This window comes from Verrucomicrobiota bacterium, assembly GCA_016200005.1.
GTDB lineage: Bacteria > Verrucomicrobiota > Verrucomicrobiia > Limisphaerales > PALSA-1396 > PALSA-1396.
Genome location: JACQFP010000039.1, coordinates 1 through 57,671, shown reverse-complemented (window position 1 = coordinate 57,671; position 57,671 = coordinate 1). Strand labels below are relative to the sequence as shown.

General features: G+C 57.7%; 39 protein-coding genes and 1 pseudogene (1 of these 40 running past the window's edge). 15 read left to right on the top strand and 25 right to left on the bottom strand.

Annotated features, from left to right (window positions below):
* From HY298_14625 to HY298_14605, 5 genes are all read left to right on the top strand, one after another.
* On the top strand, positions 1-2,046 hold the 3' portion of the coding sequence (locus HY298_14625) for a ribonucleoside-diphosphate reductase subunit alpha (GenBank protein MBI3851490.1). It extends 843 nt beyond the left edge of the window; only the last 2,046 of its 2,889 coding nucleotides appear in the window; its start codon lies beyond the left edge, outside the window; the stop codon is at positions 2,044-2,046.
* Positions 2,047-2,048: 2 nt separating this feature from the next.
* The gene (gene metE / locus HY298_14620; protein MBI3851489.1) at positions 2,049-4,385 is read left to right on the top strand and encodes a 5-methyltetrahydropteroyltriglutamate--homocysteine S-methyltransferase; all 2,337 of its coding nucleotides are present in this window, start codon (positions 2,049-2,051) and stop codon (positions 4,383-4,385) included.
* 5 nt (positions 4,386-4,390) lie between these two features.
* Positions 4,391-5,452, top strand: coding sequence for a ribonucleotide-diphosphate reductase subunit beta (locus HY298_14615; GenBank protein MBI3851488.1), 1,062 nt, complete (start codon positions 4,391-4,393; stop codon positions 5,450-5,452).
* A 143-nt stretch (positions 5,453-5,595) separates the two neighbouring features.
* A complete protein-coding gene (locus HY298_14610) occupies positions 5,596-5,856 on the top strand; it encodes a hypothetical protein (protein ID MBI3851487.1) in 261 nt (86 codons plus the stop codon).
* Positions 5,853-6,422 (top strand): dCTP deaminase, encoded by a 570-nt coding sequence (locus HY298_14605; protein MBI3851486.1) that lies wholly within the window; start codon positions 5,853-5,855, stop codon positions 6,420-6,422. The genes HY298_14610 and HY298_14605 overlap by 4 nt, the downstream gene beginning before the upstream one ends.
* A gap of 389 nt (positions 6,423-6,811) precedes the next feature.
* Here HY298_14605 and HY298_14600 read toward each other — a convergent pair whose 3' ends face one another.
* Complete coding sequence (locus HY298_14600; GenBank protein ID MBI3851485.1) at positions 6,812-7,414, bottom strand: hypothetical protein; 603 nt, start codon at positions 7,412-7,414, stop codon at positions 6,812-6,814.
* Between the two features lie 444 nt (positions 7,415-7,858).
* On the opposite strand from HY298_14600, the gene HY298_14595 reads away from it, so the two are divergent.
* The gene (locus HY298_14595) at positions 7,859-8,149 is read left to right on the top strand and encodes a helix-turn-helix domain-containing protein (protein MBI3851484.1); all 291 of its coding nucleotides are present in this window, start codon (positions 7,859-7,861) and stop codon (positions 8,147-8,149) included.
* 590 nt (positions 8,150-8,739) lie between these two features.
* On the opposite strand, the gene HY298_14590 is transcribed toward HY298_14595, so the two are convergent.
* The 3 genes from HY298_14590 to HY298_14580 form a co-directional block, all read right to left on the bottom strand.
* A complete protein-coding gene (locus HY298_14590) occupies positions 8,740-11,751 on the bottom strand; it encodes a hypothetical protein (protein ID MBI3851483.1) in 3,012 nt (1,003 codons plus the stop codon).
* Positions 11,752-12,092: 341 nt separating this feature from the next.
* On the bottom strand, positions 12,093-15,413 hold the full coding sequence (locus HY298_14585; GenBank protein MBI3851482.1) for a UTP--glucose-1-phosphate uridylyltransferase: 3,321 nt from the start codon (positions 15,411-15,413) through the stop codon (positions 12,093-12,095).
* Between the two features lie 13 nt (positions 15,414-15,426).
* On the bottom strand, positions 15,427-16,272 hold the full coding sequence (locus tag HY298_14580; protein MBI3851481.1) for a UTP--glucose-1-phosphate uridylyltransferase: 846 nt from the start codon (positions 16,270-16,272) through the stop codon (positions 15,427-15,429).
* Positions 16,273-16,450: 178 nt separating this feature from the next.
* On the opposite strand from HY298_14580, the gene HY298_14575 reads away from it, so the two are divergent.
* Genes HY298_14575 through HY298_14560 form a run of 4 tightly spaced genes read left to right on the top strand, consistent with a single transcriptional unit; the run spans position 16,451 to position 19,411 of the window.
* Entirely contained in the window at positions 16,451-17,614 is a 1,164-nt protein-coding gene (locus tag HY298_14575; protein MBI3851480.1) for a cobalamin-independent methionine synthase II family protein, read from the top strand.
* Positions 17,611-17,955 (top strand): hypothetical protein, encoded by a 345-nt coding sequence (locus HY298_14570; GenBank protein MBI3851479.1) that lies wholly within the window; start codon positions 17,611-17,613, stop codon positions 17,953-17,955. Before HY298_14575 ends, HY298_14570 begins: the two co-directional genes overlap by 4 nt.
* A 22-nt stretch (positions 17,956-17,977) precedes the next feature.
* Positions 17,978-18,955, top strand: coding sequence for a hypothetical protein (locus tag HY298_14565; GenBank protein MBI3851478.1), 978 nt, complete (start codon positions 17,978-17,980; stop codon positions 18,953-18,955).
* 21 nt (positions 18,956-18,976) lie between these two features.
* The gene (locus HY298_14560; GenBank protein MBI3851477.1) at positions 18,977-19,411 is read left to right on the top strand and encodes a hypothetical protein; all 435 of its coding nucleotides are present in this window, start codon (positions 18,977-18,979) and stop codon (positions 19,409-19,411) included.
* Positions 19,412-19,690: 279 nt separating this feature from the next.
* Here HY298_14560 and HY298_14555 read toward each other — a convergent pair whose 3' ends face one another.
* Positions 19,691-22,546 carry a DUF559 domain-containing protein gene (locus HY298_14555; protein ID MBI3851476.1) on the bottom strand — a complete coding sequence of 952 codons (2,856 nt, stop codon included), beginning with the start codon at positions 22,544-22,546 and terminating at the stop codon, positions 19,691-19,693.
* Between the two features lie 116 nt (positions 22,547-22,662).
* Here HY298_14555 and HY298_14550 point away from each other — a divergent pair, with 116 nt between their 5' ends.
* The gene (locus HY298_14550) at positions 22,663-23,448 is read left to right on the top strand and encodes a hypothetical protein (GenBank protein ID MBI3851475.1); all 786 of its coding nucleotides are present in this window, start codon (positions 22,663-22,665) and stop codon (positions 23,446-23,448) included.
* An 87-nt stretch (positions 23,449-23,535) separates the two neighbouring features.
* On the opposite strand, the gene HY298_14545 is transcribed toward HY298_14550, so the two are convergent.
* Both HY298_14545 and HY298_14540 read right to left on the bottom strand, forming a co-directional pair.
* Complete coding sequence (locus HY298_14545; GenBank protein MBI3851474.1) at positions 23,536-23,997, bottom strand: hypothetical protein; 462 nt, start codon at positions 23,995-23,997, stop codon at positions 23,536-23,538.
* A gap of 166 nt (positions 23,998-24,163) precedes the next feature.
* Positions 24,164-24,529 carry a nuclear transport factor 2 family protein gene (locus HY298_14540; protein MBI3851473.1) on the bottom strand — a complete coding sequence of 122 codons (366 nt, stop codon included), beginning with the start codon at positions 24,527-24,529 and terminating at the stop codon, positions 24,164-24,166.
* Positions 24,530-24,652: 123 nt separating this feature from the next.
* On the opposite strand from HY298_14540, the gene HY298_14535 reads away from it, so the two are divergent.
* Positions 24,653-25,072 (top strand): helix-turn-helix transcriptional regulator, encoded by a 420-nt coding sequence (locus tag HY298_14535; GenBank protein ID MBI3851472.1) that lies wholly within the window; start codon positions 24,653-24,655, stop codon positions 25,070-25,072.
* A gap of 3 nt (positions 25,073-25,075) precedes the next feature.
* Positions 25,076-25,483, top strand: coding sequence for a TfoX/Sxy family protein (locus HY298_14530; GenBank protein MBI3851471.1), 408 nt, complete (start codon positions 25,076-25,078; stop codon positions 25,481-25,483).
* 47 nt (positions 25,484-25,530) lie between these two features.
* Here HY298_14530 and HY298_14525 read toward each other — a convergent pair whose 3' ends face one another.
* A complete protein-coding gene (locus HY298_14525) occupies positions 25,531-27,597 on the bottom strand; it encodes a threonine--tRNA ligase (protein MBI3851470.1) in 2,067 nt (688 codons plus the stop codon).
* 157 nt (positions 27,598-27,754) lie between these two features.
* Positions 27,755-28,177 (bottom strand): GxxExxY protein, encoded by a 423-nt coding sequence (locus HY298_14520; GenBank protein ID MBI3851469.1) that lies wholly within the window; start codon positions 28,175-28,177, stop codon positions 27,755-27,757.
* Positions 28,178-28,425: 248 nt separating this feature from the next.
* On the opposite strand from HY298_14520, the gene HY298_14515 reads away from it, so the two are divergent.
* On the top strand, positions 28,426-30,573 hold the full coding sequence (locus tag HY298_14515; GenBank protein MBI3851468.1) for a Zn-dependent oligopeptidase: 2,148 nt from the start codon (positions 28,426-28,428) through the stop codon (positions 30,571-30,573).
* 98 nt (positions 30,574-30,671) lie between these two features.
* Here the strand turns inward: HY298_14515 and HY298_14510 are convergent.
* The 11 genes and pseudogenes from HY298_14510 to HY298_14460 all read right to left on the bottom strand — a co-directional run bounded on the left by HY298_14510 (position 30,672) and on the right by HY298_14460 (position 46,684).
* A pseudogene (locus HY298_14510) lies at positions 30,672-31,795 on the bottom strand (DUF1624 domain-containing protein).
* A 387-nt stretch (positions 31,796-32,182) separates the two neighbouring features.
* On the bottom strand, positions 32,183-34,726 hold the full coding sequence (locus HY298_14505) for an SBBP repeat-containing protein (protein MBI3851467.1): 2,544 nt from the start codon (positions 34,724-34,726) through the stop codon (positions 32,183-32,185).
* Between the two features lie 68 nt (positions 34,727-34,794).
* Positions 34,795-37,365, bottom strand: coding sequence for a CSLREA domain-containing protein (locus tag HY298_14500; protein MBI3851466.1), 2,571 nt, complete (start codon positions 37,363-37,365; stop codon positions 34,795-34,797).
* A gap of 112 nt (positions 37,366-37,477) precedes the next feature.
* Positions 37,478-38,482, bottom strand: coding sequence for a hypothetical protein (locus HY298_14495; protein ID MBI3851465.1), 1,005 nt, complete (start codon positions 38,480-38,482; stop codon positions 37,478-37,480).
* Positions 38,483-38,496: 14 nt separating this feature from the next.
* A complete protein-coding gene (locus tag HY298_14490; protein ID MBI3851464.1) occupies positions 38,497-39,174 on the bottom strand; it encodes a hypothetical protein in 678 nt (225 codons plus the stop codon).
* A gap of 303 nt (positions 39,175-39,477) precedes the next feature.
* Positions 39,478-40,113 carry a response regulator transcription factor gene (locus HY298_14485; protein ID MBI3851463.1) on the bottom strand — a complete coding sequence of 212 codons (636 nt, stop codon included), beginning with the start codon at positions 40,111-40,113 and terminating at the stop codon, positions 39,478-39,480.
* Positions 40,114-40,169: 56 nt separating this feature from the next.
* Positions 40,170-43,301 carry a hypothetical protein gene (locus HY298_14480; protein ID MBI3851462.1) on the bottom strand — a complete coding sequence of 1,044 codons (3,132 nt, stop codon included), beginning with the start codon at positions 43,299-43,301 and terminating at the stop codon, positions 40,170-40,172.
* A gap of 163 nt (positions 43,302-43,464) precedes the next feature.
* On the bottom strand, positions 43,465-44,967 hold the full coding sequence (locus HY298_14475) for a PQQ-like beta-propeller repeat protein (protein ID MBI3851461.1): 1,503 nt from the start codon (positions 44,965-44,967) through the stop codon (positions 43,465-43,467).
* Positions 44,968-44,988: 21 nt separating this feature from the next.
* Positions 44,989-45,261: a zinc ribbon domain-containing protein gene (locus HY298_14470; protein ID MBI3851460.1), complete on the bottom strand. Its 273-nt coding sequence runs from the start codon at positions 45,259-45,261 to the stop codon at positions 44,989-44,991.
* Positions 45,262-45,264: 3 nt separating this feature from the next.
* On the bottom strand, positions 45,265-45,846 hold the full coding sequence (locus tag HY298_14465; GenBank protein ID MBI3851459.1) for a GNAT family N-acetyltransferase: 582 nt from the start codon (positions 45,844-45,846) through the stop codon (positions 45,265-45,267).
* Between the two features lie 58 nt (positions 45,847-45,904).
* Positions 45,905-46,684, bottom strand: a complete 780-nt coding sequence (locus tag HY298_14460; GenBank protein MBI3851458.1) for a hypothetical protein — start codon at positions 46,682-46,684, stop codon at positions 45,905-45,907.
* Positions 46,685-46,817: 133 nt separating this feature from the next.
* On the opposite strand from HY298_14460, the gene HY298_14455 reads away from it, so the two are divergent.
* Positions 46,818-51,296, top strand: coding sequence for a HEAT repeat domain-containing protein (locus tag HY298_14455; protein ID MBI3851457.1), 4,479 nt, complete (start codon positions 46,818-46,820; stop codon positions 51,294-51,296).
* Positions 51,297-51,410: 114 nt separating this feature from the next.
* Here HY298_14455 and HY298_14450 read toward each other — a convergent pair whose 3' ends face one another.
* The 5 genes from HY298_14450 to HY298_14430 all read right to left on the bottom strand — a co-directional run bounded on the left by HY298_14450 (position 51,411) and on the right by HY298_14430 (position 57,550).
* Positions 51,411-53,063 carry an L-lactate permease gene (locus tag HY298_14450; GenBank protein ID MBI3851456.1) on the bottom strand — a complete coding sequence of 551 codons (1,653 nt, stop codon included), beginning with the start codon at positions 53,061-53,063 and terminating at the stop codon, positions 51,411-51,413.
* 380 nt (positions 53,064-53,443) lie between these two features.
* Positions 53,444-53,692, bottom strand: coding sequence for a hypothetical protein (locus HY298_14445; GenBank protein MBI3851455.1), 249 nt, complete (start codon positions 53,690-53,692; stop codon positions 53,444-53,446).
* Positions 53,693-53,748: 56 nt separating this feature from the next.
* Entirely contained in the window at positions 53,749-54,987 is a 1,239-nt protein-coding gene (locus tag HY298_14440; GenBank protein ID MBI3851454.1) for a DUF4339 domain-containing protein, read from the bottom strand.
* Between the two features lie 128 nt (positions 54,988-55,115).
* Entirely contained in the window at positions 55,116-56,213 is a 1,098-nt protein-coding gene (gene mnmA, locus HY298_14435) for a tRNA 2-thiouridine(34) synthase MnmA (GenBank protein ID MBI3851453.1), read from the bottom strand.
* 167 nt (positions 56,214-56,380) lie between these two features.
* The gene (locus HY298_14430) at positions 56,381-57,550 is read right to left on the bottom strand and encodes an IS4 family transposase (protein MBI3851452.1); all 1,170 of its coding nucleotides are present in this window, start codon (positions 57,548-57,550) and stop codon (positions 56,381-56,383) included.
* Positions 57,551-57,671 lie beyond the last annotated feature (121 nt).

The following is a 57,671-nucleotide window of genomic DNA, read 5'->3' as shown; positions in this document are numbered from 1 at the left end:
CAGCAGTTCACCTACATGGGCACGCAGACGCTCTACGACCGTTACCTGATTCACCACGAGGGGCAGCGGCTGGAAACGGCGCAGTATTTCTGGATGCGCGTGGCGATGGGCCTCGCCATCAACGAAGGCGTGAAGAAGAACGAGCGCGCCGCTGAATTTTACGAAGTGCTCTCGACGTTCCGCTTCGTCAGCAGCACGCCGACACTGTTCAATGCGGGCACGCCGCATCCGCAACTCAGTTCGTGCTACCTGAGCACCGTGATGGACGACCTCGACCACATCTTCAAAGTCATCAGCGACGACGCGAAGCTGTCCAAGTGGGCGGGCGGCTTGGGCAACGATTGGACGAACATTCGCGCCACCGGTGGCCACATCAAAGGCACGAACGGCACGAGCCAGGGCGTGATTCCATTCCTCAAAGTCGCCAACGACACCGCCGTCGCCGTGAATCAGGGCGGCAAGCGCAAAGGCGCGATGTGCGCCTATCTCGAAACGTGGCATCTCGACATCGAAGACTTCCTCGAACTGCGCAAGAACACCGGCGACGAACGCCGCCGCACGCACGACATGAACACCGCGAACTGGATTCCCGACCTGTTCATGAAGCGCGCGAAGACGAACGGGAATTGGACGTTGTTCAGTCCGAGCGACGTGCCGGATTTGCACGACCTCTATGGCCGTGCTTTCGAGGAACGCTACGAACATTACGAACGTGAAGCTGACGCGGGCCACATCAAGCTCTTCAGGCGCGTCGAAGCCGTCGCGCTTTGGCGCAAGATGCTCACGATGCTTTTTGAAACCGGGCATCCGTGGATCACCTTCAAAGACCCGTCGAACATCCGCTCGCCACAAAGCCACGTTGGTGTCGTCCACAGTTCCAACCTCTGCACCGAGATTCTGCTCAATTCGTCCGTGGACGAAACCGCCGTCTGCAATCTCGGCTCAGTTAATCTCGCGGCGCATGTCACCGAGAATGGCCTCGATGGTGACTTGCTCGCCCGCACCATCCGCACCGCAATGTGGATGCTGGACAATGTCATTGACATCAACTTCTACCCGACGCCCGAGGCGCGAGCCGCGAATCTCAAGCATCGCCCGGTTGGTCTTGGTCTGATGGGCTTTCAGGATGCGCTCTACAAGCTCCGCCTGCCTTACGCGAGTGCCGCCGCTGTCGAGTTCGCCGACACGAGCATGGAGTTGATTGCGTATCACGCGCTGCTCGCCTCGTCCGAACTCGCAAAGGAACGCGGCGCTTACTCGACGTTCCAAGGCTCGAAGTGGAGTCAGGGTTTGCTGCCGCTTGACACTATTGAACTGTTGGCGCAGGAGCGCGGCGGCGGCGTGGACATGGACCGCACCGCACGGCTCGACTGGTCGCGCGCGCGTGAAGTCATCCACCAGCACGGCCTTCGCAATTCCAACACGATGGCCATCGCGCCAACGGCAACCATCTCGAACATTGTCGGGGTCGGCCAGTCCATCGAGCCGACCTACAAGCATCTTTTCGCCAAGGCCAACTTGAGCGGCGATTTCACCACGGCGAACACGTTCCTGGTTGCTGACCTGAAGCAACGTGGTTTGTGGGATGACGAAATGTTGGACGACCTCAAGTATTACGACGGTTCGATTCAGGAGATTGAGCGTATCCCGGCGGAACTGAAGGGGCTTTATCGCACCGCGTTCGAGATTGAGCCGCGCTGGCTGATCGAATGCGCGAGCCGCCGACAGAAGTGGCTGGATATGGGCCAGTCTCTGAATCTTTATCTCGCGCAGCCGAACGGCAAACAATTGAGCGAAATGTATCTCCTCGCGTGGGAAAAGGGACTCAAGACGACTTACTATCTCCGCTCGCTCGCCGCGACGCAGATTGAAAAGTCCACCACGGACACGAACCGGCGCGGCCTGCAACCCCGCTGGATGAAAAACAAAAGCGCGTCAGCAGACATTCAAGTTCAACGCGAGGGCGAGCCGGTTTCCGCCGAAGCCGAAGCTGCGCCCGTGAAAGCGTGCTTACTGAACGACCCAACGTGCGAGGCTTGCCAATGAACATGAACAAAAACATACGAACACATAACCTGGGCTTCCCCCGCATCGGGGCGAAGCGTGAACTCAAACGCGCCCTCGAATCCTTCTGGTCGAAGAAAATCGCCGAGGCGCAACTTGTCGAAGTCGCCAAAGCCATCCGCGCTGAGAACTGGCAACGCCAGCGCGCTGCCGGCATTGACCTCATCCCGTCAAACGATTTCAGCCTTTACGACCAGATGCTCGACACCTGCGCGTTGCTCGGTGCAGTGCCGGAGCGATTCCACTGGCAGGGCGAGCACGTTGACCTTGCCACCTACTTCACAATGGCACGCGGTGTCAGTGGGAAAGGTGACGACTGTGGAAGTTGCGGCGGTCCAGCCGTTGCGCTGGAAATGACCAAGTGGTTCGACACGAATTACCACTACCTTGTGCCGGAATTGCAGGGGGGGCAAACTTTCCGGCTCTCCTCCACGAAACCTTTCGACGAGTTTGCCGAGGCGCTGGCGCTTGGCATCCGCACTGTGCCAGTGCTCGTCGGGCCGATAACCTTTCTCCTGCTCGCCAAAACGCGCGGGGAAAACTTTGACCGGCTTTCGCTTTTGCCGAAGTTGCTTCCGGTCTATGCCGAAATTCTGCGCCGTCTCCATGCCCAAGGCGCGGAGTGGGTGCAACTGGATGAACCTGCGCTATGCCTCGACTTGACGCCGGAACAACGTGCTGCGTTTGGCACTACCTACGCACAATTTCACGAAGCCGCGCCAGGATTGAAACTTCTGCTCGCGACTTATTTTGGCGACCTGCGCGAAAATCTCGCGACTGCCTGCCAATTGCCGGTGGAGGCGCTTCATTTCGACGCCGCGCGCGCACCGCACGAACTCGACCGCCTGCTCACCGAGTTGCCGCCGACAATGCAGCTTTCATTCGGCGTCGTGGATGGACGCAACATCTGGCGGAACGATTTTGAGCGTTCGCTAAACTTGCTGCAAAAAGCGGCAAAAGCCATCGGAAATGACCGGCTCATCGTTTCACCGTCCTGCTCATTGCTTCATTCACCTTTGAGTCTGAAGCATGAAACTAAACTCGACCCGGAACTTAAAAGCTGGCTCGCGTTCGCGAAGGAAAAACTTTCGGAAGTTGGCTTACTCGCGCAACTCGTGAACCAGAATGGCGACAGCGCGGCCTTGCTGGAAAACCGCAAAGCCATTGCGAATCGCCGAAGCAGCCCGCGCATCCACGATGCGGTTGTTAGACTCCGAACTGAGGCTGTGTCGCCGGGAGATTTGCAGCGGCAAAATGCCTTCACCACGCGCCAGCCAAAACAGCAGGCGCGGTTGAATCTGCCAGCGTTTCCCACCACGACCATCGGTTCTTTTCCGCAGACGGAGGGAGTGCGCGCTGGCCGCGCACGTTTCAAGAAAGGTGAGCTTTCATCCGCCGACTACGAAAAATTTCTTGAACAGCAAACCGCCGAGTGCATCCGCTGGCAGGGGGAAGTCGGCCTCGACGTGCCGGTACATGGCGAGTTCGAGCGGAATGACATGGTGGAGTATTTCGGCGAGCAGCTTGCCGGATTTGTTTTTACCGAGAACGGCTGGGTGCAGAGCTACGGCTCGCGCTGCGTCAAACCGCCGATCATTTTCGGCGACGTTTCCCGTCCGCAACCGATGACGGTGCGCTGGTCGAAGCTCGCACAGTCACTCACACGCAAGCCGATGAAAGGAATGCTCACCGGCCCGATCACAATACTGCAATGGAGTTTCATGCGGGACGACCAGCCGCGCAGCGAAACGGCCAAACAAATCGCGCTCGCGTTGCGCGATGAAGTGCGCGACCTCGAAGCCGCCGGCCTGCCCATCATCCAGATTGACGAGCCGGCGTTGCGTGAAGGATTGCCGCTGCGCCGCGCCGACTGGCAGGAGTATTTGAATTGGGCGGTGGATGCCTTCCGTCTCGCTGCCAGCGGTGTGCGTGACGATACGCAAATTCACACGCACATGTGCTACTGCGAGTTCGACGATATTCTCGCCAGCATTGCCGCTCTCGACGCCGACGTGATTTCCATCGAGACCTCGCGCTCGAACATGGAATTGCTCGGCGCGTTCGCGCAGTTCCATTACCCGAACGACATCGGGCCAGGCGTGTGGGACATCCACTCGCCGCGCGTTCCCTCAGCGGACGAAATGCTTGGCCTCATCCACGCTGCCGCGAAGGTTATCCCGAAGGAACGCCTATGGTTGAACCCTGACTGCGGCTTGAAAACCCGCCGCTGGGAAGAAGTGAAACCGGCGCTGAAGAATCTCGTTGCCGCCGCCAAAGCGGCCCGTGAATTCATCAACTCTGAATCATCAACCATCAACTAACAATTATGTCTTGTTGCAACACAACGAACGAACGTCCGCAAAATCACGACCTCACCAAGCGCATCAACGCTGAAGACAAACGGCTGTTAAACTGCCGCGCGGTGGACGTGAACCAACTCATGCCGCTCAAATACAAGTGGGCGTGGGAACATTATCTCAACGGCTGCGCGAATCATTGGATGCCCACCGAAGTGCCGATGCAAAAGGACATCGAGTTGTGGAAGTCCAACAAATTCACCGCCGACGAACGTCAGGTCATCATGCGCAACCTCGGCTTCTTCAGCACCGCCGAAAGTCTCGTCGGCAACAACATCGTCCTCGCCATCTTCAAGCACATCACGAATCCCGAAGCGCGGCAGTATTTGCTGCGGCAGTCGTTCGAGGAGGCGATCCATACGCACACGTTCCATTACATCTGCGAATCGCTCGCGCTCGACGAACGCGAGGTCTTCAACATGTATCACGAGGTCAATTCCATCCGCGACAAGGACACGTTCGAGATGAAGCTGACCAGCGACATCCTTCAGCCGGATTTCAGCACGGAAACCGTCGCGGGAATGCAACGCTTCGTCAAAAACCTCGTCGGCTTCTACGTCATCATGGAAGGCATTTTCTTTTACAGCGGCTTCGTGATGATGCTGTCGTTTCATCGCCAGAACCGCATGACCGGTGTGGGCGAGCAGTTCCAATACATCTTGCGCGATGAGACCATTCACCTGAATTTCGGCATTGATCTCATCAACGGCATCAAGGCCGAGAACCCGGAGATTTGGACGGCGGAGTTTCAGACGGAGTTGCAGCGGCTTATCGAACAGGCCGTCGAACTTGAAATCGCATACGCCGAAGATTGTCTCCCACGCGGCATTCTCGGCCTCAACGCCGGATTGTTCCGCGAATACGTCCAACACATTGCTGACCGACGCTTGGAGCGCATCGGTCTTCAGCCGAAACACGGCTCGAAGAATCCCTTCCCATGGATGAGCGAGACGATTGACTTGGGGAAGGAGAAGAATTTTTTCGAGACCCGCGTGACTGAGTATCAAACTGGCGGCTCGCTTGCGTGGTGAATGTTTTACTGGCCAACGACCGGTGTTGTCCAATCTGTTGTGAAGCGAATGAGTGTCGCATCGCCAACGGCTGTCTTTACAAAGGCCCTTGTTGGTGCGAGGCCGTCAGCATTCCACCTACAATGGCACGTCATGTCGCCGAGATGCACCTTGAGCCAGCCTGCCTCTGCCAGCGCTGCTTGTCTGCCGTGGCACGCCACGCGGCGATATCCGACGACGCTGAAACCGTCCTGTGCCGCGTGCGCGCTGAGGTTTGCGGAGTTCAGCCGGCCAAATCTGGAGATTTCTATCTTGATGAACACGGAACAATCGTGTTCACGGCAGTCTATCACTTAAAGCGCCGCTACTGCTGCGGCAACGGCTGCCGTCATTGTCCTTTCACCCATACCGTTCCAACCGCATGAGTATTCTCTCTGACAAACAAATCCGTCGCCTGGCCGTCGAGCAACGGATGATTGAACCATTCATCCAACGCCAAGTCCGACAACTTGATAACGGCCAACGTGTCGTCAGCTACGGCCTGTCGAGCTACGGCTACGACTTGCGCGTGGCGGACGAGTTCAAGGTTTTCACCAATGTCTTCAACACTGTCGTTGACCCAAAGAACTTCGACGCGAAGTCCTTCGTGGATTTGCAGGCGGCGGTTTGCATTGTGCCGCCCAACTCGTTCGCGCTTGCCCGGAGCGTTGAGTATTTCCGCATCCCGCGAGACATCCTCACTATTTGTATCGGCAAGAGCACTTACGCCCGCTGCGGCATCATCGTCAACGTGACGCCTTTTGAACCGGAATGGGAAGGACACGTCACGCTGGAAATTTCCAACACCACACCGCTGCCCGCGAAGATTTACGCGAATGAAGGATTGGCGCAGGTGTTGTTCCTTCGCGCCGCTGCGGTCTGCGAAACTTCCTATGCCGACCGAGGCGGAAAATATCAGAAGCAGCGAGGAATCACAACGCCACTTCACTGAGTTCTCGCCACCGGTGGAGTAACTTGCTTCAGACGATCACCACAATCTGTAGTAATCCCACATTCCTAATTTGACCGTGAGGAACAGCAAGTATCGCAAACAGTGTCTCCCCACTTTCTCGTGCTGTTATGAAAATGACGGGCACTAAAACGGGCACTAAAAGTGTTGGAAAAGGCTGATGATTGTAGGCGATTGTTGAGAATTGTAGGCTTGATTACAGGGTCCAGCGGTGTTAATGTTCTTACAAGTGCAGCACTTAGAGAAGTTTCCGCTGTCGAACGGTTTAGGCGGGGTTTTGGATAGATGAGAGACCTGCTCGATTCCGACTCCCGCCTCCAGCCTTTTTGCTGGGTTTTTGGAGGCAAAAGCGTCGAGTTTCAGTGAAAGTTTCAGTGGCTGGCGGACTCCGCCACCATTCGGATAAAACTGAATTGACTCGCCGACAACTCGCCAACGCAGGCGGATCGTGGCGGTTCGGCACCCTTGTCCAAGACCAGATACTTGTAGCGCACCTTGTATCGTTCGGGCGACTCTTGCCACTCGATCGCCCGCCGCCCGATGGTATCGGTGGAGACACTGAGTTTCTTTGCGGCCTCCTTTGCGGAAAGCCAAATGGTGATGGTGATACGGTTCGTGGAAAAATCCCTTCGCCTCAAGGCTCTGGTGTTCGCCGCGATCTCTTGGGAGTGAGGTTCGGTTGGCGGTGTCAATTTCTTCACGCCACTGGTGTTTGACGGCGAACTGTCTTCGAACGTGCCGCAATTCAACAACCCAAATGAATTCGGCAAAAAAAGGTGCGTCAACGGCTTGATCCGGTGAAACAGCACAAGGCGACGCTTATGTCGCAAGTGACTCCAAGGTTGCATCGAGGTTGGGATATTGTCTGGATGCCGGGCCTCGTGATGCGATGCAGCAGGCCCGGCCACGAGCGCTTGCGGTTCGCGCTCTACGTGCGCAACGACAATCGCAAACCCGCGCCTCGCAAAACTCATCGCGACTTGCGGCCCGGCCGACATTGACGACCCGCAACCCGCGGTCACATTGATGATGCTCGACGAAAATTGACCCCTCCCATATTTTGCGCCGCTGGATCCGCGAGAGGGTTCAGCGGCCGGCCTTTGTTGGGGACTCGCGCGTCCTCAAACCCCGGCGCTGGGCCTCACTCCGGCCCGAGCCCATGCCGAAGGGCAAAGCCCTCTGAACTCCTTTTCCGGTGGCTTCTACGCTCTGCGCCCCTTCCGATTGCCGGACAGGAAAGTGTTTCAATTTTCGACTTGATGATGGGAAAGGAAGAAATGTCGGGGCAGCGGAGGGTGGAGCGTTGAGAATCAGGTGCAGCTTCGATAGATACATTACAAGCTAGGGACCCGCACTTCGGGACAATTACCGCCGAGCCGTTGAGACCTACACCCCGCCCGCCCCTAAAATGGAAGCAAATGCCCACGCATTTTGCAGAGCGAGTCCACGAAACAGCGGAGTCCAATCAGGTCGCGCCCGCTGAGCAGGGCGGCGCATTGCTTTCCTCACCTACGAAAACCCCAAGCGAACCGCCGACGCCGATCGAACGGCTGGCCTATTCCATCCAGGAAGCCGCCGACCTGTTAGGCGTGAATTACTTCAGTGTGTACCGGCTCATTCAGCGGGGCAAATTGAAGCCCTGCCGCGCGTTGCGCGGCAAACTCCTTGTGCCGCGCTCCGAACTGCTCAGACTCTTGAAGGCCGACTGAGCCCCCTCAGTCAACCCAACGCCCGGCTCACAACCGGACGCGAAGAATAATTCCTGAACCTGTCGGCGATCCTGCCGGGAACCTCTCGCCGAAAAGTGCCGCAAGACGTTGACCCCGCGGGTTGAAGATTCCTCGGGTCCACTGTCACGCATCTCCCTTCGCGCACTCGGTGAAAACAACGCTGCAAAAAGCGCTCGCTTATTTTGAATTCCGGCACTTTCAGCGGGGGAAAGTTCTATACTGCTTTTCTATACTATTCGCGCTTTTTGGAGCCAAAAGGAGCTAATCAAAATAAACGCTGAACACGAATAAAACCCTTGTAAACATTGAGCGAATCAGCGATTTCACATCATAGCTAAAGATGGCCAAAAGTGCGTTTTACAATTTCGAGTCAGGTGCCTTTAACCACTCAGCCACCCTTCCCGCCGTGTCGGAGTAATCAGTAATGCATCCCACCTGCGCTGCCAATGTTATTCGCGAACACCGTTGAACCCGCCGGTGCGCCAGGCCAGTCCAGGTTTAGGCGGTTGAATGAAGAAGCCTTCTCCCCGCATTGAGGCAGGGAGAAGGCTTACGATCTTTGGTCGCGTTTACTCCGGCAGCAGGGCGACGCGATAGTAGGTTTGGTCGCCGCCAATCGGCACCGTCATGCTGGTGTCCGGATCGGTCGCGGCCACATCGCCCAAGTCCGTCCAGACGGCTCCGTTGACGGAACTGTTGGACTGCAGCCGGTAGGTTCTTCCGGGCACGGACGTCCAAGTGACGGTTGCGTCAGTACCGCTCAGTTGAATGTCCTCGATGATCGGTTGCACCTCGGCGTCGAGCGCCATCAAGAGAAAGTCTTCGGTCGCGGAAGCGACGCCTGCCGGACCGATGCCGCTTGGTCTGGCGCCCGGCGCAAGGTCAACAAACACGTCGAAGAACGAGTATCTTGCACCCATCGGCGCAGGCGGGATGGGAACCATCATCGCTCCGCCTGGCATCAGGTATGGCATGTCGAATTGCAGCGGCGCTGAACCCATGGGATTCCGATTGACGCCGGGCATCATCATATCCAGACCCGGTGGGTCCATGAACCACTCGACGTGTCCTTGGTTCAGCATCAACGTACCAGGGAAGAGGTCGTTGGCGAATGTCAACATCCCGCTGTTGGCCAGCACATGCGGGTTGACCTGGATGGGCTTGCCGATGACGACGTTGCCCTGCAGCCAGCTCATCGAGACGATTTGCGGGTCGGGCGGTGTACCGGCCATTTCAAAGCCGACATGGCTGACTTGCCCGTTGGTCACCAGCTTGCCAGACCATTGAAGGAGCGTGTTGCCTCCGGCATCACCGGACTGGAAATTCGGCCACGGCGTGCCTGAAGCATTGTCATCGTAGTGCCAGGTGACTTCGTGAATGCCCGCGACGACAATCTGCAGGCCGTCGGCGGTTTGTTGAGTCACGTTCCGCAAGTCCTTGTTCAGACCTACGACCGGGAAAGTCCGGATCGCGAAAGACAAATCCAAACTGTTGCCTGGCGGGTTGGGATCGTGGAGATCTTTCCAATCACCCAGCGCATTGTTGTTGGGGCCAAGATGCCCATAAACGCCGTCGTCTTGGAAGTGGTTGGTGGAAGTCTTCCAGCCGAACATAAACTGGTTGGTGTCTGTAAAGGCACAAACCGACAGCCAGAAGATCTTGCGGCCATTGAATGGCGAACCATCTTGGAACCAGCATTTCTGGCGCGGATAAAAGTCATAGCGCCAGATTTGAGTGTCGTTCCCAATGATGCCGCCGGGAGGGGGAATGTCGGGATCGTAGAACTGCTCCCGCACATTATCTACATCCAGGCGATACTTGTAGCGGAGGAACGAGGCGGCGGCGGAAGTGGATTGAGGCGGATAGAAGAGACTGCTGCAGCGCAGTTGTCCCGGATGGCTGGGAGTAACGCCGGTCGCGTTGGTCACAGCCGGCACGTCATCCCATAGACTCAGTTGAAATATGGTGTTGGGGTCCACCTTGTCGTTCAACCACGAACCCCAGACCGTGATGCCGCGGATCGGGCCGCGAACACGGCACGGAAAATCATCCGCCAAAACTTTCGGATAGGTGGCGCGCACATCGATGCCGTTGGTGGACGGATCGGGCCACTGGACCCATTTCGGTTTGTGTTGCGGGTCGCAATCAATGGGTGGGCCATTCTGGAGGCGGAACGAGAGATCAAGACTGATGCCGGACCTCGGGTCATGAAGGTCTTTCCAATCATTGACCGGCCCACCCGCTGCGGTGACATGACCATAAACGGCGTCGTCGTTCCAGTGATTGGTCGAGGTCTTCCAGCCAAACTGGTGGCCGCTGGTCGTCCGGGCGATGACGGAAAGCCAGTAAACCACTGGCTGGTTGGTGGAGCCTCTCTGGCAGAAGGGCAGTTTCGGAGTAAAGTTGTAGAGCCAGATCTGGTTGTCAGGCCCCAAGAACGGTGGCGTCGGATTCGGATCGTAGAATTGCTCTGGTCCCGTGGAATAGACCCCAAACGTGTAATCCCCCGCGCTAAAAGTAGCCGTCCACAACAACTGCCCGGGATGGCTGTAGGTGATGTTTGCGCCCGCGGTACTGGCTCCCGCTGGAACATCACTCCAGATGCCGAGCGTGAATCGCGTATTGGGATCCACGTTGTCGTCCAGCCAGGAGCCCCAGACCTGGATGTTGGTGATCTGTCCGGCAGATTTGCAGAGGAAGTCGTCGGCCAGAATATTCGGAAACGTGTCTTGAACGTCGAGTCCCTCGGGTGACTGGTCAGGATACTGTACCCACTTGACCGGCGGTTGTGGCGGCGGGTTGGTGATGACCTGTGGTGTCGTCAACACAAAAGAAAGGTCGAGACTGATGGGATTGGCGGGACTATTTGGGTCACGCAACTCCTTCCAATCCGACACATTCCCGCCAGTATCCGGATGTCCAAACACCGCGTCATCGTTCCAATGATTGGTGGACGTCTTCCAGCCAAATGCCGGTATGCCGGTCGGCCCCGCGGACACTGAGAGCCAGTAAACCACCGGTGCCGTCGGCGTTCCCTGCTGCCTAAAAGCCCCGGCTGGATCCGGATAGAAATTGTACTGCCACATGATGGTGTCATTTCCCATGATGCCTTGGTCTGGATTCCAGAACAGTTCGTGTGCTGACTGCCACGCTTTCACTTGGTATTGGCCCGGACCGAACGTCTGTGTCCAAAGTCGTGTTCCGGGATGGCTGGGCACGAGACCGCCAGTAGGGCTGTTGGTGGCCGGCACGTCCGACCAGAAGCTCAAGGTGATAACTGCATTAGTGGCTGGCTTGTCTCCCAGCCAGGACGCCCAAATGTGGATGTCGGTAATCGGCCCGGTTTGCTTGCACAAAAAGTCATCCGCCAGGGCGATCGATTGCGCTCCGGGAACCGGACTGGCCAGCACATCAATGCCTCTGTCGGTTGGATCCGGATACTGGACCCATTTGGTCGCGTTGGTATTTGGCCAGTGCGCCCATGCCGCGGGAGTCGTCAAGGCCAGCAACAGAGCGGCCGCTGACACGAAACCCGGCAAAGATTTCACGAAGGACGTTCTTGGAATTTTCGAGATGTTCATAGTGCTGAAGGGTTAATGATGATTGTTTTCTTCCTCTCGGATTGGCGTCGTTCGTGCAGCACGACCTCAACCCGTTTCCCTGTGCCCCCGGCGGTTGAACTAACCCGTCGGCGTATGTCTGCGTCAGAAACCATACGATCGACTGGCGTTGTTGGAATACCCGTAACCTCACCAAATGTTCGCGTGGCTGTCAAGCAACATTTTCGCGAAATTTTACGAAGTCACGAACTTGTCATCGCCGCGTTACTGGATGGCGGGAACTTCTGAACTCAAATCACTCCAATCGGTCTCTCGAACAACGAATACACCGCATTTGAAATCATGCTCCTTCCATTCCGCGCCTACGTCCACTCACACAGCGACTCGACGTATGCGGCCGAGCCGTCGCGCAGCCAGCCATCAAGCTGGGCTTGATCCTTGAGTTGCTGTCCGCGCAAGCGCGGCACCACCACAAAACGGGTCTTGAGCTGCGGGAGCGCTGTCATGTCCACCCACAGTTTTTCAAACTGGCTCACGGGAAAAACATCCTCCTGCCCATGGCCCCAGCGTTTCTTCACCTCCTTGATCGTGACGTAGGTCGGCATCCGCGCCGCCAACGCGCGGACGGCGGCGGCGACTTTTTCCGCGTTCACCAGATCGCTGCGGGTCAGGCCGAAGGCCGTCAACAACTGGTCGATGTCAATCCAGCAGGTATTCGAGTTGTAATAACTGAGCGTGAATTCAACTTCCTCCCGCGGCATAGCCAGACCCTCGACGAGCCGCACCTGGCCGTTGACGCAGGCCAACCCGCCGCCGCGGTCCTCCAGTCGCCGCGCGATGACTTCAAACGTGAGGCCACCGCCTTCCGCCATGTGCTGACCGAAGACTGCCGGATCGGCGTCGGTGCCGAGCGTGTCAATGTTGTGCATCATCAGATGCTTCAATTGGGGCCGTTCGGTCAACAGACGCGCGAGCACGCCGTTGCGGAGCAGGTTGGGAAATTCAAACCAGTGGCCGACCGGATGCAGGCATTGGGCGGGAAGGTTGTCGGTGTAGTCGTTGCCCTCGCCGGCCGAGCGTGCCCAGCCAAGCAGCGCGGCGTGGAGGCTGTCGTGGACCTTTTGCTGCTGTTCATCGAGCATTTGCTGCGGCATTTCCTCCCAGAGAAAACGCAGGTCGCGAACCATCGGCACCATCCGCAAACCGATGGAGCGGCCAGGCGACAGCAACAGCGGGCCGGGATAACCATAGTTGCCTTGCTTCGCAAGATAATCGGCGGTGGCCTGATGCGTCAGGTAACTGGTGGTGACGATGTGCGGCAACGGGTGGTCCACCATTCTGCCCATGCGCCGGCTCTTGGCCAGATGCGTTTCGATGAATGTCCGGTGCTCGCCGCCCAGTCGGCAGAAGGGATGCAGCGCTTTCACCACGCCGGCACCTTGCGTCCATCGGCTGCCCACACCGGCGGCCAGCGTGACGATGCCCAACTCACCGCGTGCCAGCGCCGCGAGACCAGCCTCGCGATACTGCTCGGCGCGTCCATCAATCACGCTCAACACATCGCCATCGCCCACGTCACGGATGTCGGTGCTGGGGGGGAGACGGTTTTGCGCCAGTCCGATGCGGCCCGCTTTGAGGTCGTCGCTAATTTGATCATGTTGAGCGCGGTCGAAGCCATTTTGTTCGAGCAATTCGGCAAGGCTTTGTTGCCGGCCAGCCTCCGTCTTAGGTTGGGGCAGCAGGCGGTCAAACAGCGTGGACATCATGCCACCCAATTCGGGTCGAGTGTGGCAGGCGGTGCTGAACCTGCCCATTTCCACACGGCGTTCAGCCGGCAACGTCTGCGGCTCGGCCCGCAACCAATGAGGAACGTGGATCGAGTAATACGCGGCGGGCAGCAATGCCTCCGGCCCGGAGAGCAGATCGGCCCAGGTGCCGCGTTCATTGATGGCAAAATCATAAACGACCGGCTCCATTGCGAACGGCAGGGCGTGTTGCAGTTCGCGCTTGGTCTCCGACATGATGATCAGCAGGCGCTCCTGTGCGCGCGCCTTGTGTGCCGGTTCAAAAATAAAACCCATGCCGCCGCCAGCCATGCCTCCAAGCATCCAGAAGCCCCAGAAATCTTTTCCGAACTCCTCGCGCACGCGCCGGATAAGCGTCTCCGTGAAAAAGTTGCTTGCCCAAGGAATGATGGTTTGGATTGGTTCATGGAAATTGCGCGTCACCAGCGCTCCGACCCGTGGCACATCACCGGCTCGCAACGCCTCCAGGAGGTCATCCAAAATGCCCATGGCCTGCAGGCGGCCCTGCCACTCGGCATCGGAGCGGAGGAGATATTTTTCCGTGACCATCTCGAGGATTGGCCCGACGTTTTGGGCCATGCCGCCGTGAACCAGAACGAGACTCTCCTGCAGCCGGCGCCGGGTTTCCGGTGAGGCATCGTGCTGATCGAAAATGCGATGTGTTGGCATCAAGCGGCCCCGGCTGATGCCAAATTCCGGATCATCCTCGCCTGCCAGCACGCCACAAATGAGTTTTATGCCCGGCCACACGCCGCCGGAATCCTGCCAGCCACCACCGGAACCGCCGAGCCATTCACCGAGCAACGCGCGCGCCATCACCAGCCGGCGTTCGTCCTCTTGCAACGTGCCGTCCAACGATTTCGCCTGACCCGTTGCGCGCATGCAGACTGAAATCAGCGAGGCCAACAGATTCGTGGAAACGGCCAGCCGCGAACCTTTGGGGATGCTGTTGACGTTGGAAACAATTTCCAACCCGCGGCCCGTCCCGACGACGCGCGCCAGCAGATCCGCGAGTTTCTGTCCCGAACCTTCGATGCCGGGCGGCACAATGCCCGCGGCGATGACGGCCGCCTTGAGCAGGCCGAGGTAATCACGCGCAAAATCGAAGACCTCCGTGAGGTTGTTGATGTCCGCGCTGGCGCCAAGATCGACGCTGGTCAGCCGCAAGACCGGTTCGCCGATGACACGCAAAAACACTTCGATGGGCGGCCGCGGTGAAGCGTCCCGGCCATGCACGCCAAGATCGATGGACACGTTAAGCACACGCGCGCCCTCCGGGAAATCCATGCCCAGAAAGAAAATGTCGCTCCAACCACTGTGGCTGAGGTCCATCCGCACCGGTGTGCGCTCCCGCAAAATCGGGTAGCTACCGTCGGCGTCGCGCAGTAGCAACTCAGGACGGATGCGCAGAGGATGATCCGTCGGATGGCCCATGCGGAACATCCACTGGTTGCCACGAACGGAGCGGACACTGCGACGCACCTGATCGGCGAGCGTCTGGAAGGCGAGCCGTTGATACGCCGCTGCCAGGGCGCTGGAGATGGCCTGGCTTGGGCCTTGGGTGCTTTGCGCGGTGAGAAAGTGGTCAATCGCTTCGGCGAACCGGCGATGCAACAAGTGCTCGAAACCCGAAAAAGGAATCAAGCCGCGCTGGCCAATGCCGGACCGGGCCGGCAAATGAAATCGGTGAGTCGCATACAAAAAAAACAAAGCCCGAACGCGCTCGTACAGGTTGTCACTGTGTCGGCGGAAGTTGTCGAGTTCGGCGCAAGCCGCCAGGAGTTGTTCAGCCGACGCGTCGCGACATACGGAATCGAGTGAGCGGTTCCGAATCGCTGGGTCGGTCGAGGTGATGATCTCAATCAGCGTGTTGGCCATGAGCAATGAATCATCACTTGGCACTGAGCGCTAGCAACTCCACCAGACCGGCAAGAACTTCATCGCGGTCTTCGCCGCTGAGCGCGAGCGCCAGTTGCGCGGTGAGCAGACCGTATTTGACGCCAATGTCAAAGCGCCGACCGTCCAACTCACAGGCCAGGTAGCGTTCATTCTCTGCGAGTCGCGCGAGCGCGGCGCTCAGTTGCACCCTGCCTTTTTCGCCCGCCTTGGCAACATCCCCCTCAAGCAGCGACATGACCCGCGGTGTGAGGACGTGCATGCCGAAGAAGCAGAGGTAGTGGCCGGCGCGCAAACCGGGCACGATCAGCCTCTGTTCGGCTTCTGTGGGTGTGGGCTTCTCCACCACGTCCGACACTAGATAAATTCCCTGGCGGGCATCGGCCAGCCGGCCGCCCACCGTGCCGTAATGCGGGAGCTTGCTTTCGTGCGTGGCCTGCACCGCCGAGACCGTGCAGGCTTCTCCAGCGGCGGTTTCGACCAGTTGCTGCGCGCAACGCTTCGTGCTCCGGCTGATGTAAAGGTGATCTCCGACCAGCAGCAGGAAGGGCGCTGCGCCAGTGAACTCGCGCGCGCACCAAACGGCGTGGCCATAGCCCAATGGGCGGGTCTGCTCCACGAATGCCAATCGTTTGCCGTGCGCCCCGGCGGCGGCGCGGTAGGAATTCTGGTCGCCAGGGTTGATGACCACACAAATGTCGTCGATGCCCGCCTGGACGGATTCTTCCACGATGATGGCCAGCGCGGATTTCGTCTGCCCGTCACGATCCACCAGAGTTTGGAGCGGCAGCGAGCGTTGATTTTGTCCGGCGGCGGTGATGACCGCTTTCTTTATTTCCATCTTGGTTTCCTTTGCGGTGGGTTGTGAGGCAGGCACGGAATATCAATCCGCAGCACTGCGCCGCTCCACGCTTCGGTTCAAGGGCTGCATATTTAGGTGCTTCATTCCTCAATCGCCAGCAAAATATCCATGACAACACTCCTTTTCGGATTCGCTCTTAGGCGCGTTTGCCGTGGAAATGAACCGCGATCTGCGGATCGATCCCTTTTGTGCGGAAGTCGGCTGGCCCTTGAACTGTTTGCGCGCGGAGTTCGTTGCCGACTATCAATCGTTCGTCCGTGCCAAGCGAACTTGCTCCCTGACGACTTGCTGCTATTCTCGATCTGTGAACACGAGCACTACGACCCGCATCCTCACCAGCACGGTCGGTTCGTATCCTGTGCCCGAATGGCTCGCGGCTCTGCCCAGCGAACAAGCGGTGCTCGACGCCACGCGCGTGGTCTTCGACTTGCAACGTCAGGCCGGCATTGACCTGCCCACCGACGGCGAATTGTATCGCTTCGATGTCAACCACCCCGACACGAACGGGATGATTGATTATTTTGTCAGTCGGTTGGGCGGCATCCGTTGCGACGTTGGCCGGCGTGAGACCAATGCTTTTCGCGCGAAACCGGAGATGCGCTTTCGCGGCAAACCGGCTGGTGTTGTCACTGGTCCGATCACTGAAGGCGCCTTGAACTTGCCGGAAGACTGCGCGCGCGCCGCGAGCGTGGCAGGCGGGCCGTTCAAGTTCACGCTCACCAGCCCCTACATGCTCGCGCGCACGTTGCTGGACGAGCACTATCAGGATTTGGAGAAGCTCACGCTCGCCATCGCCGACGCCCTGGCCGCGCAAACCGGCGAGTTGAGTTGCGCTTGCGTGCAAGTGGACGAGGCCAACATTCCCGGCAATCCCGCCGACGCGCCGCTCGCCGCGACCGCGATCAATCGCGTGCTGGACGCCGTGCGCGGGGAAAAGGCGGTGCACTTTTGCTTTGGCAACTACGGCGGGCAGACGATTCAAAAAGGCACGTGGGCCGCGCTGACCGCGTTCCTCAACAGCCTTCGTACCGACCACCTCGTGCTCGAACTCGCCCACCGTCCGCCCGAGGACCTCGACGCGCTCAAGGCCGTGGACGCGCGCATCGGGCTGGGACTCGGTGTCGTGGATGTCAAGGTTAACCGCATTGAAACGCCGGAGGAAGTCGCCCGTGCCATCGAGCGCGCGGAGAAAATTCTCGGGCCGAATCGCGTGCGCTACGTGCATCCGGACTGCGGCTTCTGGATGCTCAAACGCTCCGTAGCCGACCGCAAAATCGCCGCGCTGGTCAAAGGTCGCGATTTGTATTTGGGACGGAAATGAAAAGCTTCCTGCTGTTTGCGCTTTTGGTGGCCCTAACCGGGTGCACAACAGTGGAGCAGCGTATTCCTTCAGGCACTTACCTTGAAAAAGGAACTTCCAACTTCATTCACATTTCTGGTGATCATTTACAGCTTCATATCAAAGGGATCGACGCCAGAGATAGCCGTGGTGCTGGCCTGGTATTCCCATATGCCCTTTGGTCGGACGGGCGTGTCGTTATTATCGTATCGCGTTCCGCTGAACTAATGTATGGGTATCCTGCACTTGATTATCATTGGAATGGAGAGCGGATTTCTGCAAAAGATCCCAAGTCAGGTTCACAATGGGAATTTGTGAAATGAAGTTTTATGGCCATCTTCTCCGATGAACTATCGATTTACGATTTCTCCCTTTGAATTCTTCGTCCGGCACACGCGGACGCGATTCCCGTTTCGCTATGGTATCGCAAGCATGACCGAGGTGCCGCACCTTTTCGTCCGCACGCGAGTCACGGTTAGCAGCAAATCCTTGTTCGGCCTCACCAGCGAGGGCCTCCCGCCAAAGTGGTTCACGAAAAATCCGGCCACGACCTTCGAGCAAGATTTGCCCGAAATGCTCGAAGTCATCAGCCACGCGGCGCAACTCGCGGAGCAAATCGCGCAATCGCCGATGACGTTTTTCGACTTCTGGCGCGAGTTGCATCGGCAGCAAAGTGAATGGGCCAGTTCCCGTTCGCTCGCGCCACTGCTGGCGAATCTCGGCGTGAGCCTGGTTGAACGTGCGGTGCTGGATGGGTTGTGCCGGCTGGCAGATCAACCGTTGCATCGCCTCATCGCGACCAACCGGCTCGGGTTGCGTCTGGGAGAAATCTACGCCGAACTGGACGACGCCCAACCGCGCGATTTGCTTCACGCGACGCCGCTGGATGCTTGCTTCGTGCGGCACACCGTCGGCTTGGGCGACGCGCTCACGCCGGCGGACATTCCGGCAAACGAGCGCGTGGAGGACGGCCTGCCACAGGACGTGGAGAGTTCAATTCGCGCCTACGGCTTGCGTTACTTCAAAGTCAAAATCTTCGGCGATGCCCAACGGAATTTTCCCAGACTGCGCGACTTGAGCCGTGTGTTGGAACGCGAAACCGGCGGAAATTGTTTTGTCACGCTCGACGGCAATGAAAATGTCAAGAGCTTCGCAGCGTTCCGCGAGTTCTGGCAATCGGCCTCCACGGACATGAGTCTCCGGGAGCTGTGGCGGCACATCCTCGTCGTGGAACAACCCGTGCATCGCGACCACGCGTTGAGCGACGAGGCGGGCGCGACGTTGCGTGCTTGGGGCGACCGTCCGCCGCTCATCATTGACTAATCCGAAGGTGCGCTCGGCGACGTGCCGCGGGCGCTCGGGTTGGGTTACGTCGGGACGAGCTACAAGAGTTGCAAGGGCATCGTGAAGGGTGTCGCCAACGCCTGCTTGCTGGAGCATCGGCGGCGACGCGGCGAACGCGTGGTGCTCACGGGTGAAGATTTGTGCACGCTCGGACCAGTCACTTTGTTGCAGGACCTGGCCATGATGTCACTGCTCGGCATCGAACACGTCGAGCGCAACGGGCATCATTACTATCGCGGTCTGAGCCTGTGGCCGGAGGAATGGCAGCGTGAAACGTTGGCCGCGCACGGCGACCTTTACGCGCCACATCCGCAAGGCTTCGCCTGTCTGCAAATCCGCGCCGGTCGCCTGGCGCTCGGCTCGGTGAACGCTGCGCCTTTCGGCGTCCGGCCAGCGTTGGACCCGTCGCGATTCCCTGTGCAACCCATGCCTTGAGCATCTTCAAAAGCTGGTACGGCTGAAGCATCAGTAACGTCCACCTGGCTTCGCAGCGCCAACCACAACTCCGGTTCATTGACGAATGTCATGCCCAACCTCTCTTGGCCGTGGGTGCTGAAGCACATCACGTATTTCTCGAAGCCAAATACGTACAAACACTTCAGACACGTCTCTTCATCGTGATGCAAACTTTTACTTCACCTGAAGCAAAAGTTTGCACAATGATTTTCGCGCAGAACGGGTGGTTTGTCGTCGGCCCTTGGTGTGCCGGGAACCTCAGCATCTCTCATCCTTCTGCCGATGGACCAGCGCGGCGAGGATTGTGTCCAATACGTGATCGAGTTGTTTGCTCGCGTCCTCCGCCAGGAAGCGCAAGACGAAGTATCCGTTCTGTTGCAGCAGCGCATCCTTTCGCCGGTCGCGCCGATAAGCTTCGGCGTCGGACAGATGTTGCACGCCGTCCAGTTCGATCACCAGGCGGACCTCCGCACATAAGAGGTCCACCTCCATCCCGCCACTCCCATCAAAGGAAATCGGCAGGTTCTCATTCAGGCGGAAACGGCCGGCTGTTTCGGGCAGCGTCTGCAGCCGCCGATACAAGAATGCTTCGCTGGCGCTTCGGGCGCGGCCGGCCCCTTCGGCCTCCAGGGACAGGGAACGCGCGGCATGGACGAACAGATTCGCCAGCGGTGCCTCCACGCCATCGCGAATGAGCCGGCGAACACTGGCGGAGTAATCCCGTTTCCATTCCGGATCAATCGGCAGCGGTACGGTAACCGGCCATCCCGGCACGGCGCTGGCGGGCAACAGAATCGTGTAACCGAGCGCCTCGTAACCGCGGCAGCGCCGGTCGAACATCCGCGCCAGCATGGGAACGTCCAAGTCCGCGTAATCATAGACCCGCACTTCGCGTTTGCCTTCGTGGAGGCGATGGAGCCGACCTACATACTGGGCGATTGTTCCCCGCCACGAAACCGGCAGCGCGAGGAACAATGTGTCGAGACGCGGGTCGTTGAACCCTTCGCCAATGAATCCTCCCGTGGCCAGAATCACCCGACCGACGGTTCCACCCATTGCCTGTGCTGACGAATCCTTGTCCCACCTGGGACAAGGATTCGTTGCCACTCGGTCAAGAGCAGCTTGTAGTTCTTTCCTCCCCATCCCGCCTTGCAACATAATCACGTTTGGAATGTCGGACGACAGTCGTTCCGCCAGGTGCTGCAAATGTTCCGTCCGTTCCGTGAGCAACAAGGGCGAGCGACCTTCACGCACCGCTCTCAACACATCGGCACAGATCAATGCGTTCCGCCGCTCGTCATTCCACAATGCCTCATACAGCCGATGAAATTCCACGCGCTGATCTGGCGCGGGCGTTTCCATCGAACGGAATCCAGTCGGGCGAACGAACACTTGATGAGTGAAGGGCCGCGCTGCCGCCTGCCTTTTCGCATCCACCCGATAGCGCACCGGCCCGCACTGCATGAAGATGATCGGGTGATGCCCGTCTTTGCGGGTGACGGTGGCCGACAGGCCGGTGATGAACTTCGCCTTGGCCCGCCGCGCAACCAGTTCAAAGCTGCGGGCGGACAGATGAGGACATTCATCCACCACCAGATGGCCGTAAGTCGCGACCCGGTTGTCCACGGCGCCTTTGCGGACGAGGCTTTGCAGCAGCGCCACGTCCAGGCTGCCCGTGAGTTTTTTCCGCCCGCCGCCGAGCCGTCCAATCGTTTTTGTCGGCACGCCCAGGAACGTGGACAAGCGCTCGATCCACTGCTCCAGGAGTTGCTGGCGGTGAACCAAAATCAGAGTGTTCACGCCACGTTGAGCAATGAGCCAGGCCGCGAGCACGGTTTTGCCGAAAGCCGTCGTGGCGGCCAGGACGCCGGTATCGTGCGCCAGCATCGCCTTGGCAGCCGCCTCCTGTTCGGGGCGCAACGCACCGTGGAAGGACCCGTCCAGAGGGGTGCGGTCGCAGCGTTCATCGCGGACAACAGATTTGATTTTCAGTGTGTGAACCAGTTGCTGCACACCCTCGAGGCAACCGCGCGGCAGGCCGTAATGCTTGGGGTAATCTTCGGCGCAATGGATGATTCTCGGCTTGTCGTAGGTCGGCAAACGCATGGATTGGGCGCGATAGAACTCTGGATTTTGAAAGGCCGCGAGCCGGAGCAGCCGATTGCGAAGTCCCGGAGGAAGGTTCTCCTTGCCAACATAGATTTGATCCGCGAGGACCAGTTCGACGCTCTCCGGCAACGGCCCGATGATGGGCGGCGCTTTTTGGCGACGCGACGGTGGCGTGGTCCACGGAGCATTGTCGTCCCCGTCAGCCGCTGCCACGCGCACCCCGATGATCCGCCCGCGCGATTCCGCATCGCGCACCACCGCCTCGACCCTTGCGCGGCTGATTTTCCGCACGGACGCCAGGAAGGACCACTGATCGGGATGCGGCTGGAATTGGGCGTCCAGGAAGACGGCGTTGGCCCGTTGCCGCGCGAGCTTTTGCAAAGGCAGTGCGATCAAATTCCCAAACCCGCCTTTGGGCAATGTGTCCTGATTGGGGAAGATCCGATCATAGGAGCCGAGGCCGATCTCGGGACGATTCTCCATTGTCTCGGTGAGGATGTGCGAACCCAATTTACGCGCGAGGCTGGCGGAGAGGGCTTCCTCAAAGAAAAGCCAGACATGCCCGCCGTTCCCCGAGCGCGAGCGTTCCAAGGCCGCCGGCAGTTCGAGCCGGTGACAGGTTTCGCGGAACGCGCCGGCATCCTCCTGCCAGCTTTCCCGGTCGAAATCCGCCGCCAGGAGAAAACAAGTTTCATCCTGGAGCATCGGATACACACCCATGACAAAAATGCGGCCCTGATCATCGTGGCCAGAAAGATGCCAGCGAATCACATCATCGGTGACCGGCAGGAAGCGCCGGTTCGGGCAATCGGCGCACTTGATTCGTGGTTTCTCACACACGCCCCTCACCCATTCATTGGCACAAGCCGGCGCGTAGCCGGCCTTCCCGGTCTTGCGGCTCTCGAACCGGCGTGGATAAACATCCGATCTTCCGCGAAACAGCGACCTGAACAATTCAATCTTCGCGGCGGATGGAGAAGTGTTCGTGACCACGCACCGCACCATAGCCAAAACCCGAAAGGCCGTCGAGTGCCGCCGCCCATGCTAGCGATGGATTCTTGTCCCACCTGGGACAGAAATCCGTATGGCTTTCGTTGCCGGTTTCCTGCAAACTGACGCCCATGAAATCCAAGACGGAAGAACTCCTGAATTTTTTGCTCTGGTCCGCAGACAAGCTGATGCGGCCGACCTTTCGCAACTTCACCGATTCTTACGAAAGCTGGGCCTATCGAAATGGACTGCAACAGCAGCTTTCAGTTTTGAAGAAAGGGGAATTGATCGAAGCCCAGGCAGGCAGTTCGGATGAGCGCATTTATCGCCTCACCGCCCAAGGACGCCTCCATGCGTTGGGCGGGCGCGACCCGCAGGTTCGGTGGTCGCGTGAATGGGACGGGCGATGGCGCTTGGTGTTGTTTGATGTTCCAGTCGCTCGCGACAGCCATCGCAAGCGGTTGCGACGTTACTTGCACGACCGAGGTTTCGGATGCCTTCAAGGTAGCGTCTGGGTCACACCTGATCCGTTGGAGGAGGAACGCCAAATTCTCGTCGGCGCAAAGATTGACGTAGAATCGTTACTCCTGCTCGACGCGCGACCCTGCGCCTGCGAATCCGACGCGGAAATCGTCACCGGCGCTTGGGACTTCGAGCGCATCAACCGGCGTTATCTTCGATTGATAAAAATCTTGGACGAACAGCCAGACGGGGCGTTGCGGAGTGAAGCAGCAGCGAAGGCATTGCTGCGCTGGGCGACGGTTGAACGCGATGCCTGGCTGGACGCGGTGACGGATGATCCGCTGCTGCCGGAACGACTTTGGCCATCCGGTTACCTGGGGCAATCGGCATGGCAGCGGAGAGTTGCGGTTCTGCGGCAGGCTGGATCGCAACTGCAAACCTTCACGTCGGGCTGACAAAGCCGGTTGATGAATTATTGTCCCAGGTGGGACAAGAATTCATGCAAGCAAAAACCTTCATCGACAGCGGCACTGAGAACGGAATTATCCGCGTCGCTCCCGCCCGGCGGTCAGAATCTCCGCTACTACTTCCGCCTTTGGCTTCGTGCCTTGCGGGCCGCCGTGGTGCAACCGCACGGAAACTTGTCCGGCCTCCATGTCGCGACCGCCGATGACGAGCATCGTGTGAACGCGCAATTGTTCCGCGTTGGAAATCTTCGCCTTAAACGGCGTTGCGCTGAAATCCGAATCCACGCGGACCATGCTCGCGCGGAGTTCGGCCACGATGGGCTTGGCGTAGTTAATCAACGCTTCGTCGTCGTTGAGCGTGATGACGCGCACCTGATCCGGCGCGAGCCAGAGCGGGAAGTTGCCCGCGTAATGCTCGATGAGGAAGCCGATGAACCGCTCATGCGTGCCGAGCGGCGCGCGATGGATGCACAACGGCGTCTTGTTGGAATTGTCCTGGTCGCGGTAGGTGAGGCCGAAGTCCTTGCGGACGGACACCAGCGGGCAGGGCGAAGTCCCCGCCCATCCGGCTCGGACTTAGTGACGATGGTGAATTCGCGGCCGATGGCGCTCCGCACCTGCACGTCAATCTTCGGCCCGTAGAACGCCGCCTCGTTGGCGACCTCCACGTAGTTGATGCCGGATTCGATCAACACCTTGCGCGTCACATCCCGAAGGCTTTCGCGAACTCGCGCGGGTCGTAGTAAAGCTTTTGCTCTGCCACTTTTCCATTCACTACGCGAATCCAGTCGGCGAACGACGAAGTAAAAGTTCCGCCCGCTGGTGTGCCGAGCGTCATCTCGTAAATCGAGCAGACGTGTTCTCCGGTTTCAAACTGCTGGAGCATTCTCATGCTCTTATGGAATTTCAGGAACGGGCCGACCGTTGACAGATATTGACTCGCACCCGAAAGGCGCATGAGCGGCCCTTCAAAGGTGATGTTGTCTGCAACCAGAGCATCCAAGCCCTGACCCTGCTTGTTGTTGCACACGTCATAGAAGTGATTCACTGTTTGACTCGCGGTTTTCATTTTTCTTTTTGCCGGTTGATTGTTTCGTTGGCGGTGTCGAATGACTTGCTTTTTGCAAGTCGTAATAAAAGTGCCGGATGGCTTGCCTTTTGCAAGCCGATTTTTAATCATGGAAATGCTGAAATGAAACGGACAACGCGATCTCACTGCCCCATTGCATTCGCGCTCGATATTTTTGGCGACAAGTGGAGTTTGCTGCTCCTGCGGGATTTGCTTTTCAAAGACAAACGGCACTACAGCGAGCTGCTGGCAGCCGAAGAGGGGATTTCCACCAACATCCTGTCGGAGCGGCTGGCGCGACTTGAAGCCGAGGGTTTGATCGCAAAATCACGAGACCAGAGCAACCGGCGACAATTCATTTACTCTCCGACTCAAAAGGGACTGGATTTGCTTCCCGCCCTTTTAGAAATCAGTTTGTGGTCGGCAAAATACGACCCCAAAACCACAGCGCCGCCAGCCGTTATGCGCCGCATCCGAACCGACCGCGATGGTTTCATCCGTGAATTGGCGGCGCGCTTTACCAACCCAAATCCCAAATCCTGACTTATGGCTTACGATGAACAACTGGCGGAGCGCATCCGTCGCGGTTTCTCCAAGTCGCGAGTGCGGTTTGAGGAAAAGCACATGATGGGCGGGCTTTGCTTCATGGTGGACGGGAAGATGTGCGTAGGCGTCGAGAAGAACCGCCTGATGGCGCGCATTGATCCAGCGGTCTATGACACCGCGCTACGTAGGAAAGGTTGCGTGCCGATGGATTTTACGGGGCGTCCGATGCGCGGTTTCGTGTTTGTCAATCCAGCGGGACTGGCAACCGATGGCGAGTTGGACGACTGGCTGAAACTTGCCTTGGCATTTAATCCGAACGCGAAAGCCTCGAAAAAGAAATCCGCGCAGAAACTGATTTCACCCTCTGACAAGCGAGAAACGAAACCTTCACGCCAGCGCAGAGGTTAAACCGCAACAAAGGCGCGTCAGGGAAACCTCACTCCACATCGTTTGCTTTACGCCCTGCGCTCCTTGATGCTCGCCAGAATATCCGCGATGACTTCCGCCTTCGGCTTCGCGCCTTGCGGACCGCCGTGGTGGAGACGCACGCTCACTGCGCCGGCTTCCATGTCGCGACCGCCGATGACCAGCATCGTGTGGACGCGCAATTGTTCCGCGTTGGCAATCTTCGCCTTGAACGGCGTCGCGCTGAAATCCGCATCCACGCGCACCATGTTCGCGCGCAGTTCGGCCACGATGGGCTTGGCGTAGGCGATCAACGCTTCGTCGTCGTTGAGCGTGATGACGCGCACCTGATCCGGCGCGAGCCAGAGCGGGAAGTTGCCCGCGTAATGCTCAATCAGGAAGCCGATGAAGCGTTCGTGCGTGCCGAGCGGCGCGCGATGGATGCAGAGCGGCGTCTTGTTTGAGTTGTCCTTGTCGCGGTAGGTGAGGCCGAACCGGGCGGGCACGGCGAAGTCCACCTGGTTGGTCGCCAGCGTGAATTCGCGGCCGATGACGCTCCAGACCTGCACGTCAATCTTCGGGCCGTAGAACGCCGCCTCGTTCGGCACTTCCACGTAAGGGATGCCCGAATTCTTCAGCGTGTCGCGGACCATGTCTTCGGTCTGCTTCCACAGCGCCGGTTCGTTGACGAACTTGGCGTTGTCGCCGGTCAGGCGCGACGGGTCGTGCGTGCTGAAGCGCATGACGTATTTCTCGAAGCCGAAAATCTTGAAATACTTCAGATACATTTCGTTCACCGCGTTGAACTCGGCGGCGAACTGCTCCGGCGTGCAATAGATGTGCGCGTCGTTCATGTTGAGCGAGCGCACGCGCATGAGGCCGAACAACTCGCCGCTCTGCTCGTAGCGGTAATTGCATCCGTATTCGGCCAGACGCAACGGCAGATCGCGATAGCTGCGCGGCTCAGCCGCAAAAATGCGGTGATGATGCGGGCAGTTCATGGCTTTGAGGTAGTAAGTTTCCGGCGGAGAAAGCTCGCGGAGCGCTCGCTTCACCGACTCGAATACGGATAACTGTTGAGATACTTCTGCGGGAAGAGACTTCGAATTCCGGTACTCGGCGATGACCTTTTCCATCAACTCCACGGGCTCACCATGTTTCGCCATTTCCTCACTAATTTGGCTTGCCGCCCAACCATAAACGATGTTGGAAGCCGCACGTAGCGAGTTCGTAAGTTCGTGTCGTTTTTCTGCCAGTTCGTCGAGCTTCATCGGCGGAAACATGCTTTCCTTGTAAAGCACCGGCAGATGCCCGCTGGTGAGATACATTTTTTCTTTCGCGATGTGCGGCGTCTTCACGCGCACATAACCGGCGGCGAATTCAGTTTCCTTCGCGAGCTTCTCCAGTTCCTCCACGATGGCCGTCCCTTTCGGCAACCAAAGCGGCAGTCCCGGCCCGACAAACTCGGTGTCAATCACGAACAGCCCCATCTCCGCGCCGATCTTGCGATGGTCGCGGCGCTTGGCCTCTTCGAGCATCTTGAAATACTCGTCGAGCGCGGTCTTGTTCTTGAACGCCGTGCCGTAGATGCGCTGGAGTTGCGGGTTCTTCTCGTCGCCCTTGTAGTAGGCGCTGGCCACGGTGGTGAGCTTGAACGCGCCGATGTTGCCGGTGCGCATCACGTGCGGCCCGGCGCACAGGTCAATGAAGTCGCCGTTCTTGTAGTAAGTGATCTGCTCGCCCTCGGGAATGGCTTCCAGGTTGCCGATCTTGAACTTGCTCGGATTGCCCGGTCGCTCGGTCAATCCGCCGAGCCGTCCGCTCTCCGAGTCCTTCATCGCCTGTTCGCGCGTGACGACGATTTTCTCGAACGGATGGTTTGCTTTGACTTCCTTCTTCATCTCCTCCTCGACCTTCGGAAAATCTTCGGGCGAGATGCGGTGCTTCAAATCAACGTCGTAGTAGAAACCATTTTCCACCGGCGGCCCGGCGGCGAATTGCGCGTCGGGCCACAGGCGCAGGATGGCGGTGGCCATGACGTGGGCGCAGGAGTGTCGGATGCGCTCCAGCTCGGTCATCTTGGCGCGGTCGTCTAAAGTTTTGCGTTCGTTTTCCATAGATTCCAAAAGTTTAACCGCAGATGGACGCAGATGAACGCAGATTTTTTACGGCGGCGGAGCTGCCGTGATAAGACAGAACCTGAATTCTGCCAGGCTTCCATCCGGCAAAGCACCAAACTCCGTTTTGCTGTTTGTTATCTGCGTCCATCTGAGTTCATCTGCGGTTAGAAAGAACGATCCTTTCAAATTCCAGCTTGGCGTGCTTGAAGTTCAGAATCAGGCCAACGGGAAGTTTGGTAATGCGCAGGTAGTTCAACATTTGGCCGCGTTCGTGGTCGGTAATCCGGTCAATGCACTTGGCATCCACGACGACTTTCCCGTAAGCAATCAAATCCGGAACGAACTCGCCAACGTGCTCGCCTTTGTAACGCACTTCAAAATTGCGCTGTTGATCAAAAGCGATGCCGCGACGTTTGAATTCCACGACCAGCGAATTCTCATAAAGCTTCTCGTTTAGGCCGTGTCCGAGTTCGTTCAACACCTCGAACGCACAGCCGATGATGGCATGAGTCTCTTCTTTGCACGGATAGGCCTCCGCCTTCCCGGCGTCTGGTTTGGAAAAATCATCTGCGTTCATCTGAGTTCATCTGCGGTTAGAACCGTAAACAAAAACGCCCCGGACGGTCGGTCAGAGGCGTTCACGTCCATCTCGTTAGGAGACGAACGCTACATCGTCGTGGTCGTGACGGTCTTCAATTCAGAAAACATGAGCGTGATGGTATTGGCGGCACACCGGCTTGGCAAACACAAAACTCTCGTCGTCACCATCATGCTTCGGCGAATCGACTTGATTGCCGGTAGTTTCCGTCGGTAGTTTGTCGCCGCATGAATTCGAAAACCATTTTGATTCTGACACCACTTTACCTGCTCACAGCCTGCCACTCCGTTCCACCCCGAACCGACAGCACTGCGATGTCGTTTGAGGATTATCAGAAGAAAGCGGCCCGCTTCCATTCCGTCTTCAGCTTGCCGACATTTGAGACGAGCACCAACGCCATCGACTCTTCGATCAAGAGCACCATCGCCACGGCCAATGCCGCGTTGGATCGGCTCGGCAAGCTGGCACCCGCCAGGGTCACGTTTGAGAATACCGTGCGCGCGCTGGACGACATCGGTTATCAGGCCAATCTCACGGCGATTCGGATCAGCCTAATTAAGGAAACCAGCACCAACGCCGCCGTTCGCGATGCCGCCACCGACGCGACCAAGGTTTTGCAGGAATGGGCGGTGGGGTTGGATTATCGCGAGGATGTTTACGCGGCGGTCAAGGCGTTCGCCGCCACGCATCCGAAATTGATCGGCGAGGACGCCAAACTGTTTTCCGAAACGTTGCGCGATTACAAACGGGCCGGCCTGGAATTGCCGAAGCCGGAACGCGACGAAGTTGAGAGGATGCGCAAGGAACTGAGCCGGCTGACGACGGATTTTGAGAGCAACATCACCAAGGTGCAAAGGCCGGTTAAGTTCACGAAGACCGAACTGGTGGGTGTGCCGGAAAGTTTTCTCAATCAGAAGGGCGTCAAAACCGGCGACGACGAATACACCGTCATGGCCAACATCACATTTCATTACTTGATGCTGATGGAGAATGCCAAGAGCGAGGACGTTCGGAAAAGGTTCTTGATCATCCACGACACACTGGCCAAGGAAGAAAATGTTCCGTTGTTGCAAAAGATTCTCGAACTGCGCGACAAGATTGCGCACAAACTCGGTTACGCGACCTGGGCGGATTATCAGATCGAACCGAAGATGGCCAAGACGGCGGCCAACGCGCGGGATTTTCTTGAACGACTCAAGACCGGTTTGCAACCCAAGTTCGACGCGGAGATCGCCGAGTTTCGCGCGCTGAAGGTGAAGGAAACCGGCGATGCCAGCGCGAAGATCAATGTCTGGGACTGGCGTTACTACAGTAATCAATTGAAGAAGGAAAAATACACGATCGACGCCGAGGCGTTGCGCGTTTATTTCCCGTATCTAAAGGTGCTGCAAGGGATGTTCAACATTTACCAGAGCATCTTCGGGCTGAAGTTTGAGCGTCTTGAGCCACCGTACAAATGGATTGATGACCTGCAACTCTACGCCGTTTCGGACGCGACCACCGGCGAGCCACTCGGATTGTTCTATCTCGACATGTTTCCACGGGAAGGGAAATACAATCATTTCGCCCAGTTCGGCATCATCGACGGGAAGGCGCTGCCCGACGGGAAATACCAGCGGCCCACGGTGGCGTTGGTTTGCAACTTTCCACCACCGGAAAAAGACCAGCCATCACTGCTGGCCCATCAGGAAGTGGAGACGTTGTTCCACGAATTTGGGCACGCGCTGCATTCTATCGTGACCCGCGCCAAGTACGGCCGCTTTTCCGGCACCAGCGTGCCAAGGGACTTTGTCGAAGCGCCCTCCCAAATGCTGGAGAACTGGGTCTGGGACAAAAAGGTTTTAGACAGCTTCGCCGCCGACTACCGCGACCCGTCCAAAAAAATCCCGCCGGCAATTCTGGCGCAATTGAAAGAGGCAAGGCTCGCCACCGAAGGCACGCGCTACCGGCGTCAGCTTTCCTTCGGCCTGCTGGACCTGGCGTTGCACACGCAAATCCACGAGGGCGGAAACACGGACGCCGTGAAATTATCGAATGAGATTCTGAGTGACGTATTCTTTCCGGTGCCGGAAGGGACGGCGTTCGTCGCTTATTTTGGTCATCTGATGGGTTACGACGCCGGTTATTACGGTTACGCGTGGGCGGACGCCATCGCGGCGGACATGGCGACCGTGTTCGAGAAAGCGCCGGGCGGTTATTTCGACGCCAATGCCGGTCGCCGGTTGCGGAAGGAGATTTATGAACCCGGCGATTCGCGCGACGTGAACATTTCGATTGAGAAATTTCTCGGACGACCCCGATCCATTGAGCCTTTCCTCAAACAAATTGGGATTGGGAAAAGTTCATCCAGCGGCAACGCAGGCGATAAAGGTTGATTGAGGGCGGCGTTTAGGTTGACCGGTTAGTGGAATCAAGCTGGAGTTCACCATTCAGTGGGTTCGTCCGCGCAAACAGCCTGGAGGCTGAACTCCAACTATAACCGCAAAAAGATTTTTCGTTGGTAAAGGAAACGGACGATCAGAAGACTCATGCCGATCACAATCACCGTCACCAACAGTTCTCCGTAATCGCCGAACCCGGCCTTGATCGGGCCGCCGACAAACCGGTTCGCCAGTTTTTCGAAGTCGATGAGATTGTGCGCCAGGTAAATTGTAATTGGGTTCACGCCAATCCACACAAACGGCATCGCCCATTTCTGAAATCTCCAGACCTCGATGATCTGATAAAACACCGCCAGAAAAACACAACTGTAACCTGCGGCGACCAGCACGTAAGAGGAGGTCCAGATTTTTTTGATGACGGGGAATTGCAGTCCCCACAAATGTCCGGCCACGACTCCGGCCACGCCCGCGCCCAACAACCAGACGACTTTCTTCTGTTCGCCGATGGATTTGCTTTTCAACAGCAGTCCGGCAAAAACCCCGAGCAGGCAGTTGGCGATTGCCGGCAGCGTGCTCAACAATCCTTCGGGATCGTGGTCGCCGTCCCACTTGCGCAACGGGAGATATTGCTTGTCGATGTAATTGGCGAGGTTGGCGCCCTCCTGAAAATTCCCCGCGCCCACGTCCGGCACCGGAACAAACGTCATCAGCGCCCAGTAAACCACCAGCAGCGAAACGCAAGTGATGATCATGCCCCGCAGCTTGAACGTGCAAAAAATCATCCCCGCAAAAGGTAGCAGAGCGCAATGCGTTGCAGGACGCCAAGCAGGCGGATTTTTTCCGCGCCGTTGTAAAATCCGCCGTAGTAAAAAATCCCGATCAGATAAAGCAAAAGCGCGCGCCAGAAAATCCGTCTGAACGCCGCAAACTTTCCCGACTCCTGCACAATCCGGCCCAGGGAAAAAGTCATCGACACCCCGACGATGAAGACGAACAGCGGAAAGATCAGGTCGTAAAAGTGAACGCCTTCCCACTTCACGTGGTTCATTTGCGTAGCCAGCCAGTTTACCGATCCGGTCTGACTGACCTTGTGCAGCGCATGCACAATTTCTTCCCCGCCGACAATCCAGAACATGTCGAATCCGCGCAACGCATCGAGGGATAGCAGTCGTGGCGTGAGGGTTTTGCCGGGCGGCGTGACATTTGTATCGCTCATGGTTTTGAAAGATGAAAAACCCTTTTGCGCGGTAGGTTCAATCTATTTCTGTTTGCGAAAATCGATACGGAAGAGTGTTTCTTTGCTGCGCGCAGGCGAATGTCGTTACCGAGCTTCTCAATGGCGGCGATACGCAGGTTCAGCCTCCCAAACAATGTCTGTGCAGTGCGGGTGGGAAAAGTTCCGATCATCAATCGGCCAGACCAGACCGCGCTGGTCGGTGGTGAGATCGCTGCGGTGGCCCGAGTCCAGGGCCGGGCGTTATGGCGCAACGCGTGCGTAGGCGTCGGGCCACCCGATTTGGCGCGGCCAGTCGTCGTTAGGGAGCGTGTGAGAGCTGTGGTTTGGCCAACGCAGAGCAAGCCCAATCCGCATGCCCCTCCCTCCTCATGGGGCATTGCACGGAGTCTGCACGCGGAAAAACCCTGACTGAACCGGCTTAGCCTCGAACGGTGGAGAAGGGATGCCGATTGTGTCGCGAAAAACGTTCGTGCCCGAACTCAACCTTGGCAACGCGCCTACGAGCCGTCTAAACGGCATCTGCAGCGAATCGGCAAAGTAAACGGCCAGCAGGTCGTTCGTGCCGCTGTAAGTCGCCGACAGAGTTGCATCCATGCCAACGCCATCGTTCGGCATGGCAGTTGAGTCGAATAGAATCTCAAATGCGTAGTTAGTAGCTGTATAATGCTTTAGTACCACTGCGTTGATGCCAATGTTGTCGGAAGCGAAATTCGTGGCAGCCGCAGTGTCGAAGAAGCCGCAGAATTTCATGGGAATGTTTACATCCTCAGACGTTAAAATAACTCGGAAGCTGGGTTTGTACGCGGCCTGGATGGGACACTGGTTTTGAGCACTAGTGTCGATTTGGTTGAAAGCGCCGTCTGTTTCAACGGCCAGCACGTAAGTAACCGGGTCGGGGCAATGCTGCGTATCGGTCAGAAAATCCCATTCATTGGTGAGTCCGTCGTGCCGGAAAAACCGGGCGGCGGACATGTCGCCTGTGTTGCCATTCGTTCCGCCGAACAGTAATGGAACATTGGTGAGAACATTGTTGGCGAGTTTGAAGATATTCAAGTCTTGTCCTGTGTTGGCTAGGACACCCGTGAGCATGATGGAACACGTGCCGGTGCCGTGGACGGCTTTGTTCAATGGGTCATACCAGAAGCTCAGGGAATTTGTCCACGTGCCGTAGGAATCACCGTTGGTACCCCAGGAAACAGGCCCCGAAGCCGCGATGGAGACATTGTTGGTGTTCGTCGTAATGTTTCCAATTACAGCATTCGTAAGCACAGCTCCGGCAATAAATGGGTGTGGATAGAGCGTGCCGCCCCAGCCGTTGCGGTCCACGCCGGGATGAGGTCGAATGGCAAACGCGCCGCTGGCGTTCACGAGGGAAAGGAAATGGTGTCCGCCAAACGAGAGGCGGTGTTCAACCTTCGTCCCATTGGTGACGACGCTCACCGTGTAGCCCGTGCCGTTGGTCGCCGGAAATTGCGCTGTCGGGCGCACCGACAGGATGCTCAACAACGGCACAGGCAAATACTTGATTGTGGCGTAATCATAATTGGTGCCGCTGCCGAGTGATTGTCCGGTCACGTATACGTTGCCGCTGGCGTCAACCGCCACCCCTTTTGCTTGGTCATAATCGTTCCCCGGTCCGTTGTCGTCCCCCGGTCCGTTGTAAAGATTGGTCCACAACGCAACACCAGCGCTCGAATATGCAATTGTCGCGTAATCATAATGGAATTGACTGCCATCATAATACCACGCAGAGCCGGTCACATACACGTTTCCGTTGCTGTCCACCGCCAAGGCCGAGGCCGACGCGCCGCTGATGCCGCTGTAACGATTGGTCCACACAGGCATTCCAGCGCTCGAATATGCGATCGTCGCGATCGCATTGGAACTGCCGTTCCACGAATGCCCCGTTACAAAAACGTTCCCGCTGCGGTCCACCGCAATAGCTGCTGGTTCATCAGGGCCGTTTCCCGGCCCATTGTATCGGTTCGTCCACAGCGGCACTCCGGCACTCGAGTGGCCGATCGTCACGTAGTCATCATTAGTACCGTTCCACGAAGAACCTGTCACATGGACATTTCCGCTAACCTCAACCGCCATTGCATTCACTGGGACAGCACTGCTTCCTGCTGGGTCGTAACGGTTGGTCCACAGCGGCACTCCGTCGCTTGAATAACCTAGCGTCGCACGGTCAGGCACTCCGTTGCTGTTGTACGAATAGCCCGTTACAAAGACGTGCCCATTGGTGTCCACCCCGATGGCATAAGCCCTGTCTGGCCCATCGAAAGTTGCCCCGGCTTTATAGCGGTTTGTCCACAACGCCACGCCGGCACTCGAATAGGCAATCGTCGCGTAATCGTCACCAGTGCCAGCGCCCACGGAATACCCACTCACATAAACGTTCCCGTTGCCGTCCACGGCCACGGCATTCGCTTGATCGTAGTTGTTCCCCGGCCCGTCGTAACGATTGGTCCATAAAGGACCACCCGCACTGGAATACTTGATCGTCGCGTAGTCGAAATCGTCACTAAAAAAGCGCGACCTGGAATAGCCCGTCACATACACATTCCCGCTACCGTCCACCGCCACTGCTGTCGCTTCGTCATAACCACTCACCGGCCCGTCATAGAAGTTGGTCCACAATGGTACGCCTGCACTGGAGTATTTGATGGTCGCGTAGTCGGGATTGAGATTTGTGCTGGTGCTAACCGACTTTCCCGTCACCACCACGTTGCCGGCGGTGTCAACGGCAATGGCGGCCGGGGTGTCATCGCCGTCGCCTGGACCGTTATAGCGATTAATCCATGCCGTCGTCTGGCTTTGGGCGAGAAAAGGCATCGCCAAGAGTGCCGCAAATATAAGGCTGTGATGATGCGTGCGCACTTGGCGATTAGCGTTGAGAGTGCGGTTCATGTTGAACTCCTTTCCGAATGGTGTGTTTCTGCTCGGTTACATCGCAATGATGGGGCATACATCTGTTTTTACGGCAACAACACGGCGCGGTAGAAGCGCCGGGGTACGTTGGCGGTGCCGGTATCGACCGCCTGCACGCTGCTGCCGTCGCCGGGAATGTTGTTGGTGAGCGTGCTCCATGAACCGTCCAGGTTGTTCTCACTGTCCACGCCGTAGGTTCGGCCAAGGACGGTGTTGAAACGCAGGCGAATGTCATCGCCGAGTTTCTCAATGGACGTGATGCGCAGGTTGGGATCGGCCTCATAAGCGCCGATGTCACTGCCGTCGCCGCCCTCGGCATTGGGCGTGGTCGGATCATCAATGGGGCGGGGCAGACCACGCTGGTCGGTGGTCAGGCCGCCGCTGTGGCCGGCATCCAAGGCCGGACTGTCGAAGCGCAGCGCGTGCGTGGGCGTCGGCCCGCCCAGGTCGGCCAATGGTCCGAGCTTCGGGTCTTGGTTGTAAATGTTGTGGGCGGTGAGGTTCGTGATTGTGCAGCCGTTGGTGTTTTGAATGAGGTTGTAGTCGAGTGAATTGAATGGTTTGGGTGCGCTGTAACAGTCCGGCCCGGAAGAGGCGCTATTTCCGGCAATGATGCTGTTCAAAATTACAGCTTGATCAGAGCTATCACTCCCCAGAAGGTAAATGCCGCCACCCGCGCCTGGTGCAGAATTGGAGCATATGGTACTGCTGACGATGATGTTCAAAGTTTGCGCTGCTATCCCACCACCTTCTCCGCCGCCCGAAATCACAGAGTTCTGCGAAACTGTGCAGTTCCTCAAAGTGAGATTCCCGCCGTTATTGATTCCGCCTCCAAAACTCCCCGCTTGGTTTGCAAAGATGGAACTGGTGAGCACATTCAGATCGCCTCCGGGATTGTAGACCCCTCCACCTGTGCTCGTCGCGTGGTTTGAATAAATCATGCTACCGATCAAATTGATCGTCCAAGGACTGATTGCACCGGCAATCGCTCCTCCCTCTGAGGCTCTGTTGCCTACCAAGCTGCATCTCGTGACCGTGACTTGGCCTCGATTGATTCGGATACCGCCGCCGGTGCTGTTTCCCGCGTTTCCATTCGCAATGCACATTTGAGACAAAGCAACAGTGCTATTTGTAATCAGAAACACCCGATTTGAATCATTCCCACTCACCGTCAGATTTCCCGCGCCCGGCCCATTGATGTTGACGCTGTTCGTGATCGTGAGTTGCCCATTGGTCAGCGTGATCGTGCCGGTGACGCCGGTATGGAGGCCGGGGACTTCGGCGGCGAAATCAATCGTGTTCGTGTCCGCATTGGCGTTGGCGGCGGCGATGGCCTCGCGCAGGGAGCAGTGGGCGATGCCGGGCACGCCGTCATCCGCATCGTCGGTAGTGTTGACGGTGAAGCCGGGGCCGGTTTGGGCGCGCTCCTGCAATTCATACGCGCCGATGTCGCTGGCGTCGTCGGCGTCGAAGTAGGCGGGGAAGTTGAAGGGCCGGGGCTGGCCGCGCTGGTCGGTGGCCAGGCCGCCGCTGCTGCCGTGGTCAATGGCCGGGCTGCCGGGCAACAGCGCGTGCGTTGGGGTCGGCCCGCCATTGTCCGCCAGCGGGCCGAGCAACGGGTCTTGGCCGTAAATGTTGTGCGTGGTGACGCCGGTGATGGTCACACCGTTGGTGTCGCCGATGAGGTTGAAGTCGTGGGAAACCAAGGGGCCGCGAAAATCGAAAGTTGGTTCGCCGTTGCCAGCGATAATCGAATTAGCAACTACGGCCGTTCCACCATCTGTGAGCCAAATTCCTGCCGGGTAAGGTGCGGTTGTTGGACTATGGTTGGAGCATACGGTTGAGTTGTGCAGGTAGAGAGCGGCTGATTGAAATATACCACCAATTAGAAAAGAGGCTGAGTTCTCGGAAACTGTGGCGTTGGTAACCGCGCAGATCCCGCCGCCCGAAATCCCGCCCCCTTGAGATGCTGTGTTCTGGACCACAGCACTCCCGATCAGTTTCAGCGTCCCGGAGCCACCAACGGTAGGATCGTTCTGGATCCCCCCGCCCCACACCGCATGATTCTTGGCAATGGTGCTGCGGATCACTGTCAGTGCGCCTATATTGCAAATCCCGCCGCCGAAATTGCGAGCGAGGTTCGTATTCCCGCTGACAACGCAGTTGCTGATAACCAGCGTGGTTGCGTTGTAGATACCCGCTCCACGGAAATTGGGGTCGAGATAGTCGTCGTTCGGCGGAAGGTAACCGTTCGCGATTGTAACGCCTGAGATTGCTATGCTGCCATTGGTGGTCAAGAGAACTCGGCTCGTAAAATTCCCGCTGACCGTCAGATTCGTCGCGCCCGGCCCGCTGATGGTGAGGTCGTTGGTGACCACCAGTTCCCCGCTGGTCAGCGTGATGGTGCCGGTAACATTCGTGGCGAAATCAATGGTGTCGCCGGGCGCGGCGTCGGCGATGGCTTGGCGGAGCGAGCCGGGCCCGCTGTCATCGAGGTTGGTGACGGTGAGCGTGGCGGCCTGAGCTGCGGAAAACAGCAGCAGCAATCCGCAGGCGGCTAAGGCCTGTTGGAACGAATGGATCAGCGTCGAGCGTTGAATGTTGCCAAGGGATTTCATGTTTAGCTCCGTTTTATAGCGTGGTTTGATTCGGATGGATGGCTATTCGCCGAGGTCATCGGTTCAGGTAGCAACGCGGCGCGGTTGAAGCGGTGAGGTGAATCAAGGCTCATCATTGTTGAGAGGTAGCGAATTTTGAAATGCTGAATGATCCATTTGACACGTTCACCGAACCAAAACTATCGGGGAACCATCTGCTGGCGTTGAAGCTGAATTTGCCAACCAGCTTTTGCTGCGCCAGATCGACCTTGGTAAACGTGACAGTGCCCATGCCGTAGGCGAAGTAAGCGGCGGCTGGCAGCTCGCGAGACACGTACGAGACGTAAGTGATTGCGTAAGTGCCCGGACCAGTGACACCGTCAGCGCCAACGGAAATTGCCACATTACCGGAAGCCTCCTGTCCGTGAATCACGACATCGAACATGGACTGCGTCCCCAAAGTGATTGTGGCCGTGGGGAACGCATTGCTTGGAGTGGAGAAGTTCAGATTGAAATCGCCGCTGATATCAGCCTTCATGAAATCGAGGGCAGTACCGCCACCGGACGCAAGAACCACATCCGACACTGGCGCGACGCACGAGGACCTTGGGCAAATGTCGTTCGCTGGGTGCGAGTCTGCAGTTCCGTAAAGGACATCACTGTGTACGGTGGACGTGTAGGTGAAGTCTTCGTGGCCTGCGCCCTGGGCGCTGTCGACAGCGCAATCGTAAATCACGTTGAAGAATACGTTCAGTTTCTTGCCCACCTTTAGCACTTTCGGTTTGTTGGGCGGTCCCATGATCAAGTTGGCGACTGGCGTCTCGCATGTCGATGTCCCGAGCGCATTCACTTGGACCGTGACCAATTGCGCAAGCGTTTCGAGATCCGGGATGTTGGCTTCCTGTGAACCAAGATTTCGGATCTGAACTTTCACTATTCTGGTCAACGATGCGGCTGGGCCTTTGAGATTGATGGTCTTGGGCGCTTTGACGCTGGCGACAGCGAGGTCGTAGAGGGTGTTGGTCGCAGACTGCGCCATGAACTGTGCGGCCAGCAGAAGACCCATAACGCACAACAGTTGCGACGCATTTTGGGATTTTGTGAAGACTGAAAGCTGAACATTGACAGTTGTTTTCATGATAGGGATGAGAGTTAGGAGTCCGACCGTTTTAAGTTGAAGTTGTTCGTTTTTCCCGTCCGAGCTGGATCGGGGACGGCCATTTTGCATTTGGCCAGAGCCATTTGTCCCTCTTGCCGTGGGAGTTGTTTTAGAGTCCCAGCAAAAAACTTGAGGTAGTAGGTCCTATCTGCTTGAGTATCCAGCGTCAGGATCTCGTGGGCCTTGTTAAAAGGAGTCAGAAGTCCAACATTCAGTGCGCTGTTCGCGAAGCGTGTCGAGAAACTGAGCGTTCCGGGTGCGTTCGTGAAAGAATAGTAGCGACCATTGGAAAGGGTCACCAAGTATTCTCCGTTAACGCCGATGATCCAACTGGTGGCGGAATCTACGAAGTTAGGTGTGCGCACAATGAAAATGAGAGCCTGGCCGCTGGGTGGCGTCGCCGCGGCGTCCGGTGATTCGACCAGGCTCGATCCGGGTGGGGTCGCGCATCCGGCCAGAAGGAGAGCTGCAAGAAGGAGAATAAATTGGATGACAGCCCGTGCCGTGGGCAGCGCGCCGAGCTGCAGACCGCAAAGGGCCAGCAGCAGGGCTGCGCCCTTCCGGCGCAGCAGCCGACGTGAGTCGGCTCTAACTTCTCCGGAATGAGCGAGCGGACTCACGTCCGCTGCTACGAGGCTTGGGGAGAATTGAGAGTTGAGAGTTATTTTCATGGTCGGTTTTCTTTCTGTTGTTTGTGCAGTCCTTGGTTGCATACCGAAGACGCTGGCCGGGAGGTTCGGGTTGGAGTTGAGCGTGAACTTTTCATGCGTCGGGTTCGGTCACTAATTATCGGGCAGAGCCTTTGGCGGATACAATTGGCAGAACTGTCAATTCGGGAGGGCGAAAGCGCCCGCGTGTCGCGCTTTCTAGGCAGTTTTGATTAGAAGGAGCGGAAGTATGGTCAACTGAACTTTCAACATTCAACGTTCAACATCGAACACCGAACATCCAACATTGAACGTAGGAGAAGGTGGTCAGTCTTTTTGCCGGAGATACTTGGCTACCGCTGCGGCGCGGGAATGGACGTGGAGCTTCTCATAGATGTTATGGCAATGGGCGGCAATGGTGCGAACCTGACAGCCGAGTTTGGCGGCGATTTCCTTGTCGTGACGGCCTTCGGCGAGGTGGCCCAGAATTTCTTCTTCGCGCGGCGTCAGGCTGGCCAACTCGCGGGAAGCTTGTCCGCGCCCGTGAAAGAACTGGATGACCAGCCGGGCCACGGCGCTGGACATGGGCGCGCCGCCGCCGTGGACCTCCTCAATGGCTTCAAGGATTTTCGCCGGGCGTTGGCCTTTGACCAGATAACCGCTCGCGCCAGCTTCCAGCGCGGCGAAGATAGTTTGTGGATCGCGGGTGACAGTGAGGGCGAGGAATCGCGTGGCGTCTCCAAGAGTAACCTTAAGTTTCCGAATACACTCAATGCCGCCTTGGTGGGGAAGCACGAGATCCACGAGGACGACGTCCGGTTTAAGAAGCGGCAGTTTCTCGAGGGCAGATTCGGCGGTGCGGAAATCACCCACGCATCGGAAGCCGTCTGTCCCGTTCAGGATGGCGACATAGGCCCGGCGAAGCGGATCGTCGTCTTCAATGATGCAGACGTTGATTGTCATACGAGGTGCGGCCCGGCTTTTCCAACGTGCAACTTTGAGCATTGATTTTTCATCGTTCAAGGACGCTCTATCGCGGTGCGAATAGTGATGCGCCTCGCGCCGACGCCGCTGCACTCAACCTCGAACGATCCGCCGATAGCGCGAACGCGCCGGGTCGCCGCAGTGATTTGCGAATTCTCGAGCGCGACGGGCGAGGTTTCCGCACCGCCGTGGCGAGATTCAATCACGATCACGATGGCGGCGGCCTCCGTAGCGATGCGGAGCGCGAGGTTTGTCGCGACGCCGGAATCGGCGATGCCGCGCAAGACTTCCTTCACGGTCAGGAGCAGCGCGTGACGGGTTTCAGTGGAAAGCGGCACGTCCGGCAACTGTTTGGGAATGTCGAACGAGCACGAAATATTGTTCTGCTCGCAGTATTCCTCGACGGATTGAATGATGTAGGCGGCAAACGATTCCAGCGAATCACAACGAGGGTCAACCGCCCAAACCAGATCGCCAAGATCTCCAACGCTGTCGCGCGCCATGGCGGCCACGCTTTCGTGTGTGGCTGCCGCTGCCAGTGAATCTATCTGCGGCTGGAGGCTGTCACCCAGAAGCGCGAGATGTGTCAGCTTGGCGCCAAGTTTCTCATGGAGATCGCGCGCGATGTTCAGCCGAGCATCTGCCAGGGCTTTTGCCTTTTCCAAGTCTTCGAGTCTTTGGACTACTCCCACACGCACACGGTGGGCAGCGAAAGCGGCGACCACAACACCGAGGGCACAAATCGCGTAGAACCACCAGGTTTGGTAAAAAAAAGGTGCGAGATAAAATGCCATGCTCGCACCGGTCTGATTCCAAACGCCGTGCTGGTTCGCGGCGATGACTTGGTAGCGGTAATGGCCCGGGCTCAAGTCTGTGTAATGGGCCACGCGCCGTGTCCCGGCCTCAATCCAATCCGAATGACTCCCGAGCAAGCGGTATTTGAACCGGACTTTTTCCGGCGCGGCGAGACTGTTGGCGGTGTAGTGAAAGGCGAGTAAATGTGCACCGCCGGGAGGCAGGTGAATTTCAGATTTAGGCGATCCTTTCAAAGCCGTAGCAGCGGACGTCAGTCCGCTCTGATTCTTTGGGTAATGGAGCTGACTCACGTCGGCTGCTACTGGATTCTCGGCGAGGGAGGAAGCTACACGGCTGTTGCTGAAGATGAGCTGGCCGTTGGCCTGAACTTCTTCGATCACCACGGGTGGCGGAATCTCCTCGTAGTCCAGCTTGCTTGGATCCATCACCACAACTCCTTTTCCCGTGGGAAACCACAGTCGGCCATCGCGGGTCTTGCAGCCGGCGGGCTGGCTTTTGCGTCCGTTGGTTTCGACACTGATTAAGCCATCGGCCTCGCCGTAGGCAACCGAGTGGACAGAGCGCGTCTTGCCTTGCGCGACGTCGTTGAGTTCCTGTTTGCTCACCCGAAAGATGCCGCGATCACAACTGAGCCAGAGATAGCCGCGGTCGTCTTCGAGGATTTGATTGATCAAGTTATCGAAGAGGCCCTCGCGGGTCGTGTACGTGGTCAGCCGCCCGTTCTCATAGCGATTAAGTCCACCTTCGGTGCCGATCCACAACACACCGTCGGCGTCCTCATGGAGCGTCCAGGCGAAATCGCTGGCGAGGCCGTCTTTCGTGGTCAACACGGTCACTTTCCCGTCTTGCCAGCGATTCAACCCGCCGCCGAACGTGCCGAGCCACAACGCACCGTGCCGGTCCTCCAGCACGGCCCGCACGTCGTTGCAGGAAAGCCAATCGTTGGTCGTGAAATTCTGCCAGCGGCCCTGGCTGAATCGCATTAATCCTTTGTCCCAACCAATCCAAAGATTGCCGGTGCGGTCGCCGGTGATGACGCGAATTCTATAATCCTCGCGATCAGCGATTGGCCGATGGCTGGTGAGTTTGCCATCATGCAGGGAAAACAGCCTCCAACTGGTGCCAATCCAAAGCGTGCCTTCATTGTCCTCGTGTAGCGAGCGTACTGCGGGGAAGCTCAGGCCGTGTTGCTCGATATAATTGGTGATGCATCCGTCTAGCCAATGAGTGACTCCGCCATCGGTGCCCAACCAAACGCTCCCGTCTTTGCTTTCGCACATCGTCCATGCTTTATCGTGTGGCAGGCCATTATCCATGGTGAACACTTGAAAACTCTGCGGCTGCAAGCGATTTAATCCGCCGCTTCGCGTGCCAATCCAGAGATTGCCTTCTCGGTCCTCCAACATGCTTAGGCCCCAAACGTCTGGCAAACCGTCCGACTTGTCGAAGTGAGCAAAGCGCCCGTTGCGGAATCGGAGGAGCCCATTCCGTTCGGTAACAAGCCAGAGGTCGCCCTGGCGATCAGGAACCATGGACTGGATCGGGCCGTTCACAATGCCAGGCGTATTAGTGTAGATGAAAAGCATCGCAGGTGTAGCAAAGAGCAGGTTCGAAGTCAGAACTGCCGGCTCGTTGGTGCAACCTAACAGCGCCAACCCGTCAGAATTGCTTCCGGGCGAGTGAACGCTGCCCAGCCAGACAGTCCCGTCCCTCCCGCTCAACTGGCAATTACTCCAAAGGCCGGGTCGGGGATGGTCGGTTTCGGTTGTGGCGTAGTTCACGCAGTCCTTGAATCTCGCCGAGACCGGATCCCACCGCTCGACGCCGCGAGTGGTGCTGACCCAAAGTGCCCCGGATGGGTCTTCGTACATGGAAGCGACGAAGTCCAAGCTTAATCCATCCCGCGCATTCAACCTTGTGAATCTTCCTTCACTGAACCGGTCCAGCCCCTGACTTGTGGCGATCCACAGCCGGTTTTGGTGACCAATACAGAGCAATCGGATGTCATTGCCGCTTAATCCGTCCTTGGTAGTGTACACCTTTACCGTTTGGTCCTGCCAGCACACCAGACCATTATCCGTTCCAATCCATAAGTTGCCCTCGCCGTCTTCTACCAGAGCCTTGCACACATCGCTGGGTAAACCCGGCAGGTTGACGTGATTGAAGACGGTGAACTTGAGTCCATCAAAACGCGCCAATCCCGAGTAAGTGCCGATCCACAAGTATCCGTCGCGAGTCTGGTAAAGGGCCTTGACGGTGTTTTCCGGCAGGCCGTGCTGCCGTTGCCAAAACTGCATTCCGTATCCGGGGACGCCGTTCGCATTCGCAGTGATCACGGAAACGACTGCCATGAAAAATGCCGGCACCCATGTTGGTGCTCGCCAAATCAGCAGTGCACGGCAGCCACTGAAGTCCCTGATGAGCATGTCTGTATCTTGCCCAAAGCCTTCCCACTAAGCAACACCGACGGAATATCGCGCTAAACTTTAATCGTCTGCCGCTCCGCTTTGTCGGCTAGGGTTTCGATTTCCGCAAATCGACACAGAACAATTTGTCCTTGCTGCGTGCAAAAAGATGTCCCTCGGCGAGGGCTGGATAAGCGCGGATTCCCGTGGGGAAAATCTGCGCGCGGCCGGTTTCTTTGTATTGATCGGGTTGAGCGGCGACGCGCAGCAATTGTCCGTTGTCCAAGAGGAGCAGTAAAGCGTCGCCGGTCAAAGTGACCGTCCCCGCGCCCAACCCGGTTTTGCTCCACCGCACCTTGCCGGTTTTGAACTCCACACAGCGCAGACTCGGCGGTGGTTGGAAACCTGGGTCAGCGCGACCGTCGAAGCCATAGAGAAACCCGTCCCGATAAACACTCGTGGCATAGTGATTCGAGAGCCGGTCGTCACCTGACCAGATTTTTTCGACGCCACTTTCCGTGACGCGCAACAGCACCGCGCCGGTTTGGTAGCTGGCGGAGAGAAATACCAGGTCGTCGATGACCAGCGGCGTGGCAGCGTTGACGGAGGCGGAATTACTGGCGCGCCATTGAAATTGGAATTCAACTTTGCCCGTCTTCGGTTCGATTGCCACCAGTCCGGCGCGCGTAAGAAAGAAAACGCGCCGCTTGCCGTTGACCGTCGCGGCCGTCGGCGAGGAGTAACTGGCCTCATCGCTGGTGGCTTTCCAAAGCAGTTTTCCGGTCGCCTTGTCGAAAGCGACAACGCCCGCCCCGTTTGCACCGCCGATGTTCAATAAGACCGCATCGCCCTCCACCAGCGGCGAGCAGGCCATGCCGAAATAACCTTTGCCTGCCTTGAGTGTTGCTTTCGTATCCACGTTCCAGATTCTCTTGCCCGTTGCGAAGTCAAGGCAGTGCAACGCGCCTTCCGCTCCGAACGTATAGACTTTGCCGTCTGCAATCGCCGGCACCGCGCGCGGGCCGTCGTCGAAACCAAAATCGTCGCGGTATGCCGTTGGGTAATCGAATGTCCAAAGCTCTTTGCCAGATTTGGCTTCGAGGCAATCGACAGACTCTTTATCGTCGAGCCGATGAAATAGAATCACTTTACCCGCGCTGATGGCGGGTCCGGCGAAGCCGCGCCCGATCTTTTTCTCCCAGACGACCGGCGGCCCTTCTTTGGGCCACGCCTCAGCCAGGTCGTTGCCGGCATAAACGCCGTTGCGCGTGGGACCGAGAATCTGCGGCCAATCCGAAAAGTTTGCTGCTGTTGCGGAAATGCTGACGATCAGCGACAGGAGCCAGGAGAAAAACTTTGCACTGCGAATGCTGTAAGAACCGAAATCCAAAGAATGCCCCGCATCCCGTTCATCTCCCCATCCGGAGGGGAGAGAAATCCCCGAAGAATTTCGCTCATTGAATCCGAACCGCGACTCCGAGTCGGAGCCGGCCGTAGCAGCCGACGTGAGTCGGCTCTGACTTTCATCGAATATAGATGGAGCGGACTCACGTCCGCTGCTGCGAGGTTCATCGGGAGGGTGACCGGAGGTCGGGTAAGGGGAGTTGTTCACGCGCTCAATTCCAGAAATGTGCTAAAACCATTTCAACCACATCACGATCAGGACGGCCAGCAGAATCAATCCCGCCAACCACCAGAACCAATGGAGTCCGCGCGGTACTGGGTTGCGCGATCCAAATTCTTTTTCAACAAACTCATCGTAGTCGAAGGAATCATCGGGCAGGCCCAAATGTCCGGTCTCCGCTTCATCTGACCAGCCGGTTTGTTCGTCCGAGCCGCATTCGGGACAGACCTTGGCGTTGCGCGGCACGTCCGCGCCACAGTTGGGGCAGACATCAGGAGGCATCAATCATTCCATCCCGGCGTACTCTTCGTCGGTCGTCAGATCAAGCCCCATCAAAACGTAGTCGTGCTTGATGGCCTGCATGTCGATGACGTAATCCTCCAGCCGGAGCAGGTTGCTGAATCCGAGCAGGGCGAACATTTTGATGGCCGCCTCCTGTTCGCCGATGAATTCCGCCTCCAGTTTTTGCAGGCCGGCATTGCGGGCAATGTCCACCAGTGCGGACACCAGCGCCTTCGCCAGTCCGCGCCCGCGAAACTTGGGGTGCACCAGCACACTGATGCGCGCGATGTGCCTTTTCCAACCGCCCAATTGCTGGTGCAGCGTGGCGTCGCCAACGATCTTTCCATCCACCAGCGCCAGCAGGGGCAGGTTGCGGCCCAGGTCGATGTTCTGGCACCAGTCCTGGATCACGTTGCGCTCGGTCACGCGGTGCTTGATGAACATGCGTTCCTGTGCGGGCACGGCCAGAAAAAACTCGTGAAAAACCTGTTCGTCGTCTTTGCGGAGCGGGCGCAGTTTGCACTTCATGCCGTCTTTCAGGGCAATCTCCTTTGGTGCCTTTTGCAGTGCGAGTTCCAATGACATAGAATTTCCGTGGTTGAGTTTTTCCCACTCTGCTCACACCGGCCTTCCGGCGCAAGACTCAAAATCCCTTCAGCCGCGAGGATTCGCCGGCGATGCCGCGCGCGTGTTCGAAGAACCGCTCATCGATGCTGGCGGGGTCGATGCTCCAGCGTGCGGCCAGTTGCGGAACTTTTTCCACGTTGGTGAGGATGACGTCGGACATCCGGAATGACGTGTGGTCAGCTATTTCCAGGTAATCAAAACATTTCAATCCGAGATCGGCCTCCGCCCTGGTTTTCAGGCCCTGTTTCCATAAAGTTTTTCCCGCCCACACATAGGCCCGCCGGACGCGCCCCGCCTCGACCTGCACCCAGGCATGGTGATTGAGAACGCGGTTGGCGCTGAAGAACTGGACGTGTCCAAGCTTGCGGCTCAATTCCATCACGAACCGGTAACACGCATCCACGTCGTCCGCGGGGTCGGGCAATGCCGAACCGATGATCAGAATCCAGCCATCCACGGGCGGCGAAACAAAAAGTTTTCTTTCAGTGGCGCCCGCCAATCCTTCCGCCCAAGAACAAGGCCGGGCATTGGTCAGGCGGAGGACGGATTGCACCGCCAGCAGGTTGCGGCTGCGGATGGCCAGCCAGCAGGGCGGGCGATTCAAAAAGGAGGAACGAAAACTTAATCCAGCGGGCAGACGGCTGCGGTAATAATCCACAAATCTGGAATAGCCCGAATAGCGGCCCTGTCGCCGCCAATGAATCACCAGACCCACCAGCGCGGCGCTCATCGTCAACACCAGCACCAACAGCGACAAGAGCAGCAACGTGATGATTCTGTTATCCACTTCGCTCACGACACGCAGAATCTAATTCGTCCCTTGCGGATGTTCAATCCAGAAAAACTGTGCGGCTCGAAAGGAACATTTCCCGGCTTGATTGAGAGGGCAAACGCAGTTTTACTGGTGGAAATATTCTTTGAGACCATTGATGAAATCTATCTTGCCTGTTGCGGTCCTGCGAATCGGCGTCGGCCTTTGCCTGCTGCTGTTCGCTTCGCTTGGTGCGTCGAACGCCGCCACCCCAACTGCACAGCCGCCTTTTGAACTGCGGGATGGCGACCGCGTGTTGTTCATTGGCGACACGTTCTTCGAGCGCGAGGTGGATTACGGGCACATCGAGACGCGGCTCACGGCTGCGTTTCCCGACCGCAACATCACCTTCCGCAATCTCGCCTGGGCTGCCGATACGCCGATGGGCCGCTCGCGCGCGAGTTTCGATTGGAACAAGCCTGAGAGCGAATGGCTCAAGCGCGTGAAGGAACAAGTCGCGCTCGTTAAACCGACCGTGGCGTTCCTGAGCTACGGCATGACGGCGGCGCTCGAACTAACTGAAACCAAGCCGAAGGATCAAGCGGCGAAGTTGGAAAAGTTCAAGCGAGACCTCGGCAAGCTCATGGATGCCATCGAGGAAGTCAGCGGGCAGAAGGTGAGGTTTATATTGCTTGGACCGACCTTACGAGAACGTCACGCTGGTGGTGCGGTTTCCAATCTCATCTTCGGCAAAAACATTTCGGACAAGGACGAACCGATTCGTGCGACGGAAGCAGTCCTCCGGGAGTTTTCCCTTCAGCGCGGCGCGACGTTTGTTTCACTGCTCAAGGTCTATGAACGAGTTGTGGAGGATGACATCACGCCTCGTGCCGTGGATGGTTTCGCGCCAAACGAAAGAGGCAATGCTTGGGCGTCTCTTGCAATAATCAGTCAGCTCAGCCTAGAAGAACGGTTGAACAAACAGGAAGTTACTGGAATGAAACTACTCTCTAGCGCGTCCAGCGATCGCGACAACAAGGCTGGCCATAAGGCTCTCCTCAATGCCATCCGCAAGAAGAACGAACTTTTCTTCCACCGCTGGCGGCCGGAAAACTGGACCTACCTTTTTGGCTTCCGCAAACACGAGCAAGGTCAGAATGCCGTCGAGATTCCCAAGTTCGATCCGCTCATAGCGGAGTGGGAAGCGCGGATCGCTAAACTTCGCGACCTGAAACATCAAGACCCGGCGACGGTGAAGGAAGTGCAGGAGTTGCTCGCCGACAAACCGCATGAGCATCGCGATCCGAATTTCAAGGAACAACCCGTGCCGACGTTCGAGGTCGCCGACGGATTCGAGGTATCACTCTGGGCCGAAAGCCCGATGCTCTACAAACCCATCCAGATGAACTGGGACGCGAAGGGCCGGCTGTGGGTCGCGAGTTCGCGGGTCTATCCGCAGATTCGCCCCGGCCAGAATGCCGAGGACGCGGTGATTGTCCTCGAAGACACCAATGGCGACGGCAAGGCGGAGACTTCCACCGTTTTCGCCGACGGCCTGTTGATCCCGACCAGCGTGGTACCGGATAATCAGGGCGGTTGCTACGTCGGCGCGAGCCATCAGTTGCTGCACTTCGCCGACAAAAACGGCGACGGCAAGGCGGATGAGAAACAGATCGTGATGTCCAGCTTCGGCACCGAGGACACGCATCACAACTTGCACACGCTGCGCTGGGGTTACGACGGCCACCTCTACATGAACCAGTCCATCTACACGCACACGCACATTGAAACGCCGCACGGCGTCGCGCGCCTGAACAGCGCCGGCATCTGGCGTTTCAATCCTGAGACGTGGCGGATGGAGATTTTCACCAAGGGCGGCTGCAATCCGTGGGGCCATCACTGGGACCAATACGGCAACGACTTCTTCACCGACGGCGCCGGCGGCAAGGGCATCTATCACGCGATGGAGGGCGCGACCTATTTCACCTATGCCGACATGCGGCGCGAGGCGGACAGCACCACCCCTGGCAACTGGCCCAAGTTCGCCAGCCTGGAACTCATCCACTCGCCGCAGTTCCCAGACGACTGGCAGGGCGATGCGATCACGTGCGACTTCCGCGCGCACCGAGTCGTGCGCTTCAAGCTGAGCGAAGCCGGCTCGACCTTCGCCGGAAAGGAAATGCCCGACCTGCTCCGCTCCACCAACGTGACGTTTCGTCCAATTGATCTGCGCATGGGTCCAGACGGCGCGCTGTACATCGCCGACTGGTCCAACCCAATCATCCAGCACGGCGAGGTGGATTTCCGCGATCCCCGCCGCGACCACGAGCACGGCCGCATCTGGCGGGTGATCGCCAAATCCGAAATCCGAAACCCGAAATCCGAAACCCCGACAGCGGCTGTGCGGGGTCTCACCAAACTCTCAATTACCGACCTGTTGGATCGCACTTTGTCGAAGAACGGCTGGGAACAGGAACAAGCACGGCGGGTTGCCGCGTTGAAGCTGCGCTCCAAAGCCGGGGAGAAATCCTCCAAAGAGATTCACGATTGGGCCACCAGACAAACAGACAGCCGCGCAATTCTCGAAGCGCTCTGGTTGAACGAATCGCTCGGTACATTTGATGACGCGCTGTTGGAAAAAGTTGTGACTTCATCGGACGCCAACTTTCGCGCGGCGGGCGCCCGCTACCTTGCGAACAATGCCTCTCTACCTAATTCCATCAACCGGCTTGCGAAACTCGTGCGCGACGATTCGCCGCGCGTGCGGGTCGAAGCCCTGCGCGCCCTCGCAAGGATTCCGACCGCACAATCCGCCGAACTCGCCTTGAGCGTCCTCGACAAGCCAATGGACCCGACACTCGATTACGCGCTTTGGCTCACGATCAATGATCTCGCCGAGCCGTGGATTGCCGCCATCCAAAGTGGTGCGTGGCAACCCGACGGCCGCGAGAAGCAACTCGAGTTTGGCCTGAAAGCGATTCAGCCGGAAAACGCCAGCCGCGTCCTTGGTCAGATTCTCGCCTCGCGTCCGCTCACTCGCGACGGCACAGGGCCATGGATTGAAATCATCGGCGCCGCCGGGACGCCCAAGGAATTGCGCCAACTCTTCGATCAGGTTTTAAACGCCGACTTTGGTGACGCCGCATCCGTTCGCGCCCTCAAATCCCTCGCCGAGGCGTCGCGCCTTCGCAAGGTCAAGCCGACCGGCTCGACGACCGAAGTCGGCAAGTTGCAGGACAACCCATCCGAAAGCGTGCGGCTCGAAGCGCTGAAGCTGGCTGGCGAATGGAAAGAGTTGGGCCGGTATTTTCCAAAACTGGGCGAACTCGCCGCCTCGCCCAACTCCAGCCCCACGATGCGCGAGGCTGCGTTCAACACCCTTCGTCAGATCGCTGGCAAGGGCGCTGTCGATACTTTGGTTGGGTTGACGGCCGCTGACAAGGACGCGGCGATTCGCCGTCAAGCCGCCGCCGCGCTCGCCGCTGTTGATCTCGGCCAGGCGGTACCGCGCGTCGTCGAGATCGCCAAAGCGACGACCGACGAAGCCGGTGCGCTGGAGTTGTGGCGGGGCGTTCTCGCTGTGAAGGGCGCAGGCCAGTCGCTGCGCGATGCGCTGCTGGAAAAGAGTTTGTCTGCGGCCACCGCCAAAGCCGGAATGCGCGCCGCGCGCGAGGGCGGTCGCAACGACGTGGATCTCGTCGTCGCGTTCGCCAAGGCCGGTGGACTGGCTGCCGACACGACCGCGTTGACGGGCGAAGTGATTGCGGACCTCGCGGCAAAAGCTGTGGCTTCCGGCGATCCCGTTCGCGGTGAATTTGTTTTTCGCCGCGCTGACCTTGCGTGCATGACCTGTCATTCGATTGGCGGCGCGGGCGGAAAAGTCGGCCCGGACATGACGAGCATTGGCGCCAGTGCGCCTGTCGATTACCTCGTCGAATCGCTGTTGCTGCCGAGCGCCAAGATCAAGGAAGGTTACGCTCCCGTAAACATCGAGACCAAAGACGCCCAGTCGCTCACGGGCACGCTCGCGCGCGAAACGCCTGACGAAGTTGTTCTGCGCAACACCGTCAATGTCGAAGTCAGCGTGGCCAAGAAGAACATTGAGAGCCGCCAGAACGGCGCCGTCTCGCTGATGCCTAGCGGGCTGCTCGACAACCTCGCCGAACAGGACAAGCTGGACTTGATCGCGTTTCTCTCGCGTCTCGGCAAACCGGGCGAGTTCGATGCCAGCAAGGGCGGCGTGGCACGGCGTTGGCGCATTTACACCTTCACGCACACCGACCAGCAGAACGGACTGGGCAACGTCATCTGGGACGCGCCGCTCGGCGACAAGATGTGGCAACCGACGTTTGCCCTGGCGAACGGCAAGCTGACCCGGCGCGTGCTGGAAGAGGCAAGCAAGCGTGAATTCTGGATTGGCGTCCTGAATATTTATGCCGCAACTGAGTTGCAGACGGCTAAGGCTGGCCCGGTCAAACTCAATCTTGATGCCGCAGCGAGCGAGGTGTGGATCGATGGCAAACGTGTTGGTGGCGCGGGCGAATCCGTCGCCGCGTTGTCCGCTGGCACGCACCGCGTGCTCGTGCAAATCGACCCGAAGAAAATTCCCGATGCCATCCGTCTGGAATCACCAGACGCGACGTTCCTGGCGAATTAGGAGACCTGAGCGACGCCTCGGCTCGTTGGAGTTCAAGCTTCACCTTGTTCGGCGGACACGCTAAAGCGTGAACTCCAACTCTCGAGGCGAGCCGGAGCGGCTCCCGGCGTTTCGTCACTTCCCGACCATCTGCGTAAACGGAAAAACGTAAGCCTGAAGAAAGACCAGAATGCCCACCAGTGTCGCCAGCGCCAGGCTGTGGAAGAATACGAAGCGCAGAATGCTGCCTTCGTGACCGTACCAATTCGTTGCGGTGCTGGCCACGACGATGCTTTGAGCATCCACCATCTTGCCCATCACGCCGCCGGAACTGTTCGCCGCCGCCATCAACACGGGACTGATGCCGATTTGTTCCGCCGTGATTTTTTGCAGGCCGCCGAACAATACGTTCGATGCCGTATCCGATCCGGTCAACGCCACGCCCAACCAGCCGAGCAACGTACCGAAAAACGGATACAACACACCAGTCTTCGCCAACGCCAATCCGAGCGTGGCGTCTGTACCTGAATACTTTGTCACGTAGCCGAGCGCCAGCATCGCGGCGATGGTGATGAGTGAGAAGCGAACTCGCACCAGAGTTGCCCAATAAACTTTGAGCATTTCCGCGACGGAAAATCTCATGAGGAAACCGGCGAGGATGGCGGCGGCAAAAATGCCGCTGCCGGTTGCCGAAAGCCAGTTGAGGGTGAAGACTGCCTCCTCTGGTTTCGTGGGTTTGTCCTGCGTCGGCAGCGTCACCACCGGTGGCGCGCGAACGACGACGTTGTGCAATCCTGCGACTTGGAATTTTGGCGCGGAGAGGTCGTTGAGGATTTGCTTCACCCGCGGCAAGCCCCAGATAAAAACCAGCAAGCTCAATAGAATCCATGGCAGCCAGGCGCGCGTTACTTCAGCGGGGTGATGCTTGGCCGGCGTGGAGGAGTCGTTGTTGACCGCCGACAATTTCCAGATTCTTGCGGGTCGCCAGAAACGGAGCAGCACAGACACCGCAGCAATGGAGGAGATCGACGCCACGATGTCCACCAGCATCGGACCATGAAAATTGGAGACGAGAAATTGCGGGACGGCAAACGCCACGCCCGCCGTCAGCGCCGCCGGCCACACTTCCAGCATCGCGCGAAAACCGACCATCGCCCAGACGACCCAGAACGGAACGATGAGCGAGAAGAACGGCAACTGCCGTCCCACCATCGCCGAGAGCGTCAGTTCGTCAATGCCCGTCACCTTGCTCAAAGCGAGGATCGGTGTGCCGAGCGCACCGAACGCGACCGGCGCCGTGTTGGCGATGAGCGACAGCCCGGAAGCTTGCAGCGGTTTGAAACCGAGTTGAATCAGAATGGCTGCCGTCACCGCCACGGGCGTACCGAAACCCGCCGCGCCTTCAAAGAACGCGCCGAAACAAAACGCGATCAAAATCACCTGGATGCGCGGATCCGGCGCCCGCGTTGCGAGACTACTCCGCAAAATGGTGAAGTAACCTTTGTTGACCGTCAGTTGATAAAGAAAAATCAGGTTTAGAATGATCCAGCCGATGGGAAACAGCCCGTAAGCCGCGCCGAAAATCGTCGTGGCCGCCGCCGCCTTGACCGGCATTTGATAAACAAACAGCGCCACGGCCAATGCGACTGCCAGACCGAGCAAGGCGGAGAAGTGAATGCGAATCTTCAGCACCGCGATGGAGCCGAGCAACACAACCACGGGCAGCGCCGCAAGCAACGTCGAAAGCGCGGCATTGTTGAGCGGATCGTAATTCTGCGCCCAGGTCATGGTGGTTGCGATGCCGAGAGGAAAAGGGAAAAAAACGAAAACGTCCAGTCAAGTTTCCAAAGACCGAAAGAGGATCATGTGCAATGCGACAAATCCTGAGACCTATTTTCTTTTAAAGAACGCTGATCTCATGAAATACAGAAACGCGGCAACCACACAGAAGGCCAGAAGAAGAAGGTCAGTCGAACGAAAGACCGAAGTCAAAGTCGGTTGATGCGACACCTTCGCCGAAACTCGCTCCTTGTATGCGTTCCAATGACGAAATCCCTCGGCGGCTTCCGCTCCTGGTTTAAACCAATCCCCTGTGCCTGTGTCGATGGCTCGGACCTCTAGCTTTGTTATGACTTTTGAGATTACGTCCACACAACGTTCATCACCTCTTACGTATAGAACAACAGAACAACAGAATAACAGTCCTCGCTTTTGCCCAAATTGACTTCAATAGAGTAACCCGGACCATCAATTACGCCATCGCTTGGTTTCGAAAAATCCGCGGTAGGCACAACCGCTTTGATCTTGGAGATAATTTCCGAACGCGGAGCGATTACTGGAGGTTGCCAGTCGTCGGGAATATCTCGGACAGTTTTCGCATCTTTCGGCCAGTTATAGATCCACAGGTCCCAACTCATGCGCGGCAGTTTATCTCGAAATCCAATTGGTGCCCATCAATAGATCTCAGGCAAACTCACGACTTTGCACTGGAAAGCTGGGCAACACCGGGAATCTTGTAGAGCGGAATCCACTCTGGAAGTCCCTCGTGCCAGGCCCAGAAATCGTCATCTTTATAGCGACCGGCGGCGATCTGCGCTTTAATGTGGCCAAGTGTATATGGCCCTTCCCGCTTCCCCTGGCGCGCCAAGTGAATCCGCGTTACTGATGGGTCGCCGGTCGGTTGCGCGACTGCTGGAGCAATGCGTTTCTCTTCTTTCGGAGCTTGTGCGCCGGCAGTTACGAGCGATGGCGTGACCTTGGCTGGTGCCGGTGCCGATACGATCTTCGCTGGTTCTTGAACAGGCGCAACGCTGACTGGCTCCGGTGCTGCTTTAACAACGACGGGTGGAGCTTTGATCGCGGTTGGAGCTGGTGTGACTTTGACGACGGCAGGTTCTTGTGCTGGCTTGGCGAGGACCGGTTGTGGCACCGAGGAAACCCTGGCGGGTTCCGGCACCGCCACGACTTTGGCCGGCTCATGAACCGAAACGACCTTCGCAGGCTCTTTCGCGACCGATACGACAACTGGCGCAGGCTTGATCTCGGTCGAGGTCGGTGCCGGTTTGACGACGGACGATGTTGTCGCCGGTGTGAACTTGACTGGCTCTTGCACCGGAGCAGCGACAGTTGATACTGGCGCTTTGGTTTCCGTGACCGGCGATTGTGGTGAAGCGACTACAACTGGCGTTTGCGTCGGAGTGGCTACGATGGGAGTGGTTTCGAGTTTGGCTGGTTCCAACGTCGGCTCGGCGACGATGGGCTCTCGCGCTGATAATCTCTTATCAGGTTCTGGTATCGCTTTGACATCGGCAAGACGTGGCGTTGGCGTGACCTCGACCGGCTGAGGCGCGGATGCCGGTTCAGTTGGTGTCGCTGCGGTGCCGGTGATCGCGTTCTCGACCTGGCTTGGGACGACGATCATTTGCTCGTTCCCATGCAAGCCGAAGAGCTGATATGCCTCGAGACTTTCTTCTGTTGACATGCGACCAGCCAGCAAAACCCAGAGCGATCCGTCGTCCGACTTGCCCACTTTGAAGTTGATATGTCCGGGCAACGCCAGCCCGGTCTTGCCGTCCTTGGTTATTTGTCTCGCGAACGATAACTTGTGGATTGTGGATTTCGCTTCATTTTGAGAGGCGAACGACACGAGGAAAACCGAGGCGTCCGGGTCCTGTTTGAGGCGTTCTATCTCTTCATTCCAAATCTGTGTCATAGTTCGTGGTGGCGCTTCTTGGAAGCCACCGCCCTTTTTGCTGCAAGCCTGTTGCCAAGTCCAATCAAACCTCCCGTTGGCCCGCAAATCAACACAATCGCGACCTTCCGCCATCAAAACAGTTTGAGTCAACGGGTAATCCAGCCCCCACCCACCACCAAATCGTCCTGATAAAAGACACAAGCCTGTCCCGGTGTCAGGGCGCGTTGGGCGGTGTGCAACTTCACTCGTGCGCCACCATTCCCATCCGTCGCGACGGTGGCCGCCGTGCCGGGATGGTTGTAGCGAATCTTGGCGGTGACTTCGAGCGTTGCGGGTGGCACGTCGAAAGGAATCCAGTTGCAACGCTCGACATTGAACTCATCACGCTCGAGGGCGGATTCATCTCCCACAATCACACGGTTGTTCGTGGCGTCGAGTTCAATGACGTAAAGCGGTTTCGGGCTGGAAATGCCGAGTCCTTTGCGTTGGCCGATCGTGTAGAACTCGATGCCGTCGTGCCAACCAAGCACGCGACCATGCAAGTCCACGATGTCACCCTTGTGCTTCTCGACCAGTTTAGACTTCTGCAAAAACGCGCCGTAATCCTTGTCCGGCACGAAACAGATTTCCATGCTCTCTTCCTTGTCGGCAGTTTTGAGATGGTGCTCATGCGCAACGTGGCGCGTGTCGCTCTTGGTCAACTCGCCCAGCGGAAACAGCGAACGCGCCAGTTGTTCCTGCTTCAACGAAAAGAGAAAATAGCTCTGGTCCTTGCGCGGATCGCGTCCGCGCTTGAGCAAGTATCGCCCCTCACCCCGTCCCTCTCCCCGTCCGACGGGGAGAGGGTGGCTGGAGGTCGGGTGAGGGGAAAATTCAATGCGAGCAAAATGTCCCGTGGCCACGTACTCGGCGCCCAGTTGACGGGCGCGACTGATAAGTGTGCCGAACTTCAGTTTCTCGTTGCACATCACGCAAGGATTAGGCGTGCGGCCAGCCTTGTATTCCTCGGCGAAGTAATTGATGACTTGCTTCTGAAAATCCTCCGCCTCATCGATGAGGTAGTACGGGATGTTGAGCTTGTGCGAGACGCTGCGGGCGTCGGTGACGGCTTGCGGGCCGCAACACTTGTCTTCCGCGCGCGAAATGCAATCCTGTGGCCACAACTTCAGCGTGATGCCGATCACGTCGTAACCTTGCTCGACGAGCAGCGCCGCCGCCGCGGAGGAATCCACACCGCCGCTCATGCCCACCACCACGCGAGTTTTTGTCGTCACTGTCACAGCATGTAGATTACTTACGGAGGCGAACTGTGTAAAGCGCGACGAACCGGTTGCCGGGAGCCGTCCGGCCTTTTCACCCAGAAACGTTAAGGACAAGTTTATGTTGCATATGCAACATCACGCGCGTCCGGCTATAAGTCCAACAGCAGTAATTGATTGGAGTTAATGGCGGGTGGGATATTGAACTCTGTTTCTGTAAGTAGCTCATGCAAAGGTGCTTTTTCAAAAGGATGAACGCTCAAAAGCTGCAAAGTTCTGTGCAAGGTTCCGGGCAGGCTCAACTGCTTGTGGATGATGGCGACCATCAGGTAAACGGTGATGGCAATCCAGATTTGTGTCTTCACCGCGTTGGGGCTCGTGCCGTAGTAATGTTTGATTCGCAAGTGACCTTTGATCCAGCGGAAGAACAACTCGATGCGCCACCGCAGCCGGTAAATCAAGGCTACCGTCAGTGCCGGGATTTCGAGATGGTTGGTCAGAAAGACCAAATCCCGTTGCGTCTCGGCATCGAAGTAATGCACCTTCCGCAACAGTGCAGGGAAGGCAGTTCGCGCTTTGGCCAAAGTGGGTTTTCCAATCTGGTCGCTGCGAACGTCCGCCGGGGCATCTACCGGCAGCGATCGTTGGCGGGAGAAGCGCAGGTTGTCTTTGGCCCGCGTGACGAAGAACGCTCCGGCACAGGCAATCCCGTGCAGGCGTTTGAAATCCATGTAGCCGCGATCGATCACGTAGAAGGCCCCAGGCTCCAAGCCGAGTTCGTCGAGCCAGCGAACGTCGTGCTGGCGGGCGTTGGTGATGCAAATGCAGGTGGGAATCGGGCCACGCAAATCGACTTGGGTGTGCATTTTGATTCCCGCTTTGGTGCGGCGAAAGTCGGCCCAAGGGAAAAGCGTGAGCGAAAGATCGATGGTCGTGGAGTCCAGCGCATAGACCGTATTTTCCAACTCCAGACCGAGGTCTTCTCCGGCATAGAGAGTTCTGGCTTGGCCCATGAGTTTTTTCGCCAAGTCCTCCCACAGCCGCCAGTCCCGTTGCTCGTTGGCATCTGCCAAAGTCGATTTGGCCACCGGTTCGCGAAAGCCCAAGTGGTAAAGCGCCTCCGGCTTGGCATTCAAACAGGTGGCAATGTCCCGCAGTCCCTCGCGCCAAGTCAGTTGCGCAAACGCCATGCAGATGAGTTGCTGGCGACAGCCGAAATGCCGGACCCGCGACTCGGCATCGTAGCGTTCCACCAAACGGGAAAGCGTCTTGCGATCGACCAAATCCAAAACTTGAGAAAGAATGTAGCGGCCGGAATTCATGCGCCGGAAGCGTGCGCAGAGACACCTCAAATTTCAAATGCGTGACATCACTTTTCATGTGCAAGTCGCTCAGAAATAAACTGTAGCAAACAATGATTAGAACCTTAACCGGCCAGCCGTG

Excerpts from the sequence above, each read along its gene's own strand:
- HY298_14440 (MBI3851454.1), bottom strand. The coding sequence starts at position 54,987 with ATGACACAGATTTGGAATGAAGAGATAGAACGCCTCAAACAGGACCCG.
- HY298_14610 (MBI3851487.1), top strand. The coding sequence starts at position 5,596 with ATGCACCTTGAGCCAGCCTGCCTCTGCCAGCGCTGCTTGTCTGCCGTG.
- HY298_14570 (MBI3851479.1), top strand. The coding sequence starts at position 17,611 with ATGAAAAGCTTCCTGCTGTTTGCGCTTTTGGTGGCCCTAACCGGGTGC.
- HY298_14525 (MBI3851470.1), bottom strand. The coding sequence starts at position 27,597 with ATGGAAAACGAACGCAAAACTTTAGACGACCGCGCCAAGATGACCGAG.
- HY298_14490 (MBI3851464.1), bottom strand. The coding sequence starts at position 39,174 with ATGAAAATAACTCTCAACTCTCAATTCTCCCCAAGCCTCGTAGCAGCG.
- HY298_14480 (MBI3851462.1), bottom strand. The coding sequence starts at position 43,301 with ATGGCAGTCGTTTCCGTGATCACTGCGAATGCGAACGGCGTCCCCGGA.
- metE (MBI3851489.1), top strand. The coding sequence starts at position 2,049 with ATGAACAAAAACATACGAACACATAACCTGGGCTTCCCCCGCATCGGG.
- HY298_14575 (MBI3851480.1), top strand. The coding sequence starts at position 16,451 with ATGAACCGCGATCTGCGGATCGATCCCTTTTGTGCGGAAGTCGGCTGG.
- HY298_14520 (MBI3851469.1), bottom strand. The coding sequence starts at position 28,177 with ATGAACGCAGATGATTTTTCCAAACCAGACGCCGGGAAGGCGGAGGCC.
- HY298_14535 (MBI3851472.1), top strand. The coding sequence starts at position 24,653 with ATGAAACGGACAACGCGATCTCACTGCCCCATTGCATTCGCGCTCGAT.
- HY298_14585 (MBI3851482.1), bottom strand. The coding sequence starts at position 15,413 with ATGGCCAACACGCTGATTGAGATCATCACCTCGACCGACCCAGCGATT.
- HY298_14505 (MBI3851467.1), bottom strand. The coding sequence starts at position 34,726 with ATGAACCGCACTCTCAACGCTAATCGCCAAGTGCGCACGCATCATCAC.
- HY298_14445 (MBI3851455.1), bottom strand. The coding sequence starts at position 53,692 with ATGAGTTGGGACCTGTGGATCTATAACTGGCCGAAAGATGCGAAAACT.
- HY298_14495 (MBI3851465.1), bottom strand. The coding sequence starts at position 38,482 with ATGAAAACAACTGTCAATGTTCAGCTTTCAGTCTTCACAAAATCCCAA.
- HY298_14615 (MBI3851488.1), top strand. The coding sequence starts at position 4,391 with ATGTCTTGTTGCAACACAACGAACGAACGTCCGCAAAATCACGACCTC.
- HY298_14500 (MBI3851466.1), bottom strand. The coding sequence starts at position 37,365 with ATGAAATCCCTTGGCAACATTCAACGCTCGACGCTGATCCATTCGTTC.
- HY298_14555 (MBI3851476.1), bottom strand. The coding sequence starts at position 22,546 with ATGGTGCGGTGCGTGGTCACGAACACTTCTCCATCCGCCGCGAAGATT.
- HY298_14530 (MBI3851471.1), top strand. The coding sequence starts at position 25,076 with ATGGCTTACGATGAACAACTGGCGGAGCGCATCCGTCGCGGTTTCTCC.
- HY298_14470 (MBI3851460.1), bottom strand. The coding sequence starts at position 45,261 with ATGCCTCCTGATGTCTGCCCCAACTGTGGCGCGGACGTGCCGCGCAAC.
- HY298_14455 (MBI3851457.1), top strand. The coding sequence starts at position 46,818 with ATGAAATCTATCTTGCCTGTTGCGGTCCTGCGAATCGGCGTCGGCCTT.
- HY298_14465 (MBI3851459.1), bottom strand. The coding sequence starts at position 45,846 with ATGTCATTGGAACTCGCACTGCAAAAGGCACCAAAGGAGATTGCCCTG.
- mnmA (MBI3851453.1), bottom strand. The coding sequence starts at position 56,213 with ATGAGCGGCGGTGTGGATTCCTCCGCGGCGGCGGCGCTGCTCGTCGAG.
- HY298_14515 (MBI3851468.1), top strand. The coding sequence starts at position 28,426 with ATGAATTCGAAAACCATTTTGATTCTGACACCACTTTACCTGCTCACA.
- HY298_14485 (MBI3851463.1), bottom strand. The coding sequence starts at position 40,113 with ATGACAATCAACGTCTGCATCATTGAAGACGACGATCCGCTTCGCCGG.
- HY298_14580 (MBI3851481.1), bottom strand. The coding sequence starts at position 16,272 with ATGGAAATAAAGAAAGCGGTCATCACCGCCGCCGGACAAAATCAACGC.
- HY298_14605 (MBI3851486.1), top strand. The coding sequence starts at position 5,853 with ATGAGTATTCTCTCTGACAAACAAATCCGTCGCCTGGCCGTCGAGCAA.
- HY298_14595 (MBI3851484.1), top strand. The coding sequence starts at position 7,859 with ATGCCCACGCATTTTGCAGAGCGAGTCCACGAAACAGCGGAGTCCAAT.
- HY298_14550 (MBI3851475.1), top strand. The coding sequence starts at position 22,663 with ATGAAATCCAAGACGGAAGAACTCCTGAATTTTTTGCTCTGGTCCGCA.
- HY298_14600 (MBI3851485.1), bottom strand. The coding sequence starts at position 7,414 with ATGAGTTTTGCGAGGCGCGGGTTTGCGATTGTCGTTGCGCACGTAGAG.
- HY298_14565 (MBI3851478.1), top strand. The coding sequence starts at position 17,978 with ATGAACTATCGATTTACGATTTCTCCCTTTGAATTCTTCGTCCGGCAC.
- HY298_14590 (MBI3851483.1), bottom strand. The coding sequence starts at position 11,751 with ATGAACATCTCGAAAATTCCAAGAACGTCCTTCGTGAAATCTTTGCCG.
- HY298_14540 (MBI3851473.1), bottom strand. The coding sequence starts at position 24,529 with ATGAAAACCGCGAGTCAAACAGTGAATCACTTCTATGACGTGTGCAAC.
- HY298_14450 (MBI3851456.1), bottom strand. The coding sequence starts at position 53,063 with ATGACCTGGGCGCAGAATTACGATCCGCTCAACAATGCCGCGCTTTCG.
- HY298_14430 (MBI3851452.1), bottom strand. The coding sequence starts at position 57,550 with ATGAATTCCGGCCGCTACATTCTTTCTCAAGTTTTGGATTTGGTCGAT.